Origin of the sequence: Aestuariibacter salexigens DSM 15300 (genome assembly GCF_000429145.1) — a bacterium.
Taxonomy (GTDB): domain Bacteria; phylum Pseudomonadota; class Gammaproteobacteria; order Enterobacterales; family Alteromonadaceae; genus Aestuariibacter; species Aestuariibacter salexigens.
The window spans coordinates 57,672-115,342 of record NZ_AUBH01000005.1; the positions used below are offsets into that span (position 1 = coordinate 57,672).

Genomic DNA, 57,671 nt, shown 5'->3' on the forward strand with positions numbered 1-57,671 from the left:
AAACAGCTGGTGGGATCGATAGACAGGAACCCGAATGCACTAATGTGCATGACACAGATTCGCGAGAAAGACTCCTATCTATTTGAACATTCGTTAAATGTCGCCGTGTTACTGGCCAATTTCGGTCGCCACTTAGGGATGCAACAAAGCGAAATTCTGGAGCTTGCCTACGCGGGCTTCCTACATGATATTGGCAAAATTAAAATTCCGGATGAGATTCTGCATAAGCCTGGTCGGTTGACCGAGGAAGAAATGGACGTGATGCGCAAACATGTTGAATTCGGCCTGGATGCACTGCGCGAAATGGGTATACCGGAACACATCATCAAAACCGTTGGAGAACATCACGAGCGATTGGACGGTTTGGGCTATCCATTGGGTGCTAAAGAGCAGGACATCACAACCTGGGGCAGGATGATTGCCATCGTTGATACCTACGATGCGATCACGGCAGACCGCTGTTATAAACCGGGTATGCCTTCTCAACGTGCATTGCAAATACTAATGAAAGACGCACCGGTTAAGTACGACAAAACACTGGTCGAACAGTTTGTGCGGTGTGTTGGTATCTACCCGGTTGGGACGCTGGTTAAACTCAATAATGACAGGCTTGCAATGGTTGTAGAACAGCGCGCTGATATGCCGCTCAAACCAAAGGTAAAAGCGTTCTACTCAACCAAAAACAACCATTATATTGCGCCAACAGATATCGATTTGGCGCAAACCGCTGGCAACATAAAAATTGAAAGCGCAGTAAAATCTTCAGACTACAAAATAGACTTCAATCGCTATTTTGAAGAAAAAATATCAATTTAAGATCACTGCTTTACCGTTTCGATAATCATCAACAACTGATCTTCGGTCACATCCGACGGACACACGCCGCGCTGAATTAAGGTTTTGCGGACACTTGTCACATCATCTCTTGCGCAGCTAGGTGCGTGTTTGCGGATAAACCGCGCGAGATCATGTTGTAATTTACGAGTCAGGCAACTCATCTTTCACCTCCAACTACTTAAAAAAGGTGGCTGTATAATTTATATCGACACCAGAGATAAAAGCATAATTCGCACCATCAATTTTATTTATATATAAATCAATATGTTATGAATTTTTGTATCATTATGATCGCTGAAAGTGTAAAAAATGCAGACAATTATTCGTCAAACTGGCCATTCATATTGTGAGGAGAAGTAAAGCGGTGCAGGAATATGTTGCGGCATTGCTGACTAAGCACGGTAAGCAAGAGCAGTTACTGCCTGTGTTTGAAGATATCGGCTGGCGGCTTATTCACACCGACGCGTTTGATACCGATAGCCTGGGGACATTTGGCGGTGAGGTCGAGCGACAACTGAAGCCTTTGGACTGCGCAGTAAAAAAAGCGCAGATTGCTGCTCAATTGACTGGTGCGCCTTATGGTATCGGCAGTGAGGGTTCATTTTTCCCGTCACCTTATGGTTTCGGTACGGTCAATCTTGAAATAATCGCTTGTGTAGACAACGGTGGAGCGCTGGTGGCAGCAGGAGCTCATGAAGCGCCATTTGCAGCTTACACAGTTACGTTGTCATCAATACGTGACCCGCAACTTAATGGATACCTGGAACAACTTCCCGATAATCAGGCAACGATGGTATTGAGTAATAAGGTTGCCATTGCTAAAGGCTTGGCAAATAGAAAATCTATAGAGGAATGTCTGCGAAACCTATCTTCTTCGCAATGGAATCAGGGGATTGAGCTTAGCTATGACCTAAGGGCTCACTATTGTCCAGATCGACGCCAACATATTCGCCTCGCCGCACAAAATTTATGCGCTAAGCTGCAAAGTCATTGTCCGCAATGCGACCGCTTAGGCTTTTGGCCTGAAACGACTGTATCAGGTTTGCCGTGTGAGTGGTGTCACCAGCCAACGAATTTGGTTAAAATGCGAATAGCAGCGTGCAGGCAGTGTAGTTTTGAGCAGAAAATGCCTGTGGAAGCGCAGTTTGCGTCACCTCAATACTGCGAATTTTGTAATCCCTGACGAATAGTAAACTGGCAGCGATATTATCCTTTGAATACGATCTTGCTTGATGGTGCCGATGATAGGCAACTGAAAAAGGCGGCTGAGCTGTTGCATAATGGCAAGCTCGTCGCTATCCCGACTGAGACCGTCTACGGGCTTGCCGCCGACGCTTTTAATGATGATGCGGTTGCGGCAATTTTTGCAGCCAAAGGGCGGCCAGCTGATCACCCATTGATTGTTCACATAGGACGTATAGAACAGCTCAATCAACTGGCACGGGATATTCCACCGCCAGCCGTTGAATTGGCCAAGTATTTTTGGCCCGGACCTTTGACACTGCTGCTGAATAAATCGCAACACGTTCCGGATGTGGTAACCGGAGGCCTGGCAACCGTCGGCGTAAGGATGCCAAAACATGACGTTACTCAGGCGCTGCTCGCTGAAAACGATCTGATGGTTGCCGCACCCTCAGCAAATCCATATAAACGCCTGAGTCCAACCAGTGCCGAGCAAGTGCTGCACGGTTTGAACGGTAAAATCGATGCGGTATTGGACGGTGGTATGTGCCATATCGGGTTGGAATCCACCATTGTTGATTTAACCGCATTTAATGAGACTGGCGATATCAGCATTAGGCGTTCAGGGCATATTACTGCAGAGCAGATAAGTCAGGTGATAGGTTTACCGGTAAATGCCTGGCAACCCCATGAACTAAAGGTGGCAGGTAATGTAAGCGCGCACTATCAGCCCGGTCCTCCTTTATATCTTAAGAGTACAAATGAGATAGCCACAAAATTAAGGACTCTGCATGACAACATCCCAGGTGTTGTTTCATATTCAGATGAACTTAGCCCGATTCTCAAAGCACTCCCCCCTACCCGATGGATTGCGTTACCGAAGGATAAAGCGGGTTTTGCCAGAGCACTGTATGCAGCGTTGTATCAGCTTGATAGACAGTGTGTTCCTGAAATCTGGCTTGAAACGCCACCAGATACATTGCAATGGCAAGACGTAAATGACCGTCTTAGTCGTGCAGCAACAGAGGCTGGCACTTAATACTGCTAGTCAGACTTGGTGCTCATGTTGCTGTGTTGGAAACTCAATGTGAAAATGCACGCCTTTATCGACATTGCTGTCACATGAAATCCGTCCATTCAGTCTTATTGTGACAATATTGGCGACAATCTGCAGTCCGAGACCCATTTTCCCGTCTTTTCTTTTGGTAGTGAAGAACGGTTTAAAAATTTTCTCAATGTCCTGTTCTGTAATACCTTTACCATCATCTCGATAATCCAGAATTACCAGATTGTCTTGTAGTTGTGCTTTTATCGTAATGTTTCCGCCTTGTTCACGATCAAAGCCATGCTCAAGCGAGTTATATACCAATTGCGTGAAGACCTGGGCGATAGCGCCAGGATAACTCTCAATCTCTATCTGGCTTGGACACTCAATTGTCAGGTTAACGTGTTGTCTGCGTAGTGCCGACCCCATCACTGAAATTGTCTCTTCGATAAACTTACCCAGATTAAACGTTCGTTTTTCATGAGCGTGTTGGTCAATGGACAGCATCTTAAATTTGTTCACCAGAAATGAAGCTCGATCCAGATTGGTTTGTGCAATTTGCGCACACTGCTCAATATGAAGCATCGCATTCTCAAAATCTTTCTTGGTTAACTTATTATTCGATAAATCTTCCCGAATGTTTTTTGCACTGTCATACAGAGTAGAAAGTGCTGTAATACTGACCCCAACAGGCGTATTCATTTCATGGGCAACGCCGGTTACCAAGCTGCTTAGCGATGCATTCTTCTCTGCCTCAAAAAGTTGCATCTTTGCCAGTGATAACTGTTCAGAACGTTCATTAATCACGTCTTGAAGTTCAATATTTTTACGTCGAAGACTGCGCACCCTATAAAGGTTCCAGGTGTGCACGAGTGATGCAAGAGTGATTAAAAAGAGCGTGATTGCCCACCATGTTTGCCACCATGGTGGAGAAACGATGATGGGGATGGATGCTACTTTGTTACTCCATACGCCGTCCCGCTGTGCTTTGAATTCGAGTGTATAGGTGCCGGGTCTGATACCTGTGAAGACAAAGTGAGGGCTGCGCTGCGGTGCCGACCACGATTCGGTATTACCAACTAGTCTCGACGAGTAAAACAGGTTGGTGGATAAAAAATCCAGTGCCGATACCCTTACATGAACCTCTCGATGATCATCGGCCAGGGACAGTTCAGATAACTCACTAAAATCGAGCATATTTAATTGCTGATTATCTATTGCCAGAGCTGAGGTATGGATCTCTGGAGCTCGAATCTCGCCGTTATACGTGTTGATCACAATACGTGTAAAACCGCCCTGCCCGCCAAAATATAAATTGCCATGACTGTCGATGGCAGACACGTTTTGAATAAACAAGTTGCCGTGTAATCCATCTTCTGCGGTGTAATGAAAAAATGAAGCCTGACCTTGTGCCTGTCGAAATATCCCGAATGAAGTGCTCAACCATATATTCTGCTGACGATCGCTGACGACACTTTTCACTGCAGTGTTTGTGAGGCCGTAACGTTCGTCGAAATGCCGAAAAGTATTAGTAAACTCATTAAGAAGGTTAAGTTTATTATTTGTGGCCACCCATATATCACCTCCTGGTGAGTGGTATATTTGGTTAATGTCTGCATTGCTCAAGGCGCCGTCCTGAGCAGAAGGTCGGTAAGCATAGGCATCCAGTTGTGCATTGGTGTAGATTACTATGCCAATGGTCTCTACGCCGAGTAGCAGCGCCTCAGAATGAGGCTCTGCAATTGAGGTGATGGCGTAATTGCTGATGGGGACACCATCAACTTCTATCTTTACCGCGGCCGCCTCGCCGTCTCGGATCCGAAATAGGCCACGTTGTTCTGTACCTATCCACAATGTACCCGATGAATCCTCAAACAGACTCACTACTGTGACATCATCACCAAATGGGCCGGTCACTCTTTGGATTTCTCTCGTATCACGATTGAGAGTAAACAGTCCGTTATTGCCAGCAAACCAAAATGCTCCATCTTGGGTTGAGATAATATCCGTTACTAACCCGAGATTATGACTAATCAATCTTATTGGAGAAGGATCGGATGAAGAAACGTTTGGTTGATACCACAATGCATCGCCCGTACCTATCCATAATGTATCGTCACTGTCGACATGCAATGCCAATACGCGTCCCAATTCCACACGCTGTTCATTTTTATCAATGGCATGAGTGAATGCGCTGAAGCCATCATTAGAAAGGGTTATCTTAATAAGGCCTGAGGGTCGAGTCGCAACCCAGATGATGCCTTCTTCGGTAACAAGAATATCGCGGATATCATCGTACTGGAAAAGCTCTAGTTTTTGTTCATTGACCAGAGGGACGAAGGAATCCGTTTGTGGGTCAAGTAAAAATAAGCCGTTTAGCGTGCCAATCCACAGTTTGCCATCCGCTTGTTTTTCCAACGACGTGATTGCCGAACCTAACCCCGTAGGAGACATTGCTGGTGCAATGGTTTTACATTGATTATTAGACAAGTTGAAACGGCACAGACCATCTTCGTATCCTAGCCACAGGGCCTCTGTACTATCTACCAAGATGGCTCGAACCCTTTCTGATGCGGTTGCATCAACATCCCTTATCACCGGGGTATGGGTGACAGAAAAACCGTCGGCTTTGTTAATGTGAGACAAACCGCCGCCAGTCGCCACCCAGATTCGTGCGTCATTGGGTAGCTGGGCAAACCCCCATACTCTATCGTGGAGAAGCTGCTGAGTTCGATTAGCCTGAGTGTGAAATGCGGTAAAAGAGGTTAAATCTTGGCGAATAAATACGGCGCCGCCACCACCCGTGCCGATCCACATGTCACCGTCTTTATCTTCAAAAAACGTCTGGATCAGATCGCTATTAAACCCTTCGTGTGAAGATGTGTTGAATCGCTGTAAAAGGGTCAGGTTATGGTCATAAACGTATAGCCCCTCTCCCCAGGAACCGACCCAAATCCGCCTTGAGCTGTCGATAAAGATGTTGCCTGCGTTGTCGCTAAGAATGCGTGGAACGCTGCTAGCTTGAATATTGTAGGAATCGAACGTGTGACCATCATAACGCCCCAGGCCTTTAGGCGTACCCACCCAGATATAACCCTGGCTGTCTTGCTGCAGGCTGTAGATGGTGCTGTCAGGCAAACCGTCTTCGATGTTATAGCGATCAATCTGAATGGCGGGGAAAGAACTGGCCATTGCCACGGTGTGTAAAGCATAGGTGCACAATAGCGTGACGACAAAAAATCGCATTACTGTGGAAGATATTCGACGCGATTGAGACAAAAGGGCGCACCGTGAACAAACTCTCCGACAAAGTATCGGAAAAGCGCTTCGGGCACAAATATTGTCTGTTTGAATTTGGTCGCTACTTATGCAACGGATGAATTATTCAATATTCTGGATCTGAATATTGATCTAAATTTATAACAATCTGATTTCTATACTATTCTTGTTATAAATTCTTTGTGGTAGGATTTTTTGTCAACGTTTTTGATAAAGAAGTGACATTACCTTGGTGGATATAAGCCTCTTCCCTGACTGCTCCAGTATACCTGAATTCATTCCATTAAAAACCTTACCCACATCAATACGCGAAGTTTTGCTTCATGACAATCTGGAGTTTCGACAACCAGTATTTTACTCAAGCGTCGATGTTGGCAATGATTATCTTTTGCAATGCTCGAGTAATGATGAGGACTGGTTTGCAGTAGGCACCCTTGAAGAGCTTGATGAATGCCTACAAGCACTCGGTGTCACTACTGATCTTTATGATTATGTAGAGGGGACAGGATTGACACGTTTCGTCGACAATGATTCTGAGCCCAAGCTTCGTATTTCAAAGCACAATGACTATCTCGAGGTCTACAGATACAGAGCAGAAAGACTTATTCGCAATGACAAACTTGTTGATAAGGAGAGATTTTTTGACATTCACTGGCCCAGTGACTCGCGCATACTTTTTCGACTCGCCCTTGGTCAGGCTGTAGACCTTTCAAGTGAAACATTGTTAGTTGAAAGCCTGACGATGTTTATTGCTATTAATAGGTTGCTACAGGAGCCACTTCTGGACCTTAAGGATGACACGATGTTTGAAGTGGCAAATTTTAAGTTGACCGGGACAAGAGAATTCGCAAACCCCGTGATGGTGGGGCTACTTACTTTTTTAAGGAAATACAACCGCTTCCCAACTCTTGATAAGCGAGATATGGTTTTGCTCCGCGAGGTAATTTTAAACATATTCCCGCTTGTCGGTGGAACTAAAAACTCAGTGGTCATCGGCGAAAATGCTGAACCTTTTTCATTGGCAAACTTAAAGAGAGACTATCGAGATACACATGCACCGCGCCTTCTATCATTCTTAATAAATTACGATGCATAGAGCACTCTATTATTAGTGACAGAATGGGGAGTGGGATGGTTAAAAATATGAACATGATTTCGACTTTTAACAGGCTAATGAAGGGATTCATCGGCACTAAGATCGATATAGATTGGTTGCTAGATAACCCTGAAGGGACATTAAGAAACGCTTCCAGCATGTGTCACTATAAACTGAAGAATGTTGATGGACGTATGATTTTGGGTGCGTATGGTGTGAGTAAGTTTACCAATTGGTGCTTTTACGAAATCACTGAGTCAGGCGATATCAATTACGCATGGAACTTACAGGAAATGTATGTTGTTGGTGACTCTGAGTCAGAAAAAGAGATGGAAGAGCACAATCAAAAAGGGTTCGACAGGATAGCAGAGTTTGGTATCAAGTCTGACCAATAGGTTGTGTAAACGAACCTAAAAATCAGACATAGCTAAGTTATTCAAAATCCTTACCCTAAAGAGATAAATTGCAATCACTACGGAAAATACTTATGGTTGGTGATAGTCAGGGAGGATTTTACGATGAAATGGTTTGTTTGTTTTACACTAATTTCCGTGTCGCATGTTGTTGACGCTTCACTAATTGAAGGTGGTTTTTATGGCATCAACAGCACCTTCGAAAATAACGGCGATATAACTGTCGAATACCAAAATGGCAGGCCAGTTAGAGAGTGGCTTGATCTTACATATACTAACGGTATTACATTCAATTTTATTAGCGCGGACATAAGTGGCGACGGCTTTTTGAATGGGCAGGTGCCAAATCCAGCAGCCGTAAATACTCCGTCAATATCTGCATTAAATTCGATTCTATCAATGAACAATGAAATGAAGGCTGGTTGGAATATCGCTTCATTTCAGACTGTGTTGACAATGGTAAATGAGTTTTTTGGTCGGGAATTTACGGCAGGCAATGTTGAGGTGCACGGGATTGATTCAATGCTGGAGAGCTTCATTCTACTGTTTGGTGACACGCTGCATAACGGGTACCTGGAATCCAATTTAAATTACACAGATGTTAATCCTGAACTGCCTAATATTGGTTTTGCGCGAGGTATGACATCGAGTCTTGCTAAGAACATTAACGGTGAATACGAGGCTAAATTGGTTGAGATATATGATGGTCAACTGATATACGCGCACGAAGACTCGAATCAGGATCGTATCATTACGAATACGAGTTTTGTTGCTGGAGGAACTGGTGCAACCACAGGGACTTGGCTTGTGAGAGACGTAGTTAATGTGTCATCACCAAGTACATTTACTTTGATGTTCTTTTGCCTTTTCGCCTCCTTCTTCAGAAAGGCAGCGAAATAACGACAAGTAGCGTCTGTGAGGAGCTGGAAGTGAATTGTGCTATCAAATATCTAATCTGAGACATTACTCCTAAGGCGGTGACATATTTCAACTGATAGCTTTGAGAAAGCCGGAGTTAGTCTGACATTGACTGTAGAACTGCGCCTTCAGACAAAAAAACAGCCCGTCTCTGCCGTGAAGGCGGTAGTCTCCTAAAGACGGTGAGCTCAAAGCTCAAGGCAACGAATGTCCAAAGTGTACGTGAAGAGGGTCTTCTCAGTTTATTGGTTAATACAAGGTAACAAGAGGCCTGCTCGAGACTGTATTTGGCAGGCGAGAGACTATAACTAAGGTTTATCCAATCATCCTCTAACTTGCCCGCTGGGCTGCTTGCCCTTCAGATATCTGAGTTACGGTACAGAGACCGGAATGAAATAGTGGCTGTAAGCGACTGATAAATATAAATAATGTAATTTTCGTAAAACCCATCTGTTACAATCCGTGTTACACATTCTCCCCTTTAAATTAGGTGAATGAGTTTGGGTAAACGCTAATATTTATTATGTTATTGCTCACCGTAAGCTTCAATTAAACTGTAAAAATCAGACTCGTTAAGAATTTTAATTTGTTGACCCGATTCGATAAGAGTTAAGGCTTTTCTGTGTTTAGAACTCAGATTAGCCCCATTTAAGGCTCTTAAGTCTTGGTCACCGACCACTAGCATAGTGGTTTTCTTGGTAACACCCTTACCAACGTCACAACCAATTTGAGCAGCTAATCTTGCTGCTTCTATGCGAGAATTTGCCAATGCTCCTGTGAAGACCATTACCTCACCATGTAATGGGCCTTCAGGATTACCAGTTTCCCCTTTCCAAGTCTCAAGGCTATTTTCAGGGTCGATTGGAAGTTTTGCGCGTTTTAATAAGCCTTCAATGTCAGTGTTTAGCCTGTCCATTGCCGCTAACAAAACTTTTCCACATGCAATAGCGTCTTCCAAGGCGTCATGGTGTTGAAATTCGAAACCAATCTTGGCGCATACATTCTTGAGACCGTAACCTTTATAAGCGAACTCTTCCCAAGCTCTACGCGTTACTTTAGAGGAATCCAGCCATGAACAGTCAATTAATGAAAGAGAACTAGCCTTGCTTGCTTGTGTTATCGCTATTCTATCGAAGCTAGTGTGACAAGCAGCTATGCCGCCCGATAGCCACTGGCATAAGATAGGGTAAATCTCTTCAAAAGTTGGGCTACCAGTCACGTCTTCTTCATCAATCCCGTGTATCGATACGTTCACGGGATCAAAGTAGTCCTGCGGGTCTACTAATGATTTCCAAGTGTCTACTACTTCACCATCTCGATAGCGTGCAAGCCCAATCTGGCAAATAGACTTCATCTGCGGATTGGCAGTTTCAAGATCTAGCGCTACAAACTCCATTGAATAGTCCCTTATTTTAAGCGTTTTTATATTTTTCGAAGTCGCTTGTATAGATGACTTTCATCCCTGTTCGTGTGCAGGTTAATTCGTACTCTTCGCCCCACGCAACGTCTAGAGGTACGTTCTTTATTCCTTGCCACATCGCCAAGTAATTAAGTACACCATACTTCCAGCCTTTTTTGGTGGCCTTCTCTATACCGCCTTTCCAAGGCAAAACTGGCAATTCACCTCTTGAAACTCTTTCAGCAAGATCGAGATCTTCCTTGCCTTTTTTCTGACCCACAGACCAACAAGTCTGCAAAGCCACGTTAGGATCTAGCCATTTTTTCTCCCACTCATTCAGATTGGACATCACTACTCCGTCAGTTTCTGTATGGAACACAAGGAATTAATATCTCAATTTTTATTATGTGTTTTCAAGGAGCAATTAATATGTGGGTATTCTGATGGAGTTGGATGCGAAATCCATTTTCGCCTTTTGAACGTCAGCTTAAATACCTATCTGTCGCTAGATGCTTCTGGAGGCTGGAAGTCGGCTCTACGTAGTTAGCGGCAGTTCAGAACTCGAACTCCGCTTGGCAGCAAGTGGCGTCAAGAAGGATATCAGGTTTTGTCTGACTACTTTCGGATGATTGCCGGGATATCGTAATATTCGTCTTCATCTAACTCTTTTAGGGCTCTAAGCTCATCTTTGCGAACTTTTCTTTCAGCGATACTCTCTCCAAATACTGCCATATGCTCTCGTTCGACCAAATCTTGCAGCTCATCCTTACTCACTCCTAGTAATAGTTTTGCAGCCTGAATTAGCCCTTCAGTTCGATACTTGTGTTTGTCGTCAACCTTACGTTGACGAGCATTTATAAAGGATGCACGAATCTCTTGTCTGATATAAGCGAGAAACTCTTCCGGTTGCATTTGTCACCTTCTTGCCAAGTGTTTTGACTAAATATTATAGGTTGGAATTGTCGACCATATACAGCGTTGTTGGTTGCCAAATAATTTGCTAACTTAGCAATGTCCAAGTTGAATATTTGGATTGGAATAGTAACGGCCTTATCGTTCTGGTGTAGTAACGACCTCATACGTTCTAACCTCCCCAATCTCAATATTCTCTACGTGATTAGTCCTTTTTGCTGAACATGGGAGAATAAAATGTCACTAGAAACTTTCGCGACACGACACAAAATCACTCTTAACGAAGAGCAAAAGATGGCGCTTGCCCATCCTGCTATCTGCAGGGCTACGGAATTACTGATAGAAGTAGACGATATGATGTATCTCTACAATCCTTTGGATAATTACAACCTCGCCAATTTTGAACGGGAATTCTCGAACGTACTGGCAAATGCTGCGTACGTTTTAGCTAAACAAGACAGCAGCGTAAAGAATGACATGGTAGAAATTTGCCTTGGGCTCAATACACTGGCGGAAATGTTCAGTAGTCAAACGAATGGCTTTCCAAACAGTCAAAGTTACTTAGAGAAAAGGCAGTATATATTAACCGGTTTTTGGGTCCGGTTTTGTAAGTCTCATGGAGAGCAACGTGCATTAGCTCTGGGTAAAAAAGATCAGCTAAGTATTTGGGAAGAGACGCTGGGGGTATTTTGGGATTACTGTACAGATGAGCGAAATCCTGACTTCATGCCGGCAGCAAAACACATCAATCATCACCTCAACGAAGAACGTGCAAAGATAAATTTATTTTCGGCAGATTGGGATTTCCCAAAACAGAATCTGACGCTTTGGAGGTCCAAGGCAGATGAGCTGGATGTTGCTCCACTCCAACGAAAGGGCATTCTATTTACCACCGCATTTTGCGGTCATTTTAAACGCGACAGTGCAATAAGAACTAGCATGCTTGAGTGGCTAAAACCGACTTCGATCACTGACATGCTAAAAAGCCGATTCTCTGATCTAGATATAAGGAACATATCCCGACTGATTCAAGACCTTACACTAGTACTCGGAGAAAGAAGGATCGAAAGAAGCATAAGCTATCGTGGAACCCCCCTGTCCCCATTGGATTTTGTGTCACATGGACTACTTACGCCTCGAGAAGAGGATGCTCACTTGACCATGTTTGACGTTCACGGGGTTTATACAGAATTCACAGAAAAACTGGGGTTCCTGCTGGACAATATAAGGCTTACTGATGAGGAGGCGTTTGTTGCGGGTATTTATTTCTGCAAAATAGAAGTACCAAACGACCCTATGGGCTACGAATGGTGCTCAAGAACGGTATCTTTGCTGGCTCCGCCTGTTTTTCGTTTCTTCCTCAACATGCCTGCTTATCAGAAAAAAGAAGAGCTGCCAGAGTTCCTGCCCATTCAGGCAGTACTGTCTGAATTCATCCGAGGAAAAATACCGTCCGACATAATCGGTGTTACATGGAGCGTACAGTCGTACCTGTTCTACAAAAGTGAGAAAGGCAATGCTGGCCAAGTGCAGTTTATGGCGCCGAAAATTTTTGCTGATAAGGTTCTTGATTGTATTGAGCAATACAGACAGCAGTACCGGCTAGAACTTGAAAAGCTGCCCGTAAAAGACATGTTACCTGCAAATGATCGTCGGCCCGGCTTAATGAAGAATATCTGGCGAAAGCTTAAGAGAATTTTATCGCAGCAGTGGGGGTGTGATGAGAATGCAATTTCAAGCAACAACATTCAGATTCGCCTAATGACAAATGTTTGTATTCTGTATGCATTGCTTGCCCTGCGAGCTAACTCACAGCCGCTGTGACTCGTTAACCCGGTATTCGTCACAAAAGATGTCATACTAAATTGCGTCGTTGCGGTAAGTATATCTTTATTGGCCGAACGGTTTTGTGAGACTAAATCTCCAGTCTACGCAAATTCAATTTATCCCCTACTAACTTTCATCCGGGCACTTTGTTGAGAGCTTGTGCAACATCGATTTTTCAATGTTTTTTCATAAAGGTTTCATCCGTTTTTCAATTTGATATTTCGTCTTCCGTTATCTGGAAAATAACGCGCACGCACTAGTTAATTTCAGGTGACATAATGAATACACACGATGGTTCAGTCGAGGTCTTACTTAGCCCTAATGAGGTATGCCTCATGCTGGGCATCAGCAAGTCAACACTATGGCGCTTAGAGACCGGAGGTGAATTTCCAAGATCGATTCGAATTTCCAGTAGACGGGTTGGCTACAGATCTTCAGCAGTAGGTAGGTGGCTCAATGGAAGAGAACGCGCTGCATGAAAAATTTCGCTTTTTTACCCTTTTTTACACTCATATCTGGGTGTGCTGAAATTCTTATAGCAGTTGGATTTTGGTCATGAAATTGTCTAAACACGACATTTCATTTCTCAACTCAAAGCTGGATCAACAGTGGGATTCAGCTATGACGATACTGTCTGGAAATTACCTCAGGTCAGTAAAGGGCCGATTTGATAATAACGAGCAGGTGTCTTTGAACAAAGGCAGCCTGCGAGTGGCACACTATTCCAATGACAAGCTTGACCAGAGACAGCGAAACCGGTTGAGCTTTATAGAGCCATTTGGTTTGACACGTAAAACGGATTATCAAAAGACGCGTAAGTTTCCTGTAAAGAGTTTGACAGGGGCACGTTGGTTTTACAGCTACAACGAGAGTCTGACATTGGCATTTGAAACGTTGCACCAAGGATTATGTCCCGGGAACGTTATTGCACATATAACGGTACAGTTATCTGCCAAATACAGTGCCCAGATTAAAAGCGAGGCGCGCGGAATACGCAAAATGACTAAGTGTATGCACAGTATGCTACAGAAGCTTCTGGGACACCCTGTGAGGGGCTTTGTTGTTTTGGAGGGGTCTGGCAAGCGAAAAGGGCAAAACGCTCCTGTAACAGCGCCTGAAGCGTTTCATGCACACATAGTAATCGAGGCTAATCACAACATGGTCTGCATGGTCGGTAAGCGACGTGATGCGTCAGGTAAAGATATCAGCAAAAAGACGCTGCGCAGATTCAGTACGACAGCTGATAATGCCATATGTATACAGACTTCAACTCGCAGAGTTCGGCTTAAATCGTCCCCGGGGACTTTGGATAAAGCAAATCTGGATTCTGAGCATGGTGAGATAGACCTGAGTTTGGCTGACTATCTGAGCAAGTCGCTTGATGAGCCGTTAGTGCGAGGCAGCAAAAATTTTGTGTTGTGGGGGCTGACTGGGGAAGTGAAGAAGCTGCGTGAATGGAAACACGGGGTGATTACCGAGCTTACGGTACTTAGAGATAATATCCGTGCGGATTTAGCTTCTGGTGTCCATCCCGGTGACATTGAAGCGCAATTCAGTAAAGTGATATCAGGAAGACCGAAACCGGCTCTTGCGGCATAACTAAAGTCCTAGGTGTAATGTGTTGGGCCGGTGGTAATGGTGAGACAAAAACGCCGGCCTTCACATATCAATCTTATATGTAGCCCGGATGAATAGCGCCAAAAATGCCTGTTTATTTGTACAGGAAATGTTGTCTCTGGGTCAAACGAGTGATAGTCTTTTACACATCAAATATCCGGATTAACAGAGCATGACAACAAAAGAAAATACGGTTGAGTTACTCACACAGCTCCTCGAGATATATGACCAAAAACAAATTGCAGAAAAGCTCAATCCGGTTACTCCAAGCGACTGGTGTCGGGAGACTATCAACCGCGTATTAAACGGAAAAAGTGACCGTTGTTTGACTGACGAAGAAACACATTTTCTGAAGGGCCTGTTGCCTGCCAAACCTGATCACTACGACAATCCTGAATTCACGTTCATTGACCTGTTTGCTGGCATCGGCGGTCTGCGCAGGGCATTTGACTCGATAGGCGGCAAATGCGTTTTTACCAGCGAATGGAACAAATTCGCCGTGCGCACTTATAAAGCCAACTATTACAGCGACATCGACCATACATTCAACGAAGATATCCGGGATGTCACGCTCTCTAATCGCGAGGACGTGACAGAAGAAGAAGCGTATGAGCACATTAAACGCCATATCGGGCATCATGACGTGCTTCTGGCGGGCTTTCCATGCCAGCCCTTCTCACTTGCAGGGGTATCAAAGAAAAACGCTCTGGGACGCTCACACGGCTTTGAATGTGAAGCTCAGGGCACGCTCTTTTTTGACGTGTGCAGGATTATCAAAGCGTGTGAGCCGAGTGCGTTTGTACTGGAAAATGTCAAAAACCTGAAAAGCCACGATAAAGGTAACACTTTCAGGGTGATCCTTGAGGCGTTGGACGAACTTGGGTACGACGTTGTTGATGTTGAGCATGGCAAGGGTTCTAACGACCCGAAAATCATAGATGGTGCTAACTATCTGCCGCAGCACCGTGAACGTATTGTGCTGGTGGGCTTTAAAAAGCAGCATAACATCGCCGGCCAAATGAGCCTGAATGATATTAGGAAGCCTGATGTCAGGCCTGCACTGAGTGAGCTGTTAGAAGAGCCAGGTACAAAAGAGCTAAGCAAGTACACACTTACTCCAAGGTTATGGGAATACCTTTTTGAGTATGCCAAAAAACATCAGGCTAAAGGCAACGGGTTTGGTTACGGCTTGGTTGATCCGAATGACAGAAATGCCACATGCAGAACGCTGTCGGCTCGTTATCACAAAGATGGGTCAGAGATATTGATAGACAGAGGTTGGGACAGTAACACCGCCGAGTCTGATTTTTGGAATGAAGAAAATCAGGAAAACCGGCCCCGCCGTTTAACGCCCAGAGAATGCGCGAGAATCATGGGTTTTGACAAGGCTGGTGAGTCGAATTTTGTTATACCTGTGTCCGACACTCAGGCATACCGTCAGTTTGGCAATTCTGTTGTGGTCCCGGTTTTTGAAGCTGTAGCCGAGCTAATGAAGCCGTGGATCTTGGAAGCCATAAGCAGGGACAGTAAGTCCCGTCAGGCAGCGTAACAAAGGCTCTATCCTGTGGCTGATGTGCTGTCAAAAGAGAGCCGCCACAGGAATATGTCGGCCATCAGGAATCGCAACACTAAGATAGAACGCTGTGTTCGGCGCATGGTTTACGCTGGTGGGTTTAAATACCGTACGAACGTGCGCGACATGCCGGGCCGCCCCGATATTGTTATACGTCAGTATCGGGCTGTGATATTCGTTAACGGCTGTTTCTGGCACGGTCATGACTGCCATCTGTTTAAAATGCCTGAGACCGATACGGAAAAATGGCGTAATAAATTCCGCAGGCAGATTGAAGTCGACAAACAAAACGTCAATGCACTTATCGATTTGGGCTACCGCGTCTTAATCGTTTGGGAATGCAGCTTGCGTGGAAAAGACAGGCATACACCCTCCGGTCTGGCCGAAAGAATCGAAGAGTGGGTTCTCAGGGGTGCAGGTTTGGGAAGCATTGCAGCCTTAAAATCAAGTAACCCAGGAGATACGCACAAATTGTAAAACGTGACCGCATGTAGTCTCAAATACGACATTTGTAATGGAGATACCCACTACTCTGCGAGTTACCTCAAAAATGAACTCGCGCGAGCAGGTTTTATTGATACGAATATTCGTATTTACGTCTAAGTAATAGATAGCTGTAGTGGGTGGCAATATTACACTTACCACCCGAGCATTTTTTAGTGAATAAACATATCTGGCGTAAGAATGTCTTTTACATAAGGACGACGACAAAATTCCGCCATTTCAGACCCATTTGGCAGCAATAGTTGTTTACCACCTGCTCTTAGGACCATCTTACGAAAATGTTTGAGCAAAGATGCTGTCTTCTGAAGCTGATTTTCGTCAGCAATTTTGTGTAGATGTAGATTCTCGTAACCAATATCGCGATTCAGCAATTCAACAAGTTCAAAGCATGGTCTTGAGCCTTTCCTTAATCGCCATGCACCATAAACCTCATAATTTTTATTTAATGCGCAAACGCGAAACTTTCGCTCACAGTGTTGTTTTACTAAATACAGTGCAATACGCAATTGGTGTATAACATTTGGCTCACACTTATGGAGCGAGGTCAGCCAATAACCAAACCAGTCTTTCGCGTGGTCATGGAGTTCTTGTTTATCAAGATCTAGAGTTGATGTAACTACTGCATCTCGTATTTGAGCATGCGTTGCATTATAGAGCGCATCATAAAGTGACTTGTCTTCATTACTTTCTCCATTAGTGTTTGCACTTATCTTGTTATCGCTGGATGTAACGATAAGTTCAAGCTCAAAGCTAAACGCATCGATCAACTGGTTTTGCAATAGCTGACAATCCCATGAAGTCAGCTTATCCGCTTCGCCAAGCCAAAATCTGCGAAGTAGTGCACCCGGCAGATCTGTTGGAATTAAAGCATCTATGGATTCGCGTATAAACTCCATGTCGATAACCTCTGTCACCGCCGCCTTGAACTTATGCAACGTTTCTGGTGGGCTGTAAGGGCCCCTCAAAGGGGATGGAAGCTCATCCAAACTTTCTAGGCTCTCACCAAAGATAACTTCGGCAGACTGCAATTGATTAAGCGTATCGAGATTAGATTTGGTCATAACACTTTCCTGCTCACAGCTCCCCCGCCCTGCTGTGATAGGTAAATGTTAAATCAAATTGTGAATAGGGTACTGGGCAAAGCCTTTGGGTGTGATATTGCGGGGAGAGACACCAGAGCGCATACAACACTCTCCACTAGAGTCTTAGATTTTATCCAATCCGTCAAGGATGGATTCAAACTCTTAGCTTGGTTTTCAACGCGTTGTCGACTGATTAAATAGGAGTGAAATATATAACAGTTAGGCTGGAATCATCCGTCAGCTTTTTCCTCATCCGACTGGCATAGTATGTCTTCGGCTTGTTTAACGATGTTGTGGATTACCTTGCCGAATACAATCTCACATGCAGTCGTTGGGTCTGACTGAGTCCTCCCTGAAGCATAAAGATTAAGCCAAACTTCGCTATTGACTTCGTTCAGAGGGACATTGACCAAAAGAAGTTTTTTAAAGTGTTCTCTGCATAAATGACAATAGACGAGCAAACGTCCTGTCTCGCTTACTCCATCATATGACACAGTCACTAAATTAAGGTCTCCCAACGATCCACATCTTGAACACTTCCGTGATTTCGACATCCCATTTACTCGCTAAACTATCCTCATAGTGCTTTAGTCTGCCTCTATGAGTCGATTGCACCAATGATTTTCCGAATTTGAATGAATATGATCGTCAGAATGCATTATAGCCATTTCTTAAATTTAGCAACATCTTGACCGCTAGGGATATACCATTGTTTTCTATATGGGTCCCACTTGCCACCAAGTTGTCTGCATTCGTCTTTATCCGAATACGGACAATTTAGGTACACCCAGCCATTTGGACCCGATCCGACTTCATTATTTCCTGCAGAATACGTTGCCGCGAAGTCCTTTTTTTTCAGCCTTTTTTTCTTAGTCGCGCCAGCCGCTTGCTTGCAAGACCAACAGTTGCGCCCGTATCCGCCTTTTCCGCCCTGAAGGTTTTCGTCGTAAAACTCTTCAAGCGGCTTGACACTTTTGCACTTCGCGCAGACTTTGCTATCGCCGTTTTCCAAGGCGTTTTGCTCTTTTTGCAGTTCTGCTACAAGGCTTGGTGGTGATGGCTCTTTTCGTGCACTCTTTAAAAGCTCTCGAAGACGCAGGTCTAGCGTTTTTACTGGGTCACTGCCGATATTAAAGCGATTAATCCGCACAAAGGTGTAGCCGTAGCTCTCTAGTACTTTTTGCCGCTCTATATCCTCCGGTCGCATGTAGTATTCGTAATTCAGTGCATTAACCTCATTAAAGTGAGTAAAGTGCTCTTTGAACCCATCGTATTCGAGAATAATCTGCTTTGTGCGGTTTCCATCTTGGATTTTTAATAAAAAATCGACCTTGTAATCTGGGTGAGAGTAAAACGGATCAAGCTGTCGCAAGTAGGCTCCTAACTCGAATTGGGCATCCACTTCGACCTTGTCGCCTAATTCATCTAAAAGTGGCAATTCCCTAAGCCAGCTTAATACTTGCAGTTCCATGGGCGATGCGGGGTCGACATCTCTTGTTTCTGGCCCTCTCAACCCTTTGTCGATCGCTGCACGATAGTGGTTCAGTGCATGAAAAATGCCGCCTTTGAAATCCTCAATCGGTTTAGAGTGGAAAATAACTATTCGCTCCTTTGCCCGACTGAAACCAACATTCAGGCGCTGCAGCCTGAGATTATCTTCCACATCTTCAGCATCATTGAGATCTTTAGCGAAAATATAATTAAGTCGGTCTCTTTGCGAAGTGGCAACCATCGAGTAAATCACCGTATGGGCTTCTTCTCCCTGACATGAGTCAAATGTGAAGATCCGCAGCCTCAGCTTTTCCATAAGCTCAGTACCTTCAGGCAATGATTGTACTGACTGGAGTAAGTGTTTCTGCTGTTCATTGTGCGGCGTGATAACGCATACATCCTCACCATTGTGCGATGTGTAGATGGCTTTAAGACGTTGAATAACCGCATCTGCCTCAGGAACATTTACATTCCCCTTTAGTTCATGTCTGCCATCATGCTCAACGTCACAGAATTCAATGATCTCGTTTACAGACTTACCCCTGATCTTCACTGCCTGTAGCTGGTTGCCATAAAAATACTTACTGGAAAAGCTTATCAACTCCGGATAGCCCCTGAAGTGCTTGCGAAGCATAATTTTCAGGTTGGCTATTCTGTCAACAAATTCCAATACCGATGTCTTAACATCAAAAAGTTTTATTTGATTGATTTTTGCATCGTCCAGATTGTTTTGCTGCTTGGTAAACTGTTCCATGACAGCAGCTTTGTAAGACTGGTTAACGGCTTTTGAGGCGTTCTCTGTTTTGACGTTGCTAAACTGATTTTTATCACCCAGAACCAATACCTTCTTGGCACGGATAAATGCAGGGAGGGCCTGAGCAATAGACACCTGAGAGGCTTCATCAATAATAATTAGGTCGAAAATTTCCTCATCTAATGGAATGTACTCCGCATAATCACGTATCCCAGCGATAATAATGGGGAAAGCTTCTTTTAATGCCGCGAACTGCTCCTTCGGGAACTTCTGTTTTTTCTGGATGATGGTTTTAATTTGACTGGCTTTATTTTTCGACTCATTGGCGAATGTTACTAAGCGTTCATCGATAATATTGGCAAGCTTCTGCGTTTGAAGCCCTTCTAGCTCTGCGCGTCGTGCTGGGTAGTCAAGGTTCGGGGCACGCTGGAAGCAGTCAAAAATATCTCGGCAAGCTTCGATATGATTATCGAGTTTTACGATTGCTTTAGCATTTACATCTCCATGATTGCCAGCCAACGCGGTTAGGTCAGACTCGCTCAACCCAATCTCTGCAAATGTTCGCTCTGACACTTTTATTCGCTTAATCAGTGCCTCGAAGGCGTCTTTGGCACTGTCGAGACCGTTGATATCTGCGCTAACCCTTTTTTTCATCAACTTCAGTATCGTGTTTTGAACGCTAACTTCTATGCCGCTCTCTTTGCACTGTTGGCAAAATTCTCTGAAAAATGACTCTGCTTCCTGCAGTGTCTGAATCATCGTTCTCGGGTGCTCATTTAATCCCTGATAATTGAATGCGTTCACCAATTTTCTTTTCACCAACTGCAATTTTGATTTGGCGAATAAGAACCCAAACACAGGCAGTTCAGCGTCTTGAATGCGGTCGATGATATCTGCTAGTGTCTGCAGGTCTTTGACATCAAATTGATTAAAAAGGTGAAAGGTGGGTGGTGGTGTTAGGTTGCCAATGACTCTAAGCATTTTTTCCAGTTGGTCGAAAAAGTCATACAGCGCTTCACTGGTGAAAGAAATATCTAAGAGTGTCGTTAGCTCCCTGACAGGTGGCTCAGAGAAAAATTTAATTAACGCCCTTGCATTCGCCATACCCTTGCAAAAACTGACGTCATATAAAAATGTTTCTGGTGTTTGATCGGTGAAAGCGAACGTGTCAGGTTCATTTCTCGATATTTCTGCAATTTTTTGAATATCGATACTGGTCAATGTGCTCTCGAGTTCGCCCAAACTCTGAGTCAGCGCGCTCGACCTTTTTTCAATTTCTTCATGCAATCGTTTTTCATTCGATTTGGCCACCTGCGAGCTGCGTTTTATCTGCTCTACGGTTTTCGTTGAGAGTATCTTCGAATACGTATTGCCTTGCTTTCCTAATCGTAGAATGGGGTCCTGAAAATTATCGTCCACCCTTACTGCGCTCAACGTCTGTCTGATTTTGTTCTCAACTACATCGAGTGCTTCGGCCTTGTCTGAGAGTACCAGCACATTCTTGCCTCTGAGGATGGCATCAAAGACAGCCGCCGTAATACTGTGACTTTTTCCGGTGCCCGGAGGCCCCTCTACGGAGATGAACTTACACCCCGGTTTATTTAAACCCGAGATGATTTTTCGCTGTTCTTCATTTAATGGTACCGGCGATTCATAGACCAATCGCTCGGTTAGCGACATAGACTCCCAATCTGCTTCGACTTCCGCTTCAAATGAGTCTGACTCACCAAACATAAAGCTTTCTATCAAGCTTTCGAACTCTTCTGCCAACTTATCGAATTTGAGGGCTTCAGTGCTGTTTAGCGAGGTTAGTAGCTCTTCATAATCATTAAGTAGCGATTCATCGCCTTTATCAAAGATGCTGAAATGAAACGCGTTATCGACGCTACAACTGGAACGTGATGCTTTTTCTGCGTGACTGGCTTTTAAATCAATGACGCCATTAAGGGAAAGTGCATTGGTAAACTCATCAATGAACGGCTGCGCCTTACCCAGTACCGACTCGCCCTCGCTTGCATATAAAATTCTATCGGGAAGCGCAAATGAGACCGCTCCTTCGCCACTTCTATTTACTTCACCTATCAGAAAGTCTACGGCCCGTTTATTAATGTACAAGTGCGGATCTGCCCGCAGATGAAACGCTGATTCCTTAAGCTCCACAGACACTGGCAGGTAGAGAAGGGGGTAGGCAGTATTCTTAAATCTGACGCTTGCCAAGTACAAATAGAGTTGTGAATTATCGATGAGTCTAAGTGAACCTCGAAGCTCAGACAATTCAGCGAATAAATCACTGCTATCGAAAGCGCGAAAATAGTCGATGAGCTTCTGTTTGATAGCATCGCTATCACACGCGTCATCGATTAATGCATCCAGCATTGTAAAATCGTCATCAACAATCGCTGCGGCAACAGCTGCTGAGATAGGCTCATCGATGAACGCTGTCAGATTTGCGCCAAGCTCTTCTTCGATATTGTAAATACTCTCAATACCGCTTTGGCTCATTTGCTTAAAATAATTATCTAAGCTTTCTAAGAGCGGATTGACCGCCAGATTTAGTAAGTTATTTTGCAACTGGTCAATGAGACTGTTTGCAAACCCATCTGGGTCATCTTTGAATTTTTTTACTCGTTCTCTGGCAGCGACTTTTGCGTTAGATGCGACCTGCATAAATTCGTCAATTGCGATCGACTTTATATGCTGGTCTATGACTGACAAAAGTCGCTTGCTCATCCTCGACTTATAACGCCCCCGCGGTACATTGACGCTGACAGACATTGACCCATCAAATGGTGTTGAAAGACGCTTGATTAGTTCGTCACGAAATGAGTTGTACTTATTCAGAGGTATGCCAGTAAGCACATTTGCGCTATTGCGATTGGAGATAGACCGCTTTGGTGCAGTGGTCTTTTTAAAATCTGTATCCAGAAAGTCTCTAAAATATCCACATATCGCACCTACCCACGACTTTTGGGTTTCTGGTTCATAGCCAGTAGCCTTGGAGCTGCTATCTTGCACAACGCCCTCCCTTTATATTCTGCATTTACGGTCAATATATCTGTCTTTACACAAGATTCTAAGGCGGCGATTTTTATCTGCTCTGTTGAGTGCGCTAATGTGTCGCCAATACTTCAGAGCAATTATTTTCCCGCTATTACGTCAATGTTTACGGAAAGCCCCCTTTTTTAGCTTAAAAACCAATTTAGTAAAAAATTTGATTAAGCATTGAAACCAGAGTCTTGGGCTCTCCGCTTTTGGGTTGCACAATACTGGTAATATTAATAACGTTCTATACGGCAACTAATGCGTCACTCAATTCAAGTCTTTTTTATTACAGGGCGACTTCTTTGAAACTTTCGTAAAGGTGCGGCAGTGCTGCGCTAATGTCGTTCACACGCCATTGACAACGGCGTTTCGTAAGTTTCGGTTGTTCGGGAACATACTTTGGTGCAGGGTCGAGAATAATTATTCCCTCATAAATCGCACGTAACAGTTTATCCGGCCCTGTACCCTTGCACCACATAACGGTGTTAGCAAATCGCACTTCATTTGCGCAGCCCATGTCGATAGCGGTTTGACCCTCAGCCGCTCGTTTTTCTGCAGGAATATATACTGCTTCATTATGTTTTGCGCCCCAGCAGTTCATCAGTCGCTCGAGACTCCAACCTGCCGCTAATGTACCGTCCGGCTTGAACAGACCAACGTATATATCTTTGTTTAACTGCTTAGAAAAGTTCTTTTCATTCGGATCGTAATTCACTATTTCCATTGTAAGGTTGCTTCTAGCGCAGCGATTACCAGTTTTGTGTATGCCAGTAAAACGCCAGCTTCCATCAGGCTTTAGGTAACAAATTTCTGGGTCAGTCATAAAAGCTTTAAAGTCCTTTGCATACAAACCCATATCTGGTTCAGGGGTCATCAAGGATACTTTTCTCATGGTATGCGTTTTAAGCTCTATACCTTCAAAGTCACCATTTTTGTCAGCATTGGGTCTGATATCTAATGCATGTTCTAGTGTATATCCACAGACTTGAGTGCTATTAAACGGTATCGTCTCCCCTTTTTTGTTAAATCTGACACCGGGAATCCAAGTATTAGCTACTTTGGCTAGTAATGGCATTAGCCTTCCGTGTTTATCATTTCCGTCCAATAAAACCTTTACTACTTGTGACAGTTCATGACCGCGCAGCTTCCTGACCTGCTCTACGAGGTAATCATCTGCGATGACCATAAATGCAACTGCGCCTGTTCCGGGAACGCGGCCTAGAACAAACAATCTCTTTACGTCAGGATTAGCTTTAGTGAATTCAACAGATAGTGATTCAGGGATCTGATTTTCTATAGTTTTAAAGCCGCTAAGACGCATCTCCGGGTATTGTGCGTATATCAGCATCTTTGCGTTTTTCGCGGCAACCAGTTTATGTTCTGTGTCTACCCAGTAGAACGATTTAAAAATGCCTTCCGGTATTCTTGCTCTGGTATTAGATAGTGGCTTCGTTGTGCTCGTGCTAAATGCTCGTTCCTGAAAGTGAAAATCATGGATCTGGTTTAACATGTTGAAATCAGAGTTCCAGTAAACCTGATTCTTATCGTTAGCATTCTTACCAAGCACCTTAACCAATGCATGGTCGCAACCGAGGCCTTTTACAGTGGTTAACAATCCATCGATGTTGTCTATTTTATGCTCGAATTTTCTCGTCGCGCTCATCTTGTTTATCCTTATTTGTTGTTGCGTCAGATAAATGTTGTTCAAAAGCAAACTGGTCAAATGGGCCCGGGCACTGGCACTCGGCGTAATCAAGGCTGCAGGAGGGACAACACCCGAACTCATCGAATTCGCAGTTGTGAATAATGTCTGCCATTTATAGCTCCAACTTCTTTCGAACTTGTAAAAAGGGTAATAGGATCCCCGCAAAAGATCCATTAAAACCAAGAAAGATTTATAAGAAGCGTTATAAATGATTGATTTATATGGCTATTAATATTTATATACTTAAATTAGCCATGTTTTATAGTGGTTTTTCTAATGGTTTTGTTTCGGTGGGATTTACACAAGCTGATTTTCGCTGAAATACTGGCATTATGTGTGACCGAGAATCCTACTGACTTGAAGAAACTCATATCCAATGAGACGTTTTCAGTTTAGGGGACAGACAATATCTAACGGACAGCTAGGGAAAAAGCTGCTCACGTTCGCATTTTTGGTATTTTTAATAGCGAATAATTGCGGATTTCATGCCATAGTCACTCAATATATGAGTAATCACTTTACTTTATTAGCGGAATGTCAAGAATGCCCTAACAATGGACGGCTTCAGCAGCCTAAACTATGTAACGCAGTGATGAAAGCATGCGATAAGCCGTCCACGTGGGTTAATTTGTTATAGGTGTCTAGGAAGCGCGAAATAGGCTTCGGCTATCGTAGCAATTGCATTGTGGACTGCCTCTGTTGCACCTATCGTCTCTTTTAGCAGCTGAGGTTTCAGCTTTTTTCGGTATTCGCCTATTCCAATTTCGATAGTTCGGTCTTCTTTCCCTTCTGATACAGATGAGAAGATGTGGGATTCCGAAAAGTGTACCCAGCCACATAGGGTGTCGTACATTGATTCAACCCAAGGCAACTCATCCTTGAGAGAGTTGACCAAGTACCTATCAGTTAGCCTCTTACCATCGCTTCTGTAGTCGCGCAAGGAGTTGCCTTTTACTATGTGGCCGGCGAGTGATTCTCTGTCTTTAACAATTCTCAATGCATGCAGACGTAACAGACCATCCAACTGAACTCTAAGTAGTGGCGCGAACGCATGGATATTCTCGGAAGCGATGAGAGCTGGCATAGCTTCAACCAAGCCGATACTTCTGTCTATCACCCCAATCACCACCAAATCGGAAGTAAAAAAAGGTGTTTCCTTAGCGCTTTTTACGTAACTAGAAAATGCCTTCAAGTATCGCTTTCGAATGTTTGAGACTATACCTTCCATTTAAACCTTCATAACGTATAACGCACGCATTTGAGGCTGGTTTAGTGTGCAGCGTAAAACCAGTCCGACAACATGCGCTTGTTAGGCACTAGTATGTCCATGCATTTTGAGTAAAAAGCTGAATTTCCGCTGGTTGAACAACTTCACTCTCATCTTCAGCTGAGGATATTACAATTTGTGAAACATCAAGTGCTCTAACTAAATCTTGACTCGATATCCAGTCGTTTTCCCATAGCTTTTCTTTGCTACCATTGACTATCTTGCAAATTGCTTCATCACTAGAAAATTGGATATTTATTTTGGCAGGCTGTGTAACTCTCTGAAGCCAAATCTCTAGATATCCATTGTATGGGACTCTAGCCATTTTGTTGCGTACTTTCTCCCAGAGCTGCACTTTTTCAGAAGCAGGAGCTATTGAGATTAGATAACTTAATATTCCGGCTATGGCTGGAAATGTAGCAGGGGAGACAAAAGCTATATCAGTAGCGATTGCCACCTGCACCTCTAGGTCATCTGGAGTTTCCGTTTGCTTTGAAATGTCGGCATGAAACTCGCTCACAATTCGTCTTAAACCTCCACTATTAGGGTAGCGCTGACCAAAGGAGTGGAGCCTCAGCAACTGCTTTTGGATAGTTTTCGCGTTAGTCGTACCAAGATCTTGTAACTCTATGCCCGCAAGTTTGTCCGGCTTTATAGAACCTTCCACTACATTACGGCACGAATAGGTCTTGGACACTCCGAGCCTCATGCCAACAACTCTTAGCTTGTCGCTGATGATTTTAAGTATTTCTTCAGCTCTATCATCGCTGTTTGCAAAAATCCTATAGTCGTCACGATACCTTAATATACGAAAGTCCCTTTTACCTCGGAGCTCCTGAGTGATCTCAAGATCGACAAACCCAAGGACAATTTCGGCTATAAAATCCATTAAAACAGAGCCTTGAGATATTCCATTTGTCTGTCCATATCGACCGGCCCGAATATGTGAATCGATCTTGTTACCAAGAAGTGACTTGCTTCGTCGATTTTTCTTAGCTTCTTCTACTCCATGCAATGCCCAAGAAATGCTATGCGTATATAAAGAGCCATAGCAATCTGTCACATCGGTATGCAGCACATGGCTAAACTCTAATGAAAAGGTAAGCGATCGTTGCTCTACTTTTTGCCACCAGTTCATAACCTGTGAAGCAACATCACTTTGATTATCCACAGACATCACTGGAGCGCTACAGCAATCCACAAAGCCATTCTCAAACTCTGTAAACCTATCCTTGATGAGATTCCAGTTTTTATCATCACAAATCACATTCACCAAAGAAACATAAATCACTGGGTGCATTAACTCGTAAGGGCGCCATGCGAGCTTCCCATCTTTATTTGCTATCAGATTGTAGTTTACACCCGACAACTCACTCGGATTTGTAGACTTAAATTGATAAAACCCACCTTCATTCATCACCTGTGATACTGAGGTAAGAAGTGGTTGAAAGCTTATATATTTTGGAAGGTCAGCATTGAAGTAACTGCTGCATTTTAGGAAGTGCTGCTTAGCTTCATTATTTGTGAGGTCTATCAATCGCTTCATTAGTCTAAATTCCTTAACCCAGTATCCTCGACAAAGTGAGTTTGCTTGAGATGCCTAACATCTTATATGAAGACTTCACAGTAACACCGGACGTGCTTCATGCAAAAAATTCCCATATTCATACTTAATATCAGACGCTTACAAACTTTAACACACCAAAAAACACTGTTTTATATGCGTGTTACCGTGAAGCCTCAGTAATTAGGGATAGTTCGTCTGATCTGCTCTCAGTTAAAAAGCCGACATTAACTATGCGAATTAGATCGGTTAATTCATTGCCTGAGATTTATGTCTGGAGAGTGAATTTGTAAACGGCGGCTTGTCGTTACCAAGGAATTCCACAATTCATCAGGGTGAGGGGCGGCGACACGTAAACAAGCACTAGCAGGTTTATCTCGGTTCTGGTTACGAACCATTTAGACAACTAATCCGCACCGAGCAAGGTTATGATGAACTTATCAAGCTTCTCCAGTGCAAGTCTTCGCTCTTCAAAGTAGTCGTATTTATCATAGATGCCTTCAACACCCTTTAACTTGTGATTTAAGCATCGTTCCGCAATATGGCCCGGTACTTTGAGCTCAGCCAATAGACTCCGAAATGTTCGGCGCAAATCATGAACTGTGAACTTCGCAATATCTACATCATCGTTTGCCAGTAAATTCGAAATGGCCTGATTCAGTGTGTCAGGGCTTACGTGCGGATAGCGCTTTGAAACACGTCTGTTAGGAAAAACATATTCAGAGTAGCTCGATGGTCGCTTAAGTTCGGTAAACATCACTACTGCACTATTTGAGAGTGGGATTCTAAACTCCGCACTGGTTTTTGTACGCGAGGCAGGCAAAGTCCAAACTGCATTATCAAGATCAAGCTCTGACCATTTCATCTGAAGTAATTCATTTTTGCGAACACCGGTTAATAAGAGCAGCTGAACTGCGAGCCTATTTTCGTAGCCAAACTGTATTTTATGTTTGTTGATTGCGGTGAACAGCTGTTCTAGCTCGGCTGAAGACAAAACTCGATCTCTGGCTTTTTCCACGCCACCAGCATCTGATGGGCGAAAGGCATCAGCAGGATTGGAGTTAATGACATCGAGCTTTATTCCGTGCCTGAATAGTTGCTTCATAAAGCCCAGTGCATCGTTCGCGATGGTGGGGCGCTTAATTTTTCCTCCCAGAATACGCTCAATAACTCGCCTTACATCCCTGGCATTTACATCATGAAGTGGAATATCGCCCAGTATTGGCTTTATGTCTTTGGTATAGACTCTTGCAGGTATTTCAGGATGCTTTAAACGCCTTTCGCAGTCTTTCAGCCAATCGCAAGCAAGATCGTCGACAATGTTAAATTCTCCACTTTCGTTGCGCTGCTTTTCAATTTTGGGGTCTTTTCCCGATTTGACCAAAGACTTTAGCTCAAACGCCTTTAGGTTTGCCTCTGCAAGGGACATATACGGGTACGTTCCAATAGAAATCTCTTTGCGCTTGCGCTGAATCGTATACATAAAAGCCCAGCTGCCAGTGCCTGAACTGGAAACCCTGAAATAAAGGCCGTTACCAACTGATTGCTTTAAGGGTTTCCCCTGTTTCAGAAGAGACTTGATGCGTAAGTCGTTGAGCTGCTTGGACATAAGCCGGTACTGTTGACAAACATTTAATGAAATTAGGAGCTTCGTGTTGTTTTGTCAACAATATTGCCGCGTTTTTGTCAACATTTTTGAAATCAAATGAAAACAACTGAAAACAATGATATCTATTAAGTCTTTGTAAAATATGCTCTTATGTCGCGTTTGAGCGTTCTATTCAATATTCTGGATCTGCTCGCGCATTTGCTCTATCAACACCTTCAGCTCTACTGCGGATTGGGTGATGTCAGTATGAATAGACTTGCTGCCCAAGGTATTAGACTCGCGGTTGAATTCTTGCATCATAAAATCCAGACGGCGTCCGCATGCCCCACCCTTGTTGAGAATTTTGCGTGTCTCTTTGATATGAGAAGTGAGTCTGTCTAGCTCCTCGGCTACATCGACCTTTTGGGCAAGGAGTATCATCTCTTGTTCCAGACGGGTCTCATCAAGCTCAATTTTTGCTTCTTCAAAACGACTGGTGAGACGCTCGCGCTGCCAATCGATGATTTCCGGCATGCGTTCGCTAACCTTTGCCACTTCAACTTCAATGCCATCAAGACGCTGTTCAATCAGCGTTTTAAGCGTGCTTCCTTCCGTAGCACGGGCATCGATAAAATCATTCAGTGCGGTATCAAAGCCGGCAAGCATGTCGGCCTGAATACTGTCCATATCCGCTTCTTCTGCCGCGACGACACCGGGCCAACGCAGAATATCGACCGGGTTAACGCCGGTTGATTGGCCATGTGACTGAACCCAGTCTGCGGCATGCAGCAGCTGTTTGGCCAACTCTTCATTAAGGTTTAACTTGCCTACTGCTGCATCATTGGCACTAAACCTTAATGCGCATTCAACTTTGCCCCGCGCCAGCTTGCTCCGGAATCGTTCTCGCAGCACAGGCTCAAGACCGCGGAATTGTTCAGGGAGTCGAAAATAGGTTTCCAGGTAGCGCTGATTGACCGAGCGGATCTCCCACACTGCATTACCCCAGTCGGCTTTTACCTCATGGCGAGAAAAGGCAGTCATGCTGTAAATCATATTGAAGCTCCCCTGTTTGAATTATGTAGCGCTGTGGAATAAGTAAATCGACGCAGGATACCACGATGCATGGCTAATATTTACTGATTTTGTCCCATACGTATTCAAACTGCTTATGGCGAATTTGAAGCGAAGTCATTGTATACATTAATAAAATGTTACATATTACTGTTCGAATAAGAGTCAATATAAGGCTCATTGGACTATGCAACAAGCGAAGGAAACAGCAATGTTCAGATACATACTACTTCTACTATTAACCTCATTCTCTTTGACAGCTCAGGCCTGGGTTGAGTTTAAGCTGGAAGGCGGTCATATAAAAATGCCCATCACCGCAAACGGTATTGAGGCATACGCAATATTGGATACAGGTTCACAGCTCAATGCCATTAACAATCGATTTAGAAAGGCTCATAATTTAGACCTTAAAACAGGTAACAAGATTGAGGTTGTTGGTGTTTATGGCAAGGAAACCCGTAGCACCTACAATGGATTGAATGTCGGAATGTTTGGTACTGAGGTGAAGATGGATGGTCTTGCCGGACTCAACTTCGGGGGCAGTGATGTTGCCATTCTTCTGGGTGAAACATTCCTTGAGCAGTTCATCGTCCAAATTGATTACCCCAACAGTCGGCTTAGGATTGTCCCGCACGACACCTGGGATATGAGCGAAATTGAAAATATAAAGTTGGTCAAACAGCGAGGAACTGGTAAACCACTTGTCTCTGTCACAATGAATAAAGAGGTGGATGTTTGGTTACTTTTGGATACCGGCAATGCTGGAGGTGTAATGGTTGAACGCTCTCTAGCAAAGTCTAATGGCTGGCTTAAAGAGTATGAAACTACTGAGCTATACGCCAGGGGAGCAAATACGAGCGGAATAAACGAGGCATTTCGTATATCGGAGCTTCAATTTGGGCCTTACGCATTGGAAGATGTCTTGGTCACAGTTCCTGCAGAAGGAGAGTCTGCAAATATCGCCGAAACTAAACAAGCGTCATTTAGCCGTATCAAAGGGAAGCGCGTTAGAGGTATTCTCGGTTATGACGTCTTACAACACTTTCTGTTGACGATTGATTACCGAAGCGGTAACGCGAACATCAGCATTCCTCCTCCAGCGTCTCAATCTTAATAACAATACATGGCTGCAAGGTTATCCTTAACCTGCAGCCTCTCTATACGCTATAATCCCGTCCCAAATATAACCTCGTCTCTAAATCCGGGAGTTCGTTATGCGTCCAAGCGGCCGTACTGCTAGCCAAATTCGCCCAGTTACTATTACCCGTCAATTTACCTGTCACGCTGAGGGTTCAGTGTTGATTGAGTTTGGCAACACAAAAGTGCTGTGTAACGCCTCCGTTGAAGAGGGTGTGCCACGTTTCATGAAGGGGCAAGGACGAGGCTGGGTAACCGCAGAGTACAGCATGTTGCCACGCTCCACGCATACCCGTTCGGCCCGCGAAGCAGCGCGTGGAAAGCAAGGTGGTCGCACATTGGAAATTCAGCGTTTAATTGCGCGTTCATTGCGCGCCGCGGTGGATTTGTCATTGTTGGGTGAAAATACCATCACGGTCGACTGTGATGTGATCCAGGCCGACGGTGGAACACGCACGGCGTCTATTACAGGGGCCTGTGTCGCTATGGTCGACGCATTAACCTGGATGCGCAGTAAAGGCATTATCAAAACCAATCCGCTTAAGCATATGATTGCTGCGCTGTCTGTTGGCGTACATAAAGGTACGCCTATCGCCGATCTTGAATATACTGAAGATTCAGATGCCGAGACTGATATGAATGTGGTGATGACAGATACCGGCAAGCTTATAGAAGTGCAGGGTACAGCTGAGGGTGAACCTTTCAGTTTTGACGAAATGCATGAAATGCTCGAACTTGCCAAACACGGTCTGCGCGAGTTATTTGACGCCCAGAAAGCCTCACTTAACTAAGGACCAAAGCATGCACGACTATCAGCGAGAATTTATCGACTTTGCACTTCAGCGACAGGTACTCAAATTTGGTCAGTTTACTTTGAAGTCCGGTCGCACAAGTCCTTACTTCTTTAATGCCGGATTATTCAATACCGGCAGAGACCTGGCCAAACTGGGCCAGTTTTATGCACAGGCGCTGATGCAATCTGGTATTCAGTTTGATGTCCTGTTTGGCCCGGCCTATAAAGGGATCCCTATCGCTACCACCACTGCGGTTGCGCTGGCAGATAAGCACGATGTAGACGTACCCTACTGTTTCAATCGTAAAGAGGCAAAAATCCATGGTGAAGGCGGCAATCTGGTCGGCAGTCCTTTAGCGGGAAGGGTCATGCTGGTGGACGATGTTATCACCGCTGGTACGGCAATTCGTGAATCGATGCAGCTCATTGCTGCGAATGACGCATCGCTGGCCGGTGTGTTAATCGCACTTGATCGTCAAGAAAAAGGCCAGGGTGAACTCTCTGCTATTCAGGAAGTGGAGCGTGATTTTAATACTCATGTCATTTCCATTATCAGTCTGGCTGAGTTAGTCACCTACCTTAAGGATAAGCCAGAATTTGCTAATCATCTCGTCGCAATCGAGCAATACAGAGAGGACTTTGGTGTCTGAATCGGCATTTGAGCGCGCTGATGAAGCATTAGATACGCTCGGCTTGAAATGCCCTGAGCCAGTGATGATGGTGCGATTAAAAATCAGAAAAATGGCCGACGGTGAAACGCTGTTGGTCACCGCGGACGATCCGTCAACTACCCGCGATATACCCAGCTTTTGTCGTTTTATGCAGCATACGCTGGTGGCAAGCGATACGGAGCAATCTCCGTATCGTTACCTAATAAAGAAAGGGCAGTGAGGCCTAGTCTGGCTTTCTGAATTTCAATGTCCAGCGGTCAGTATTGCCGGTCACTGACTTAGCACCGACCTCATACTCCAGTTCATCATCTTCACGATAATGTAAGGTCGAGTAATCAACCAGTTCAAACCCTGCACGTTGGATTTCTACAATGGCTTTTACCGGATCGACACGACGACCATTGCTGGGTGTGTCTGGCTCCATATGGCGAGCCGTGTGATCGACAACCGCATAGATGCCACCGGGCTTGAGTGCAGCAAAGGCGGCGTTGTTCATTGCCATACGGCCTGACTCATTGAAATTGTGGTAATTACGGAAGGTTAGCACCATATCAGCGTCGCTCACGCCTAGAGAGTCGAGCTCAAGAGAGTAGAATCGGTCGCCCTCTTCGCGCCACAGCTTTGCATCCTCAGCAACAATGCTCATTTTGTCGAAACCGGGTTTGTCTGCCAGATTGCGCTTTACACTGTTGGTACCAATCGCGGCATAATATTCACCGCTGTCTCGCATCAATGGTGCCAGGATTTTGGCATACCAGCCACCGCCAGGAATGAGTTCGACAATACGCATATCGTCCTTCAAACCGAAAAACGCCAGGGTTTCTGCGGGCTTACGGTTACGATCCCGCTCGGTATCTCGCTCGGTGCGGATCTCACTTTGCATCACCTGTTTGACTTTATCGGCGATGTCGGCGTGATTGTCCGCCAAAGCATTAAAACTGGATAGTGATATGGCAATTACAGAGCTAGCTAGTAGGGTTTTCATCGGTTTCTCCTTGATGAACTGATTTGACTATATCTGGCTGGTGAACCACCAGGCAGTGGCAATAATGACTATTGATAGTAGTAGAGCTTTGCTTTTATTTCGCCTCAGTACGCGTTCGGCACTGTTTCCGGCAAATTTAATGACGATGGCAATCCCGAAATATCGAATCGCACGGGAGATAAAAATCGCTAGCAGATACAGCACTATCGGGAATCCGGTAGCACCGGCTGCCAGCATGCCAATCTGTAGAGGTAAAGGAACGATGCCAAGCATCAGTATGAACCAAAATCCCTGTTCATTAACGTTGTCTATGGCGTCTTCCAGCTGTTGTGGCGAGGCGAACGCCTGAGCGACAAAATCAGCAAGCAATTCAAACATAAAGTAGCCTGCTGCATATCCCACCATAGCGCCAAGCATGCAGCCCAGCGTGGCCATCCATGCAATTGACCACAGCTTGTCTCGTTTGGCTTGCATCAAGGGCAGTAACACCGCCTCGATGGGCACGGGCACAATCGTTGATTCTAAAAACGAGGCAACGAATATGCCCTTGAGCATGTGCGGTGAATGTACTAAAGCCTGCAAATAAGCATTTAGCCTCGCAAACACGCTGGTCTAAAGCTAGTGGCTTTTATACACGGTTCCGTTTTTCATCACCCACGGGATATCCAGCATTAATCGAATATCCTCTAATGGGTTACCCTTAACGGCGACCATATCTGCTAGCTTGTTGCTCATCAGTGAGCCTAATTCGTCTTGTCTGTTGATCAGTGATGCTGCATGTATGGTTGCGCTTTGAATGGCTTCCATTTCTGGCATGCCAGCTTCAACCATCAGCACAAATTCTTTCGCATTGTCACCGTGTGGCGATACGCCAGAATCCGTACCAAATGCAATACGCACGCCCGCCTCATACGCTCTGGCAAAGGTACGCTGGATGAGCGGTCCAATAGCGGCAGCTTTAGGACGAACCAGAGCTGGGAAATAGCCGTCTATTTTGGCCTTTTCTGCCACAAAATTGCCGGCCAGAATGGTCGGCACATAGTACACATCATGCTTTTTCATCAGCGCGAAGGTGTCTTTGTCCATATAGGTACCGTGCTCAATCGAATTGACACCTGCCTTGATGGCTCGCTCCATTCCCTCTTTACCATGAGCATGAACAGCAACGGTCATACCATAGTCTTTTGCTGTAGAGACAATGGCCTCGAGCTCGTCATCCATAAACTGGGGGTTCTGGCCATTTTTGGCAACACTCAATACACCGCCTGTGGCTGTGATTTTAATCAGGTCAGCACCGTCTTTATATCGCTGCCTGACGGCTTTTCTGGAGTCGGCAATACCATTGACCACACCGTCTACTGGGCCAGGGTCGCCGGTCAGCATGCGGTTACGCCCGTTAGTGGGATCGGCATGTCCACCGGTTGTGGCGATGGACTTTGCCGACGTAAATATGCGTGGGCCAACGGCTTTGCCGCTATTAATCGCTTTACGCAATGCCACCGTTTCATTGTAGCTGTCGCCAAGATTACGCACGGTCGTGAAACCGGCCATCAATGTTTTACGAGCATAGTGTGCTGCGTTAAGTGCGTAGTCAGCTTCGTTGTTGGAAAATCTTTCCAGATACGTCTGCGGCCCGCCATGCTGCATAGATAAATGCACATGCATGTCCATCAGGCCGGGCATCACCGTGTATTCCTTTAAATCGATAACCGTATCGCCTGCGCTGGCGCTGGCAAATCCGCTGTCGATGGATTTAATGCGGTTGTCAGCAACGACAATCGTGACATTGTTGAGCACCTGATCACCGTTTGCAGTGATCACCATACCGGCATGAATCAATGTGTCGGCATAAGAGGCGAATGACAAACAGCTTGTTAGCAAAAGGGTAGAGAGTCGTTTTGTTATCATTGTAAGTGTCCATTGCTAATTGACGTCAGCCACCTTAGGAGAATTTATGTTCCAGGTCAAAACCTGTTGATTGTTAATCAAAATAGCGTTGTTAAGTCATCCTCCAACGCCTATTCTTGAAATTTGGTGAGCAACAGCAAGAAGGAAAGGTTTCATGCGTCGTGGCCAACAAGTAGTCGATCGGGAGAATGACTTTGATGCCAAGTTGCAGCTGGTATCAACTACCGATACCCGTGGCATCATTACATACGCGAATAATGCATTCTGTGAGGTTGCCGGGTACACCGAATCTGAACTGGTTGGTAAGAACCACAACATTGTGCGTCACCCTGACATGCCAAAAGCTGCTTTTAAAGAAATGTGGGACCATATTGCTACCGGCACGCCATGGCGGGGCGTTGTTAAAAACCTGTGCAAGGACGGCCGGTATTATTGGGTAGATGCATTTGTCACGCCGATTTTTGAACAGCAAAAATTAGTTGGCTATCAATCCGTCAGAGTGAAACCTGAGCGCAGGGTAGTGCAGCGTGCAGAACAGCTTTATGCCGCACTGAACAACGGCAATACCAAAGTGTTGAAAGAGTGGTCGACTGAGCGTCTGGGCGCAGCGGCAGCGGTCGCGCTAGTGGGTTGTATTACCATTGGTATTATTGGTGGGTTGTGGGCCGGTGTCACCAGTGCCGTATTAATTGCCGTGATGGCTTGGCTGTTCAGCGTTGAGCTGTTTCAGATCCCACGTGTCGCCAACGATATAAAGAACGATTATGACAGTGTTAGCCGCTTGGTTTTCCATGGCAAAGGCACCGCCAGTGTGTTTCGTTTCCGACAGGGCCTGACGGAAGCCATGCAGCGCACCATGCTCGGTAGAATGCAGGATGCCAGTTCGCAGCTACAGGATGTGGCGGAGTCACTGATGTCGTTTGTGGAGCAAACCAGTGCGGCAATACATCAGCAAAAATCCGCTGTAGAGAATATCGCCGATGCAGTAGGTACATTGTCTCAATCAAGTCAGGATGTGGTTAATAGTACCGACCAGACCCGAGACGGGGTAACCGAGACCCATCAGCAATGTGTTACTGCTCAGGAGTTAATCGTTACGGGGCGTGATACCGTGTCGACACTAGCTGGGATCGTGGAGAATGCCGCCGCCACTGCAGATAAGCTGGTCACTGAGTCAGATAAGGTAGCTTCCACTATGAGCGAAATTGAAGCCATTGCCGATCAGACAAATCTGTTGGCATTGAACGCTGCCATAGAGGCAGCCAGGGCTGGAGAAAGTGGACGCGGTTTCTCAGTAGTCGCTGATGAAGTCAGAGCGCTGTCTACCCGAACTCAACAATCTGCAGGTGACATCGTCAGTAATCTGGATACGATGCGAGGTATTCTCAATCAGTGGGTATCGACTATGCACGAAAGCCGTGACTCAGCGTTACTGAGTGTTGAACAGGCTAACGAGTCCGCTCAGGCCATTGCCACAATACACGATAAAGTGTCGCGCATTGCTGATTATACTCAGCAGGTGGTAGATGCATCGACTCAGCAGGAAAAAGTGTGTGGTAGCGTTGAAGAGCAGATCATTTCATTACGCGGTGTGGCTCAGAAAAATGATGAGATTGCTGGCAATATGGAGCAAAGTGCCAAGTCGCTCACGCGCAGTATAAAGGCTCTGGCAGGTATCGCTAAAGCGTTTGTAAAGTAGCCACCGGTAATCGCTGACTAGTTTGGAATAATTCCGAGACTAAATTGATAATCACCGCTTTTGACCAGCAGGTGTACGGCATCGTCTTTTTGCGTTAACTGACCCTGCTCAATGAGTTGGTAATAGACGTTTTGATGCAGTCGAGCCCATAAATTATCGCGCACTAATACGTAGGGTATGAGTGTGTCACCAGATGGGTCTTCACGAAGCTCAACCGGATGTTGCTCGCCTACAATGAAGCGGTCTTCAGTAAGCGTGTTGAAGACCAAGTGGCCATCCACCCAGTCCCAGGTTGATACGACAAAGGGGACGTCCTCTACGGTAATCCCCACTTTTTCTACAGGCGTGACTAAAAAATAGGTATCGTCCTCTTTGCGCAATACCGTACTGAACAGTTTAACCAGTGCTTTTCGGCCAATTGGCGTGCCCATGTAGTGCCAGCTGCCATCACGTTTAATAAGCATGTCGATATCACCGCAAAATGCCGGGTTCCACTTGGAAACCGGCGGCAGTGATTTATCTTCAGCACTAAGTTGTTTTTGCAGCCTAGCGAGATCCATTGGCTTCCAGCGCTTCCTGAAGCTCGCGCAGTTTGGCTTTGATGCGGCGCATGTTATCTGGGCCTGTACGCAACAATTGTTTTTGTGGTCCGGGCAGGTTCTCCAGTCGCTCGTCGCGATATTTATACATTACGCTGTCGGTATACACTTCAACAGGCACAGGTACCTCAGGGGTATCGAGCAGGGTATTGATTGCTTCGATGAGCACCTGATCAAAATCGTCGTCCGGGTCACCAATTTCAGCGTAGTATTCTTGCAGCGTTGGTTTATACATTGCGTATAAGCCAAGCAGATCTTCACTGTTCATCGACTCCAGTGCTTCGACGTAGGGCGTATAGCGCTTGTAGCTAGCGGCATCAATCCACTCTTTGTCGGCTTGCTGATAGATACGGAATTCTTTCATTGGCGGTTGTAGCAGGCGATGATTTGGCGCCATATTTTCTTGTCTGAGATTTTCCGCTGTGACCGCTAAACGACGCAACAAGTCGTCATTTACCAGCAGTCGACCGACCATTTCGATACCGCTAATGTCCAACAGCGCGGATTTTACCGCACTATCTGTCACATCAACGGGCTCTGGCTCGGGTATCTCAACAGGCTCTGGCATAGGCGTCGGTTCAGCATCTGCATCAATTACCACGGCCTGTGGCTCTGGCATGGTTTCAACTGGCTCAGGTTCAGGTTGTTCAACAGGCTCTGGCTCAGTTTCCTGCGGCTGTTCGACGACAGGCTGTGGCGCAACCAACGTCTGAGGTTCTGGCTCATCATCGGATGGCCACAAAAATACCGCCATTAACACGACGATAAGCACCACGGCGATGGCAATATGCGGCAACATACTTTTTGACGGGCTGGAAGTTTCAGTCATAGTGGCTCCGTAACAGCACAAATACTTTGTTATAAAACGTCTTATGGGGATTAGTATAGACATTACAATACAAGCATTGTTCGACTTTGTTAAATCCAGCTAATTTGCAGGGCAAATATACGCGGAGTGTTCACAGGCCCTAAATGATTGTTATAATCTTGTTAAATGCTCCAATGGCTGTGATGACACCCGCGCTTTATGACTATAATTCTGTTTGCCATTCCGTTCTTTTTCCTCTTAATCGGCATTGAGCTGATCGCGGAAAAATGGAAAGGAACGCACTACTATCGGGTTAATGATGCTGTAAATAGCCTGAGCATCGGCGTGTTAAGCCGCATGACCGGCATCTTAAAACAGCTTTTGCCGTTTACACTTTATGTCATTGTCTATGAGCATAGTGCGCTGTATTCCTTCTCGGACAGCCTTTGGGTGTGGGTCGTAGCCTTTGTGTTGTATGACTTTTTCTATTATTGGAATCATCGCTTGGGGCACGAAGTCAGTGTGCTGTGGGCAGCTCACGTGGTGCATCACTCCAGCGAAGAGTACAACCTGACTACCGCATTAAGGCAAACCAGTGGCGCATTACTGACCTGGGTATTTTTCCTGCCTTTGGCTGTAATCGGATTTGACCCCATGATGATCGTGTCGGTGGCGGCGCTAAATCTGGTGTATCAATTCTGGGTACACACTCGGCACGTGCCAAAACTGGGCTGGTTCGAATGGTTTTTTGTTAGCCCGTCCAACCACCGTGTTCATCATGCGCAAAACGAAATCTACCTGGATAAAAATTACGGCGGTGTATTTATTATTTGGGACAGGCTGTTTGGTACATTTCAGGAAGAGCTGGATAGCGAAGCGCCTATCTACGGGGTGCGCAAATCACTTAACAGCTGGAACCCTTTGTGGGCGAATATGCAGGTTTACGGTCAGTTGATTAGTGACAGTTGGCATACAGCCCGATGGCAGGATAAGTTGAGGGTCTGGTTTGGTCGCACTGGTTGGCGCCCCGAAGATGTGGCAGAAAAATATCCAATGCAGCTCAATGACCTGCAAACCTTTAAAAAGTTTGACGTACAGATGGATACTGCGACCAAGTGGTATGCGGTTTTTCAGCTGGCGTTAAGCGTAGTGATTGCCGTGATGTTCATGATTGGTGTGCAGCAACTTACATTGACTGAACAGGTTACGCTGGCTGGCTTTATGATTCTGTCCAGCGCGACCTTGGGCTGGAAGCTGGAAATGCGCCCTATTGCTAACTGGCTTGAAGGTGCAAAAAACCTGACCGTACTCATGGCAGGTATATTCTTACCTGTTGCAACCTGGCTGTCGGTAACGCTTGTCGTACTGTCGGCGATTTGTCTGGTATTGCTGGCCTTGTCCGCGTTAGGTGGCGATCACAGCACACAGGAAAAGTCGCTGCCGGCTGAATGAACTAAGCGCAAATAAAACGCGTAACCTATTAGGTTGTTCAGGTAAACCGGTTGCTCCAATGAAATTCAATTTTTCTGATCTTGTCGGTAAGCAAACAGGGATTGATTTGCTTGAAGTGCAGTCTTTCGAAATGAATGTCTATCTGGTCAAAGTCAGGATAGGCAATGATGAAGGCCTTGTTTATGGCAAAGAGGACAGGCCCATGCGCTTTCATAGCACCCAGCATATTCGAGACGCGTTTGAAAATAACCCGGTAAAAGAGGCCATCATGACTCACGATTCGCCTTACGATGAGATGATCGGCAACCCTCCCAAGGCGAATGACAACATCAGTGTTCCATTTTCTATGACACAGCCTTATTGAACAGCCAGATTGCTGTTACACTCTGACACCTCACGGCTCATTAAATAAGGACGTTTTATGAATGAATCAGAGTACGTCAGTGCGATACTAACCATTCGTGAACAGGTGGGATTTTTATGGAATTTTTACGTTACCGCCTGTGTGTTTCTGATTGGCTGGATCTTTTCTTCAAAAGTCATCTGGAATGAAACCAAGCGAAAAGCCGTCATAGGGCTTTTCGTGGCCTTCGCGTTGATGAATTTATCTGCAATTTACGATGAATACAGCCTGTTATCCGCCGCTACCGGACAATTAGCGCAAATGAGCAGTCCCCAGGACAGGTTTCTCAGCACGTTGGCAACTGATTCTGGTATGGGCGCGTTTCTCGCTTCCGTGCTTCACCTCGGAGCAGATGTCTTTATCATTTATCTGATTAATTTACGCTGTCGTTCTGAACAATCACACAGTGAATAGAAGCTGCTCGGCGATTTTTCGGACATTCAGATTAGCTTTTAGCTTGACCGCTAAAAGAAATAGGCCACCTATTTTTCGATGCAGAAATATGCAGTCAGCGGGTGGTGCCTCCCAGAAATCATGCTCAAAGGTAAGTTTTAACCCCTCTTCACGCATCCGGTCAGCCAGATCTGTTGAGCCAAAATCATATTTTGCATCCTGGTGCAATGATTCGCAGGCTTGGTAACAAAGCTGTGTAATGCAGTCCTGTATGTCAGCAGGCGTGCTCGTATCAAAGAAACCGATCTGCAGCGCCGCCTCCTTAATGCTCGGTAAATCCTTGTCTAATACGCCTAACACAAGCTGGCGATAGCCACTGACCATTTCTTCAGTTAAGGATCTGGCTGCGCCAAAATCCAGCAGCACCACAGAATGAGTGTCTTCGTCGTACTGAAAATTAGCAAAGTTGGGGTCAGTCTGTACGAATTGATAGTCGAATACTTCTCTGAACAGCAATTCAAACAGCACACTGATTACATGATTTCTGGTTGCCTCAGAGTCTTCTGCCAACGATTCAATCGGCACACCTTTCATGTACGTCATAGCAAGTACATTCTTGTCACATAGTGGCAGGTAAGGCGTGGGCAGTGTCAGATATTCTGTATCAGCAATGAATTCGGAGAAGGTTTGCAGGGCTTGGGCTTCTTGCTCATAGTCTGCCTCGCTGTGAAGCTGGGCTTTGGCTTCTTCAAGCAGTGGCCCATAGTCTATGCCTCTGGGTAACAGTCCGGATAACTTAAGTAACGTTGCGACATTATCGACATCACTGTTAATACTCTTTCGAACGCCCGGATATTGTATTTTTATTGCCAGTTCAGTGCCGTCCATGGTGATGGCGCGATGCACCTGACCAATAGAAGCTGCAGCAATCGGCGCAAAGCTGAAATAAAGGAGGTCATCCTGCCAGTTTTCACCGAAGGACTCGCATAGCACGTGGCGAAGCTGTTTTTCTGGCATGGGGTCGGCATCGGCTCGAAGACGGCCCAAAATGTCGGTCAGAGCTTCAGGCAGCAAGTCGCCACCTTCCATGGATAATAGCTGACCGACCTTCATAGCAGCGCCTCGCAGATGCGCTAACTGGTCTGCAATACGCTTTGCGTTTGCCGGGGTGAGCAGTAAGTCTGATGCTTTGGGACGCTGACCTCTGGCTAGCTGACTGGCACCCTCAAACAGCATATTGCCCGCCACCCGCGTGGCCATGCCTCCAAGCTTGGTGAGTCGGCTGAGACGTCCTGTGGGTACGCGTCGCTGACTGCGTTTGTCACTCACATCATACGCCCGTTTGTGATGGTGTGGTGTTTATACGCAGACACAACCGCTCAGGATTAGACAACAAATAGCGGCGCCAGGATAAACACAGTAATGCCTATCGCACTTCCTACCGCAAACCCTATTCCGCCGCTCTTTCCGAGATAGCGAAACAGGGTCCAGCAGAATAGTCCCATCCATAACATTATGCTGTAGATAGAACTTAAAGGCGCCGCAGCGGAATGGGCAACATCGCTGGAGAACATACTGGCGATAACGACCAATGCCATGCAGCCTGTCAGCCAGACCCATATCAGGCGTTTCGGTTTTTCATTTAGAGCGTCAGTCATGGGGGCAATCAAATTGAGTCAAGGTGGCTTATGGGTAACATAAAACCACCTCAATTGAACAGTGAGACTTTAGCCTTAGAACGTCACAGTCTGGGCTGGCTGCTGGGCGCTAAACTGTCTGGTTTGCAGATCTCCTCTGCCTTCAACGTTGACGGTGTTAAGTTGGGCCGGCCATATTTCGGTCAATGCAGTAAAGGTAATGCGCATACTGTCAAGTGTTTCGGGTATCGCCGTCTCCTGATACACCCAGATATGCTTACCATCGATTTCTGAGCCCACTAGCCGTGGTTTGACTGCACTTCCGTCGAGCTGCAACGCGAAGGTGTCTTCTACGTAATGGGTAAACTGGCCAAGCGTGCTTTCATCGACAAGAAAGTCGGCCTCTTTACCAAATAGTACTTTAACCGCATGTTCAGCGTCATGCAGATTAAAACGGTGCATGATTTCAATATTACCGGTGCGCTGATTGAATAATACTTTGCTGATGGCTGCTTTTTGTTGATGGGCAAAGCTGGTGGCTGACATCACTATCAGCCCCAGTACAGCCATGATTTTTGCGACGCGTATCATTCGTCTTTATCGTCCTTCAGCTCGGTTTTGATGTCCTGCATGATATCGCGATACACCTTGCCCGAACGTGGCTTGGACTTATAGGCCTCAATCCTCGAAGGAATGATACGGCGTGGGTAATGATTGTTTTCCACGTCAACGTCAGCGGTTTCCCAACGCGGGTCGACGACAACATCTGTCAGCACCTTGTCTTTTTCGGTGACGATGAGTTTGCTTACGGATTTAGGTGAACGTCGCCAAATCTCAGCAGGAATGCGCATCATCTCCTTGCTGCCGTCTGCAAAACTTAGTTCAAGAATGATTGGCATCACCAGTCCGCCAAGATTGGAAAACTGCAACACATAATAATTCTTGTCTTCACTAACCGCGCGGTCAAAAACCCGGCGTTCCCACGGCTCAAGACCATCCAAAAATGACTGATAGCTATTGCGTTCCTTATTGGTCACCGTGAAGCGGTCGTTTTCATCGTAAAAGTCAGTAATGTCGGGATTACGCTCAATCCACAGGCGTTTTCCTTCCTGTGCATTACGTTCAACCGTGAGTGACAGCGGCTTATCCAGTTCAACCTGTCTCTCGCGAGCAAAGTCAATATCTGGGTCTTCGGTATCCAGACGTAATTGATAGACTCTGTCTATTGAGATATCGACGTGATCGGTCGAGTAAAACCAGCCGCGCCAGAACCAGTCCAGGTCAACGCCGGATGCTTCTTCCATGGTGCGGAAAAAGTCTGCAGGTGTCGGGCGCTTGTACATCCAGCGCTGGGCAAATTCTTTAAACGCAAAGTCAAACAGCTCGCGGCCCATGATGGTCTCACGCAGAATGTTCAGCGCTGCTGCGGGTTTGGTGTAAGCATTCGGGCCAAGGCGCAACACGGAGTCAGACTGCGTCATAATGGGTACCTGACGCTGTGATTTCATGTAATCCACGATGTCTCTCGGCTCTACGCCCCACGGAATGTCCGGATCCCACTCTCTGCCGGCAACGCCATCCAGGAAGCTATTCAAACCCTCATCCATCCAGGTCCACTGGCGTTCATCGGAGTTGACGATCATTGGGAAATAAATATGGCCAATTTCGTGGATGACCACGCCAATCAGAAAGCGCTTCTCGGCCTGAGAATAGGTGCGCGAACCGTCATCCTGCAATGTTGTGCGCGGGCCATTGAAGGTGATCATGGGATACTCCATGCCGCCTACCGGACCATTTACCGATTGTGACGTAGGGTAAGGGTAATCGAACGAGAACCGCGAATAGACTTCCATAGTGTGGATGATGGACTCAGTTGAATACTTCTTCCACAAGTCACCACCTTCTTTCGGGTAGAATGACATCGCCATGACCAGAGGTTGAACCTCACCACCCTGCTGATAGCCACGCGCGTCCCACATAAACTTGCGTGATGACGCCCAGGCAAAATCACGCACGTTGTCTGCGGCAAAGTGCCAGGTTTTCGTGTCACTGGTGCCTTCTTTTTCGTTTTCCAGTGCTTCTTCTTCTGTAACGATAAACACTGGACGCTCGGCCGTCTCAGCCTGCTTGAGTCGTTTACGCTGCTCGGCGGTTAACACGTCATCCGGGTTTTGCAACACACCAGTTGATGACACAATGTGGTCAGCAGGAACAGTGATCGACACATCATAATCACCAAATTCGAGAGTAAATTCACCTCGTCCCAGGAATTCTTTATTGGTCCAGGCTTCATAATCCGTGTAGGCAACCAGGCGCGGGAACCACTGTGCCAACAGGAATATATCATTGCCTCCTTCTCTGGCATCATCGGGGAAATGCTCATACCCTGAACGCGCGGATACGGCATCTTCTTCTACGATATTAAAGGCAAAATCGAGTTCAAAAGTGACTGACTCGCCTGACGCAAGGGGCTGTGGAAGATCTACGCGCATCAGGGTACCCACCACGGTAAAGGCCAACGCTGTACCGTCTTCCAGAGTGATGTTCGATAGCTGATAACCGAGTTCATTGTCGCTCATAAATTGCTGACGTCTGAGCGTACGAAGGCCGATTTGAGCAGGCTTTTCGGGGTCGTTCTCCAACCCGCCAAAGGTAGTGGTCAACTCGGCCATCGAATCATTCTTGAAAATATTCTGATCGAGTTGCACCCACAAATACTTCAATGTATCGGGGCTATTGTTGTAATACGTGATTTTTTGTTCCGCTTCGAGTCGACGTTGCGCCTCAAGCAAATTCACATCAATATCGTAGTCGACCTTTTGCTGCCAATACTGGTGGCCGGGTTCTCCGGCAGCATTACGATACACGTTGGGAGTAGGAAGCACTTCGTCAAGCTGGCGGAACTTGTCTTCAAAGTCGCCTTTGGTTTGTTTTATTGTGGCGTGCGTAGAAAATGACAATACGACACCGGCGACCAGAGTCGCTACAGACAGGTGTTTTTTCATGATGGGTCCCGACTTCTGTTATGGGGGATATGACGTATAGGGTGTATGCAGTCTACCCGAAGTTCGATCATATTAGTAATTCTGCAACTGTCGCTTATCGCACATTTCACGTCATTGGACGCTTGTTAATCCTGCTGGTTTTCGTACTCTAGGATTACCAATAAAAAGGGAATGCGCTTACGCATGTCATCATTTACCTGGCACCGTGCCGTTATCAAGATTGGCAGTGCGCTCATCGCACCAAATGGGCATGCCTGTACAGCTCAATATTTACAACACATTGCTCGCTTCATCACCGCCAGCCGTGAAAAGGGCAAAGAGGTGATTGTGGTCTCATCCGGTAGCGTCGCCGCAGGTCGTGATTCGATAAAAGTGCGACACCAGCCCTCTATCGCTGAAAAGCAAGCCATGGCATCAATAGGACAAACCCGCATGATGGCTAACTGGGCAGGTTTGTTTTCGTTCCCTTGCGCCCAGGTGCTCCTGACCTATGACGACCTACATAACCGCACACGTTACGTCAATATCAGTAATACGCTGAGAGAATTGCTGACGAATCATGCTCTGCCGATAGTAAATGAAAATGACACGGTGGCGGTCAATGAGCTGAAAGTGGGAGATAACGACAACTTAGCTGCTTACACTGCGCTTGTTGCTCAGGCTGATACGCTGATTATTTGTAGCGATATTAACGGGTTATACGATGCAGATCCCAGAAAGCAACCTGATGCCAAGCTGATCCCAGAAGTAGAGCAGATTGACGAAGATACCTTCAAGCTGGCCGGTGGCGCGGGCTCAAGTGTCGGTACCGGTGGTATGCTGACCAAGCTGCAGGCTGCACATAAATGTATGCAAAGCGGTATTCAAACCTTGATCGTAAATGGCAGAGACGCGCAGGTATTCGACTATTTATCTCAAGGCCAGGTGCCAGGGACGTTGTTTAAGGCTGAAAAAAGTGTGGGGAACGCGAGAGCTAAATGGCTTAAGCACACCCTCAAATCACGGGGTGTGATTGAAATTGATAAAGGTGCAATGAACGCTTTGTTAGAGCGAGGAGCGTCTCTTCTTCCCTCTGGTGTGTTGGAAGTAAGTGGTCACTTTAAAGCTGGTGATGCAGTTGAAATTCACTTCCAGAATGCGGCCATTGCCAAAGGTCTGGCGCAGTACAATGATGCTGAACTGAGTCAGATAAAAGGCTCAAATAGCCGTCATATTAGTAACATGCTGGGTTATAGTGTGGGTGAAGCCATCGTGCACCGTGATGATATGGTGTTACTGTAAAAATAATCGGGTTCAATCATGACGTTTTCTATCTCCGATGCCGCACGCTCTGCGAGACAGGCATCACGCACTATTGCCAGAATGAACGGACAGCAAAAAGACAAGCTGTTAAACAACATAGCGGATAATCTTGATGCTTGTTATCAGGATGTTATAGCCGCCAATCGCAAAGATTTAGATGCAGGCCAGCATAACGGCTTGAGCGACGCCATGCTGGATCGTCTGGCACTGGACGAAACGCGGATTAACGCGATTGCTGATGCGGTAAGAGCAATCGCTGCTCAGCCCGATCCTGTCGGAACCGTTTCCTCTTTGCAGCCAATGGCAAGTGGTATTCGAGTGGGGAAAATGCGCATCCCGCTGGGCGTCATTGCCATGATCTACGAATCACGGCCCAATGTGACGATTGATGCCGCTGCGCTGTGTCTGAAAGCCGGTAATGCCGTTATTCTGAGAGGCGGGAAAGAAGCCCTGCATTCAAATCTGGCGCTGGCAACCTGTATCCACGATGCAATGGATAATGCAGGCGTTAACCCTGCTGCGGTGACCGTGGTGCCTAATCCGGACCGCGCGGTGATGAATGAACTGATGACCTTAAGTGACGACATCGATTTGATCATACCCCGGGGCGGCGAAGGGCTGATCCGCTTTGTCACTGAGCATAGCCGTATTCCCGTCATTCAGCATTTTAAAGGCGTATGTCATCTATACGTGGATGGCATGGGAGACATCGCCAAGGGATTACGCATTCTGGAGAACGGTAAAACGCAGCGCACCGGCGTGTGCAATGCACTGGAAACACTACTGGTTGACGCGAAAATCGCCGACGAGTTTTTGCCTCAAGCCTCGGCAATGCTTGCATCTCACCATGTGAAGGTGCACGCCTGCGACAACAGCCTGAAGTATTTTGACAATGCAACGCGTGCCGATGAGCAGGACTGGCATGCTGAATATCTGGCATTAGAAATCGCTGTGCGTGTTGTCAATGGTCTGGATGCTGCTATCGAGCATATCGATAAATATGGCTCAGGCCATACCGAAGTTATCGTCACGCAGGACGTCAGTCGCGCGCAGCAGTTTACTCAACAGATAGACTCTGCAGTGGTCATGGTCAATGCGTCTTCACGTTTTTCCGATGGCGGAGAACTGGGCTTGGGCGCAGAGATTGGCATTTCGACCTCTAAGCTGCATGCTTATGGGCCAATGGGCGCTGATTCACTGACGACTGAAAAATTTATCGTATTGGGAGATGGAGAGATTAGACAATGACAGAAGCGACACATAAACCGTCCATGCTTAAGCATCCTGCTGCCAGGGTGCTGGTAGTGATAGGTCTTCTCGCCACATTTAGCGGCTGTTTCTATCTTACCGGTTGGGCCTGGTTAGTATCGTTACTGCTGATGCTGGTATTTTTAGTGATGTTTTTCCTATCGCCCATTATTGCGCCTAGTCCAGATAAGGCGCGCGAGGTCGGTCAGCGCCCAATCACCTGGTATCGTTCACCGTTTCCTTATTTCATTTTGCTGGTATTAGGCATTGTGATTGCGACCTTTGTTACGCAATGAAAGCCGCGATCCTCGATCTGGACACGCTGCATCCGGATGACCTGGACTTATCGGCTATGCATACATTGCCGGTAACCTGGCAATGCTTCGACGCCACATCACCTGAGCAAACCATGCAACGCCTGAAAGATGTGGACGTTGTGTTGAGCAACAAGGTAAGGATAGACAGACAGCATTTTGAACAGCATCCCCGGCTTCGCTATGTGGGTGTGCTGGCCACCGGTACTAACAATATTGACCTTCAGGCCGCGCGGGATCATGGGGTGGTGGTCAACAATGTCAACGCCTACGGCACACCCAGTGTGGTGCAGCATACGTTAATGTTGATGCTGCTGCTGGCCGGCAATTACAAAGCCTATCAACAGGATATTGCCGAGGGTGGCTGGTCTGCTTCGTCATCTTTTTGCCTGATGCAGCATCCTATGACTGAGCTTGCCGGCAAGCATTTGGTGATCTTAGGGTATGGAGAATTGGGTCAGGGCGTTGCCAGTGCGGCCAAGGCTTTGGGCATGAAGGTCACTGTGGCAGCCAGTTTACGCGATGACGCCGACGATGACAGACTGCCGCTCGATGTTCTGTTGCCAGAGGCTGACTTCGTCAGCGTGCACTGCTTGTTGTCGGAAAAAACCGAGCGGTTATTTAACGCCGAGCGTTTTTCGTTGATGAAAACAGGGTGTTTTTTTATCAACACTGCGCGCGGCGGTTTGGTCGATGAGTCGGCGCTGCTGGAAGCCCTGCAATGCGGCCATTTGGGAGGTGCTGGACTTGATGTATTGAGTGAAGAGCCGCCACCAGAGGGTCATCCTCTGCTGTCAGCAAGTTTACCAAATCTGATCATTACGCCACATAACGCATGGGCAACAAAACAAGCCAGACAGCGCCTGTTTGACCAGGCGCTGGCTAAGCTGCGAGATCATCTGCCTACTTTGAAGTCCATTTGAACGCTGATATTTTCAGCTTTCACGGGTTCTCCATCTACAAATTTTGGTGCATAGCGCCAGCTGGCTAAGGCTTCTTTAGATACCTTTGCAAAGCTGTCGCTGCCCTTAACATCCAGCACCTTTATGTTGTCGACAAACCCCCCTGGAGTAATATCAAAAGACAGGCGGGCCCATCCTTCTCGCCCCATTCTCGCTGCACTTATCGGAAAGTCAGGCGGCTTGCGATATAGAGGCGTTGGCTCAATGTCATCACTCCACGGTGTCATTTCGCCAATGGCAAGACAATGTTCAGTCGCTTTATCAGATTGCCCCTTATTTTCATATAAGTATACCAATCGAGCATGGGCGCCTAATTCGTATGGGTGACTAAAATCTGTTGCAGGACCGACAATGCTGACCAAACGCTCGTAAATCTCTATCGCGTTATCATACTGCTTTTGTGCCTCATATAACTTGGCCAGATAAAAATGGATGCTAAGCGTGCGGAGATCCTGTTCACCAAGTTTAGATAGCAAACTTTCGTATGCTCGTTTGGTGACATCAATATTCCTTTCAAGCTTTAAAAATCCTGCGCGGCTATCTTGAAGGGTTTTTACGAACTGATACAACAGCCGGCTTTCTAACTGCGGACTTTCGTCAATAAGATCCTCTGCCAATGCCAGCGTCTGTCGTGCCCGGGTCATTTGCTTACGACGAAAACCATCGCCGTTGCTAGACATTAAATAACTGCTGACAAGCAAACGCTGTAGGCTGAACTCATAATATTCTATGCTCTCTTCACCAACCTTATCAGCATACGACTCCGCTATGGCTTCGTATTGTGAGTAGGCGTCTGCATGTTTTTTAATCTGCGCCAGATTATTCCCCAAACTATATTGCAGATTAAGTGTATTGATATGATTTTCACCAAACTTGCTCTTGGCTTCGGTTATCGCCGTTTTCAACAATGGAATGGCTTGTTCGTATTGTTCCTGTTCGTAGGCTTGTTGGTAAGCGGAATATGCGTCGCTGAAGGCGTCAGCTAATGTGGGCGTGGCACTGCATAGCAGCACCAGCAATATGGCTATTTTTTGCATCTTGTTTCCTTGTGCATCTTACTTCACTACAGCTGTGTTGCATTGGCACGTTGCAACATCATCTCGTGATATTTTTTCATGAGACTCGAAAAGACTCTTGAGAATACTATAAAGTGCTCAAACGTTAGGGGTCAACGAGAACTGATGATACAGTACACCGCCTTTCATCTCTGTCACAGTCGCAGGTTTTATTGATTCATGCCTAGCTCTTTTCTCTTTGCAGCGTGCGTGTTGATCTGGGGATCGACATGGCTAGCGATTACTTTCCAACTTGGTGAAGTTGACCCGGGCTTGTCAGTGGCCTACCGCTTTACATTGGCATCTATTCTGCTGGGCACTTTTTGTCTATTGCGCCGTCTGCCCATGCGTTTACCATTGCATATTCACGTCAAAATGGCTGCCGTGGGTTTGAGTCTATACACCCTTGATTACACCCTGCTGTATCAGGCGCAGCAGTACATCGTTAGCGCCGTCGTCGCACTGATGAGTTCATCCATCATTTACATTAACGTGGTGTTAAGGCGGGTATTATTGAAAAAGCCCATTCGTCTGGAAGTTATTGTCGGATCAACACTGGGTATGGCCGGTATTGGACTGATATTCATCCCAGAATTTACCGTATTCAGCGCCACCGACGGACTGGTGTTGGGTATCATACTGGCGATGGTGTCGTTTTTGTTTGCCTCGATTGGCAATGTTGTGTCAGAGCGCATACTGGACCATGGCACGCCGGTCATTCAAATGAACTTTTATGCCATGAGTTACGGGCTAGTGTTTATGTATGGCGGCGCGTTGTTGAGCGGTACGGAATTTGTTCTGCCGGATAGTCAGTCCTACTGGCTGTCACTGCTCTATCTGGCGCTGTTTGGGTCAGTATTAGGGTTTGGCGCCTATATGAAATTGTTAAGCCAGATTGGTTCTGACAAAGCAGCGTACGTGGTCTTGATGTACCCAATCGTGGCGTTGCTGTTGTCGACGCTCTTCGAAGGATACCAATGGCATTGGTTCTCGGCCTTGGGCGTGGTCATCGTGCTGTTTGGTAACGCCATCGCCATGGATAAAATCCCTTTACCCAGGGCGCGCAAGAAAGTCGCTACAGCTGATTGATTTTTTTGTTTAGCTCGTACGCAGGCTCAGTAACAATTTTTTCCAATACCTGAATGCGTTCTTCCAGCGTTTTGATGTACGCGTCCTTGTTACGCACTTTTTCAGCCTCGGCTGCCTGATGCTGTGAAAATGGGTTTTCGCATTTGCCATTGAACCAATCGACGAAACGCAGTCCGTAGCGGCTGTCAGCCCAGCAGCCAAGTAACCATACGGTCATTAATCCGGTAACCAGTAAGACGATAAAAAATGTATCCATAGCGATCTCCTCGAACATGTCATTACTGGTACTAGTCATTGCGGCCATGACTTTCTTACAAAAAAAGTTAAAAAAGTTGTAAGGTAATCGCTCAAACGCAGACTACCTCTTCAACATCCAACAAACGTATTAGCGATTTGCCACATTCTTTTGACAATGTCCTGCAAGATTACGGTGCCATGCTGTCCCGTGTTGCGGCCAGCTATGAAGCGAACCTTGCCCTGAGGGAAGAACTGTTGCAGGAAATTTGTCTGGCAGTGTGGCAGGCTCTGTCGCGCTTCAAAGGCGACAGCAATATTAAAACCTATATTATGCGTGTCGCGCACAATCGCGCCGTCAGTCATGTTTCAGTTCATGCTCGTCGTCCCGGTGAAGAGTATTACGAGGATGCGCATCATCAGGACCCCACACCGCAACAAGACCAGCACGTTATTAATGAGCAAAAGTCAGCCCTATTGCTCGCCGCAGTGCGCAGTTTGCCAGTGCAACAGCGACAAATTTTTACTATGGCGATGGAAGGCTTAAGTTATCAGGATATCGCAGAAGTAAGCGGTGTAACGGTAAATAACGTGGGAGTGATCCTCAATCGTACCAAGCAGGCGCTGACACAAAAGGTAGTTCAATCATGAGTTCACAAGACCCTCTTCAGCAGCTGTGGCAGAGTCAGCCAACCTCTGCCATTGACATAGATAACATTAAGCGTCGGCTGCGTAACCTGCGCATCAAGCAGTGGGGCTATACGTTTCTAGATTTGGCCGGACTAGTCGTTGTGTTTGTGGTGTTATGGATATCCCGCAACGATTTGCATGTGACTCTGCAAATCGGCCTGGGCATTGTGTTGGTGGCGACTGTCGGATTAACCGGATACCTGTTGTGGCTAAGACGACACGCTCTGTTTATTCACTCGCTTAGCACCGAACAGTATGTTGAAACACTTAAGTTGCAGCTGGCGAATAATGTAAAAATCGCCTGGCTGACCCGACACTCTTCATGGGTCACGGCACTCCTGATGATCCTGATGTGGGTGGGTTTCGGTCTTTACGGTGATATGTCACCACAGCGCTATGTGCAGAAACTGGCGATCGTATTGGTGTCGCTGGCGGTGTTTATGCCCATGATTTGGTGGTGGGCGTCAAAACGCGAAGCGCGTTTCAAAGCTGAGCTGGATGCATTAAAAAGGCAAACGCAGCAATTCGACTAGACGTCATCGATTCTGGGTGCGAGAGTATTGTCGTGACTGATGAGGTGAAAATAGACATGGAACGGATACGAACGGTTCTCGACACACCGCTTTTCACGGCGATAGATCATACGTTTACGCTGGGTGATATCCTGATCGTCCCGGCTGCGATTTTACTTGGCCTGCTGGTGGTAAAGTTTCTGGCAAGGCTGCTGACCCGTGGTCTGGTCGCAAGAGGCGCAGATGCCAATCTGGTACACCTTATCAAGCGCATTTTCTATGTCATCGGCCTGATTATTATTGCGGTAACGACGCTGGATCTGCTTAACGTGCCCATCACAGCATTCGCCTTTCTGTCGGGCGCGGTTGCAATCGGCTTTGGTTTTGGTGCGCAGAACATCATCAATAACTTCATCAGCGGCTGGATCCTAATGTGGGAGCGCCCCATTCGTATCGGTGATTTTCTCGAAGTAGATGGTGCCAGAGGAACGGTCGAAACAGTAAATACCCGCTCGACGCGCATACGACGGGTAGATGGTGTGCACCTGCTGATCCCCAACAGTAAATTACTGGAAAATACCGTCGTGAATTGGACATTGATGGACCGTTTAACACGCACCTCGGTGCGGGTTGGCGTTGCTTATGGTTCGCCTTGTATGCAGGTTGCTGCGCTGATTGAGCAAGCCGCTAAGCAGCATGACGCCATTTTAAACGACCCTGAACCTATTGTTATCTTTGATGACTTTGGCGATAACGCCCTGGCTTTTGAAGTGTTCTTTTGGGTCAATGCGTCCAAAGAGCGAGACTTGCGTAAAATTCGCAGCGATGTGCGTTTCAGTATTGATGAGCTGTTTAGTCAGGCGGGTATTGTGATTGCATTCCCGCAGCGGGATGTGCATGTGGATGGTCAGCTGACGGTTGTCAATGCAAAGCCGCCCAAACAGTAAAAGACCAGTGTGGTAAATGAAAAAGGGAAAGTGCCGAAGCACCCTCCCTCTGATGCCATTATTCGTAATGGAGTGCCCGAACAGGATTGGATCGCGCGACCTTAAGGGCATGCAAGGCAATAACCGACCAGGATAATGCCACTGCGGTAACGCCGCCAATGATGATCAACGGCACTTGCAATGAGAACTCAATACGGTCCGCAAAGAAGTTCAGATAGGCACCGGAGGCCAGATAGGCCAGTGGAATGGCGATTAAAATCGCCCACATAACCGGCTTTGAAAACTGCCACAACATCATTTTTACCAGTTGCGCTTCATTTGCGCCAAGCACCTTGCGAATGCCGATTTCTTTGGTGCGGGTGCGTGCCATGTAGGCTGCAAGCCCAAACAGGCCGATTAATGCCAGGGTCAGCGCAACACCTGCAAATCCTGCTAGTACTCCATTCATGGTTCTAAAGACATTGTAGATACCATCAAAAATGTCACTTAAGAACTGATGTTCAATGGGGTAATCCGGATTGACTCGCTGCCAGATTGTCTCTATATCACTCACTACCGATGCGGGGGCACCTTGTGCGATGCGAATAGAACCGAAGTAATGGTCAAACTCACGCCATTGCAACATAAATGGGCGAACCTGATTATGCAGGCCAAGGATATTTTGCGTCTCTATGACACCAATGATGTCATATCTGAAGGTTTCTAACCCTTCTTCGTTCGGCATAGCGTAGTAGGACTGCCCAATGGCTTCTTCATTACTGGCAAATCCCAACTGTTCGCGCAGTAACTCATTGATCAGGACAGACGCAGAGCGTGCCTCCAGGTCTGACTGATAGTGACTGCTGTTATCTCTGGAAAAGTTTTCCCCTGCCAGAACCTGAATATCAAAAGTAGGGATGAATCCATCATCTGTGAACATGCGATTGGTTTGAAACTTCGCCTGTTCTTCACCTTCATTACGGCTAATGGATGTTGAAGAATTACTTTGTTCAAATGGCACCTGAGTAGCAAAGCTCACGGCCGAGATGTGCGGATGATTCAGCAACTCGTTGCGCAAGATCTCCTGTCTGTCGACAATTGCCTGCTTATTCATCTCACGCAGAACAAGTACTTCATCTTTGGGGAAAATTAAGCTGCTGTCTTTTACCTTGTCATTTTGGAAATACATGATCAGTACCATACCTAGCATGAATATAGACAACATAAATTGAACACCAATCATCATTGAGCGGATGAAGCTTCCTTTTGAGCCTTTCACACTGGTGCCTTTCAGTGCATAAATGGTATTGGTCTTGGTGATCAGATAGCTAGGATAAGCGCCGGATACAAGGCCAACCAGTATGGTTGAAAGCAGCAAAGTAGGCAGCAGGCTTATGTAGTCAACCGTCATGACTTTGCCCATCGCATCGTTGAACATCGGTACGATCACTTCGATCAACGCCAGGGCGATAATCATCGAAATAGCCGTAATGGTCAGACTTTCTGTCAGAAACTGGCTCATTAACTGGCCGCGGCTTGCGCCCAGCGCTTTGCGAATGCCGACTTCGCGAGTGCGTCCAAGACTTTGTGCGGTCGCCAGGTTGGTGTAGTTAACAATCGCAATAATCAATACCAATAGCCCCAGAATCTGAATACTTTCAATCACCGGCATGCCAATCATGTCCCAAATCCCGGCGTTAGCCTGCTTAATATTCTTCGCATACAAACCGGCCATGAAGTTGTCGATTTGCTCTTGTGGTGTATTGGCTAGATGAACGGTATTGAGTTTATTGTTCAGCTCGGCAAGCGGCATTGGTGCACGCAGTTTCAAGTACACATAATTACCACCGGAAGTGTTGTAGTAGTTCGCTTCCCATCCAGCCACTTGTTCCAAGGCTTTTAGGGGCATGTAGATGCCAAAGTCCTCACCAAGGATCATGTTTGATCTGAAATGTGAATCCAGCGGCAGGTTTTCGATGACTGCCTGTACCCTGAACTGATGCTCATGATTGAGCTCCAGCACTTCTCCACGTACATCTGTGCGACCAAACATTTTTATGGCCTGTTCCCGAGTTAGCACGGCCCCTTCCGGATCATCGAGTGCTGTCGCGTCACCTTCAATATAATCAAATGAAAAAATACGCAGTAAATCAGCATCTGCGAACCTTACCGGCTCATTGAAATTATTATCATCTGTTGACACCAGGTATTCCCGGCGAATGGTTCTGGCCATGTATTCCACTTCAGGGACGCCTTCCTTGATCAGCGGGCCCAATGCGGAATAGGTGGTATCCATTTGTTTAATGCCGATGGTGGCATTCGGTGACATTGTAGAGCCGACGTAATAGATGAGATCATTATCCTGCCAGACCGTGTCATGATCTTTCTCATAATTCGCCAGCATGCCGCCAAATAGGAAAATCGTCAGGCCAATTGCCAACCCAAGCACGTTGATCAAGGCGTACAGCTTATTTGCGATCAGCGCACGCAGTGCTATTTTGATGTAATTCTGGAACATGCGTTGCTCTCCGTTTGTTCGATGATATGTCTACTCAGCACTTAGTTGGCGTAGGCCAGGTCTGCTACATGGACATTTTCAGTAACCACCTGTCCATCAAACAGATTGATGGTTCGATGTGCATAATCTGCGTGGCTCGGAGAGTGTGTCACCATGATGATGGTTGTTCCTTCTTCGTTGAGACTCTGCAGCATTTCCATGACTTCCTGGCCGTGGGCACTGTCAAGATTCCCGGTCGGTTCATCGGCCAGAATAAGCGCCTGATCGCCAACTACCGCTCTGGCAACGGCCACCCTTTGCTGTTGACCGCCCGACAGCTGACTCGGCATATGCTTGGCACGGTGGGCAATACCTACCTTGTCCATTACCGCCGCGACGCGCTCTTTGCGTTCAGAGGCCTTAATATCATGATAGAGCAGGGCAAGCTCAATGTTGTCCTGCACACTGAGTTCGTCGATGAGGTTGAAGTTCTGGAAAATAAAACCGATGTTTTGCTTACGAATGTCACTCAGCTGTTTTTCTTTAAGCCGGGCAACGTCATGGTCGGCAAAGTAGTAGTGACCCTCTGAAGGGCTATCCAGCATACCAATGATGTTAAGCAGGGTGGATTTGCCACAGCCGGATGGTCCCATGATAGAGACAAACTCGCCTCGCTCGATTTCAATGTTGACGTTATTCAGTGCGACTGTCTCAACTTCATCGGTCTGATAAATTTTTGAGAGATTATGTAATTTCAGCATCTTGATTTCCTTTTAACTAAACGGTTTAACTCTGCTAGGGGTGTGCTATTGACTGAGGGTCAGTCGGTCCATGTCACGAAAATTTGTATAAGGTGATGTCACCACCCGCTCGCCTTCCTCCAGGCCCTCTAACACTTCGATAAATTGGCTGTTTCGGCGTCCTAAGGTGATTTGACGTCGCAACGCTTCCTGACCATCTGCGGTGACCACAAAGATCCAGTTTCCGCCGGTGTCCTGGAAAAACGTGCCGTTAGGAATAAGTAACGCTTTGCTGTCATCGCCAAGGGTCAAGCGGGTTTGAATGCTTTGTCCACGGCGGATGCCTGCTGGTTGCTGACCAACGAATTTAAAGTCCACCTCAAATTTGCCGTTGTTGACTTGAGGATAGATTTTGGAAATTGCCAGCTCATAGTCTTCAAACGTCG

The 57,671-nt window shown here is 46.3% G+C and carries 53 protein-coding genes (2 of these 53 cut by a window edge); 27 read left to right on the plus strand and 26 right to left on the minus strand.

The genetic code is table 11. From position 1 onward, the window contains the following. Positions 1-816: the 3' portion of an HD-GYP domain-containing protein gene (locus G441_RS0109105; protein ID WP_276201942.1), read on the plus strand. 402 nt of this gene lie to the left of the window's left edge; the window shows 816 of its 1,218 coding nt (coding positions 403-1,218); the start codon falls outside the window, past its left edge; it ends in the stop codon at positions 814-816. Between the two features lie 2 nt (positions 817-818). On the opposite strand, the gene G441_RS0109110 is transcribed toward G441_RS0109105, so the two are convergent. Next, positions 819-998 carry a hypothetical protein gene (locus G441_RS0109110; RefSeq protein WP_026376067.1) on the minus strand — a complete coding sequence of 60 codons (180 nt, stop codon included), beginning with the start codon at positions 996-998 and terminating at the stop codon, positions 819-821. Between the two features lie 203 nt (positions 999-1,201). Here G441_RS0109110 and G441_RS0109115 point away from each other — a divergent pair, with 203 nt between their 5' ends. Together G441_RS0109115 and G441_RS0109120 are read left to right on the plus strand one after the other, a co-directional pair. Beyond that, positions 1,202-2,020, plus strand: coding sequence for a DUF6671 family protein (locus tag G441_RS0109115; RefSeq protein ID WP_026376068.1), 819 nt, complete (start codon positions 1,202-1,204; stop codon positions 2,018-2,020). Between the two features lie 30 nt (positions 2,021-2,050). Then, positions 2,051-3,058 (plus strand): L-threonylcarbamoyladenylate synthase, encoded by a 1,008-nt coding sequence (locus G441_RS0109120; protein WP_051275454.1) that lies wholly within the window; start codon positions 2,051-2,053, stop codon positions 3,056-3,058. Positions 3,059-3,067: 9 nt separating this feature from the next. On the opposite strand, the gene G441_RS0109125 is transcribed toward G441_RS0109120, so the two are convergent. Then, the gene (locus G441_RS0109125; RefSeq protein WP_156896329.1) at positions 3,068-6,343 is read right to left on the minus strand and encodes a ligand-binding sensor domain-containing protein; all 3,276 of its coding nucleotides are present in this window, start codon (positions 6,341-6,343) and stop codon (positions 3,068-3,070) included. A 232-nt stretch (positions 6,344-6,575) separates the two neighbouring features. On the opposite strand from G441_RS0109125, the gene G441_RS0109130 reads away from it, so the two are divergent. The 3 genes from G441_RS0109130 (at position 6,576) to G441_RS0109140 (ending at position 8,752) form a co-directional block, all read left to right on the plus strand. After that, positions 6,576-7,439: a hypothetical protein gene (locus tag G441_RS0109130; protein ID WP_026376071.1), complete on the plus strand. Its 864-nt coding sequence runs from the start codon at positions 6,576-6,578 to the stop codon at positions 7,437-7,439. Positions 7,440-7,486: 47 nt separating this feature from the next. After that, a complete protein-coding gene (locus tag G441_RS0109135) occupies positions 7,487-7,834 on the plus strand; it encodes a hypothetical protein (protein WP_156896330.1) in 348 nt (115 codons plus the stop codon). A 123-nt stretch (positions 7,835-7,957) separates the two neighbouring features. Then, positions 7,958-8,752, plus strand: coding sequence for a hypothetical protein (locus G441_RS0109140; protein WP_156896331.1), 795 nt, complete (start codon positions 7,958-7,960; stop codon positions 8,750-8,752). Positions 8,753-9,296: 544 nt separating this feature from the next. Here G441_RS0109140 and G441_RS0109145 read toward each other — a convergent pair. From G441_RS0109145 to G441_RS0109155, 3 genes are all read right to left on the minus strand, one after another. Continuing rightward, entirely contained in the window at positions 9,297-10,166 is an 870-nt protein-coding gene (locus tag G441_RS0109145) for an exonuclease domain-containing protein (protein ID WP_026376074.1), read from the minus strand. Between the two features lie 16 nt (positions 10,167-10,182). Next, the gene (locus tag G441_RS0109150) at positions 10,183-10,518 is read right to left on the minus strand and encodes a hypothetical protein (protein WP_034474763.1); all 336 of its coding nucleotides are present in this window, start codon (positions 10,516-10,518) and stop codon (positions 10,183-10,185) included. Positions 10,519-10,784: 266 nt separating this feature from the next. Then, positions 10,785-11,081, minus strand: a complete 297-nt coding sequence (locus G441_RS0109155) for a hypothetical protein (RefSeq protein ID WP_026376076.1) — start codon at positions 11,079-11,081, stop codon at positions 10,785-10,787. A gap of 237 nt (positions 11,082-11,318) precedes the next feature. Between G441_RS0109155 and G441_RS0109160 the strand changes: the two genes are divergently transcribed. The 5 genes from G441_RS0109160 (at position 11,319) to G441_RS0109175 (ending at position 16,575) form a co-directional block, all read left to right on the plus strand. Beyond that, positions 11,319-12,905, plus strand: a complete 1,587-nt coding sequence (locus G441_RS0109160) for a hypothetical protein (protein WP_026376077.1) — start codon at positions 11,319-11,321, stop codon at positions 12,903-12,905. A 281-nt stretch (positions 12,906-13,186) separates the two neighbouring features. Next, positions 13,187-13,387 (plus strand): helix-turn-helix transcriptional regulator, encoded by a 201-nt coding sequence (locus tag G441_RS20070; protein WP_084407329.1) that lies wholly within the window; start codon positions 13,187-13,189, stop codon positions 13,385-13,387. Positions 13,388-13,463: 76 nt separating this feature from the next. After that, on the plus strand, positions 13,464-14,507 hold the full coding sequence (locus G441_RS0109165; protein WP_026376078.1) for a hypothetical protein: 1,044 nt from the start codon (positions 13,464-13,466) through the stop codon (positions 14,505-14,507). A gap of 190 nt (positions 14,508-14,697) precedes the next feature. Continuing rightward, positions 14,698-16,074, plus strand: a complete 1,377-nt coding sequence (gene dcm, locus G441_RS0109170) for a DNA (cytosine-5-)-methyltransferase (protein ID WP_026376079.1) — start codon at positions 14,698-14,700, stop codon at positions 16,072-16,074. A gap of 15 nt (positions 16,075-16,089) precedes the next feature. Next, complete coding sequence (locus G441_RS0109175; protein ID WP_026376080.1) at positions 16,090-16,575, plus strand: very short patch repair endonuclease; 486 nt, start codon at positions 16,090-16,092, stop codon at positions 16,573-16,575. 179 nt (positions 16,576-16,754) lie between these two features. Here the strand turns inward: G441_RS0109175 and G441_RS0109180 are convergent, their stop codons facing one another. From G441_RS0109180 to G441_RS0109220, 7 genes are all read right to left on the minus strand, one after another. Beyond that, complete coding sequence (locus tag G441_RS0109180) at positions 16,755-17,663, minus strand: hypothetical protein (protein WP_026376081.1); 909 nt, start codon at positions 17,661-17,663, stop codon at positions 16,755-16,757. A gap of 679 nt (positions 17,664-18,342) precedes the next feature. After that, on the minus strand, positions 18,343-22,944 hold the full coding sequence (locus tag G441_RS0109190; protein WP_034474765.1) for an AAA domain-containing protein: 4,602 nt from the start codon (positions 22,942-22,944) through the stop codon (positions 18,343-18,345). A 313-nt stretch (positions 22,945-23,257) separates the two neighbouring features. Continuing rightward, positions 23,258-24,757, minus strand: coding sequence for an MvaI/BcnI family restriction endonuclease (locus G441_RS0109195; RefSeq protein WP_169726066.1), 1,500 nt, complete (start codon positions 24,755-24,757; stop codon positions 23,258-23,260). A gap of 550 nt (positions 24,758-25,307) precedes the next feature. Further along, positions 25,308-25,904 carry a hypothetical protein gene (locus tag G441_RS0109205; protein ID WP_026376086.1) on the minus strand — a complete coding sequence of 199 codons (597 nt, stop codon included), beginning with the start codon at positions 25,902-25,904 and terminating at the stop codon, positions 25,308-25,310. An 88-nt stretch (positions 25,905-25,992) separates the two neighbouring features. Next, the gene (locus G441_RS0109210; protein ID WP_026376087.1) at positions 25,993-27,489 is read right to left on the minus strand and encodes an RNA-directed DNA polymerase; all 1,497 of its coding nucleotides are present in this window, start codon (positions 27,487-27,489) and stop codon (positions 25,993-25,995) included. A 424-nt stretch (positions 27,490-27,913) separates the two neighbouring features. Then, positions 27,914-29,116: a tyrosine-type recombinase/integrase gene (locus tag G441_RS0109215; protein ID WP_026376088.1), complete on the minus strand. Its 1,203-nt coding sequence runs from the start codon at positions 29,114-29,116 to the stop codon at positions 27,914-27,916. Between the two features lie 168 nt (positions 29,117-29,284). Then, positions 29,285-30,148, minus strand: coding sequence for a YicC/YloC family endoribonuclease (locus tag G441_RS0109220; protein ID WP_026376089.1), 864 nt, complete (start codon positions 30,146-30,148; stop codon positions 29,285-29,287). A gap of 205 nt (positions 30,149-30,353) precedes the next feature. On the opposite strand from G441_RS0109220, the gene G441_RS0109225 reads away from it, so the two are divergent. From G441_RS0109225 to tusA, 4 genes are all read left to right on the plus strand, one after another. Next, complete coding sequence (locus tag G441_RS0109225; protein WP_051275457.1) at positions 30,354-31,280, plus strand: pepsin/retropepsin-like aspartic protease family protein; 927 nt, start codon at positions 30,354-30,356, stop codon at positions 31,278-31,280. Positions 31,281-31,380: 100 nt separating this feature from the next. Continuing rightward, entirely contained in the window at positions 31,381-32,094 is a 714-nt protein-coding gene (rph, locus tag G441_RS0109230) for a ribonuclease PH (RefSeq protein WP_026376091.1), read from the plus strand. A gap of 10 nt (positions 32,095-32,104) precedes the next feature. Then, positions 32,105-32,746: an orotate phosphoribosyltransferase gene (pyrE, locus tag G441_RS0109235; protein ID WP_026376092.1), complete on the plus strand. Its 642-nt coding sequence runs from the start codon at positions 32,105-32,107 to the stop codon at positions 32,744-32,746. Next, on the plus strand, positions 32,739-32,987 hold the full coding sequence (gene tusA, locus G441_RS0109240) for a sulfurtransferase TusA (RefSeq protein ID WP_156896332.1): 249 nt from the start codon (positions 32,739-32,741) through the stop codon (positions 32,985-32,987). The genes pyrE and tusA overlap by 8 nt, the downstream gene beginning before the upstream one ends. A 3-nt stretch (positions 32,988-32,990) precedes the next feature. Here the strand turns inward: tusA and G441_RS0109245 are convergent, their stop codons facing one another. The 3 genes from G441_RS0109245 to G441_RS0109255 form a co-directional block, all read right to left on the minus strand. Next, complete coding sequence (locus G441_RS0109245; protein WP_026376094.1) at positions 32,991-33,752, minus strand: class I SAM-dependent methyltransferase; 762 nt, start codon at positions 33,750-33,752, stop codon at positions 32,991-32,993. A 27-nt stretch (positions 33,753-33,779) separates the two neighbouring features. Beyond that, positions 33,780-34,307 carry a YqaA family protein gene (locus G441_RS0109250; RefSeq protein ID WP_051275458.1) on the minus strand — a complete coding sequence of 176 codons (528 nt, stop codon included), beginning with the start codon at positions 34,305-34,307 and terminating at the stop codon, positions 33,780-33,782. Between the two features lie 63 nt (positions 34,308-34,370). Further along, positions 34,371-35,660, minus strand: a complete 1,290-nt coding sequence (locus tag G441_RS0109255; protein WP_026376096.1) for a metal-dependent hydrolase family protein — start codon at positions 35,658-35,660, stop codon at positions 34,371-34,373. A gap of 154 nt (positions 35,661-35,814) precedes the next feature. Between G441_RS0109255 and G441_RS0109260 the strand changes: the two genes are divergently transcribed. Next, a complete protein-coding gene (locus G441_RS0109260; protein ID WP_026376097.1) occupies positions 35,815-37,359 on the plus strand; it encodes a methyl-accepting chemotaxis protein in 1,545 nt (514 codons plus the stop codon). A gap of 17 nt (positions 37,360-37,376) precedes the next feature. Here the strand turns inward: G441_RS0109260 and G441_RS0109265 are convergent, their stop codons facing one another. After that, the gene (locus G441_RS0109265; RefSeq protein WP_026376098.1) at positions 37,377-37,919 is read right to left on the minus strand and encodes a DUF1285 domain-containing protein; all 543 of its coding nucleotides are present in this window, start codon (positions 37,917-37,919) and stop codon (positions 37,377-37,379) included. Beyond that, complete coding sequence (locus G441_RS0109270; protein ID WP_026376099.1) at positions 37,906-38,787, minus strand: DUF3014 domain-containing protein; 882 nt, start codon at positions 38,785-38,787, stop codon at positions 37,906-37,908. Before G441_RS0109270 ends, G441_RS0109265 begins: the two co-directional genes overlap by 14 nt. Positions 38,788-38,985: 198 nt before the next feature. Between G441_RS0109270 and G441_RS0109275 the strand changes: the two genes are divergently transcribed. The 3 genes from G441_RS0109275 to G441_RS0109285 are packed head-to-tail and all read left to right on the plus strand — an operon-like array spanning position 38,986 to position 41,035. Beyond that, entirely contained in the window at positions 38,986-40,218 is a 1,233-nt protein-coding gene (locus G441_RS0109275; RefSeq protein WP_026376100.1) for a sterol desaturase family protein, read from the plus strand. Positions 40,219-40,276: 58 nt separating this feature from the next. Further along, positions 40,277-40,582: a DUF6482 family protein gene (locus G441_RS0109280; protein ID WP_026376101.1), complete on the plus strand. Its 306-nt coding sequence runs from the start codon at positions 40,277-40,279 to the stop codon at positions 40,580-40,582. A gap of 57 nt (positions 40,583-40,639) precedes the next feature. After that, positions 40,640-41,035: a hypothetical protein gene (locus G441_RS0109285; protein ID WP_026376102.1), complete on the plus strand. Its 396-nt coding sequence runs from the start codon at positions 40,640-40,642 to the stop codon at positions 41,033-41,035. Here the strand turns inward: G441_RS0109285 and G441_RS0109290 are convergent. From G441_RS0109290 to G441_RS0109305, 4 genes are all read right to left on the minus strand, one after another. Continuing rightward, positions 41,021-42,343 carry an ABC1 kinase family protein gene (locus G441_RS0109290; RefSeq protein WP_026376103.1) on the minus strand — a complete coding sequence of 441 codons (1,323 nt, stop codon included), beginning with the start codon at positions 42,341-42,343 and terminating at the stop codon, positions 41,021-41,023. The two genes, G441_RS0109285 and G441_RS0109290, sit on opposite strands and share 15 nt — an antisense overlap. A 56-nt stretch (positions 42,344-42,399) precedes the next feature. After that, a complete protein-coding gene (locus G441_RS0109295; RefSeq protein ID WP_026376104.1) occupies positions 42,400-42,672 on the minus strand; it encodes a hypothetical protein in 273 nt (90 codons plus the stop codon). Between the two features lie 75 nt (positions 42,673-42,747). After that, complete coding sequence (locus G441_RS0109300; protein WP_034474767.1) at positions 42,748-43,242, minus strand: DUF6702 family protein; 495 nt, start codon at positions 43,240-43,242, stop codon at positions 42,748-42,750. Continuing rightward, positions 43,239-45,656 (minus strand): M1 family metallopeptidase, encoded by a 2,418-nt coding sequence (locus G441_RS0109305; RefSeq protein ID WP_034474768.1) that lies wholly within the window; start codon positions 45,654-45,656, stop codon positions 43,239-43,241. Before G441_RS0109305 ends, G441_RS0109300 begins: the two co-directional genes overlap by 4 nt. Before the next feature lie 183 nt (positions 45,657-45,839). Here G441_RS0109305 and proB point away from each other — a divergent pair, with 183 nt between their 5' ends. From proB to G441_RS0109325, 4 genes are read left to right on the plus strand one after another with little or no spacing between them, the layout of a single operon-like run. Then, positions 45,840-46,937, plus strand: coding sequence for a glutamate 5-kinase (proB, locus tag G441_RS0109310; RefSeq protein WP_026376107.1), 1,098 nt, complete (start codon positions 45,840-45,842; stop codon positions 46,935-46,937). Between the two features lie 18 nt (positions 46,938-46,955). Continuing rightward, entirely contained in the window at positions 46,956-48,206 is a 1,251-nt protein-coding gene (locus G441_RS0109315) for a glutamate-5-semialdehyde dehydrogenase (RefSeq protein ID WP_026376108.1), read from the plus strand. Further along, positions 48,203-48,502, plus strand: a complete 300-nt coding sequence (locus G441_RS0109320) for a hypothetical protein (protein ID WP_026376109.1) — start codon at positions 48,203-48,205, stop codon at positions 48,500-48,502. Before G441_RS0109315 ends, G441_RS0109320 begins: the two co-directional genes overlap by 4 nt. Continuing rightward, positions 48,499-49,443 (plus strand): D-2-hydroxyacid dehydrogenase, encoded by a 945-nt coding sequence (locus tag G441_RS0109325; protein ID WP_026376110.1) that lies wholly within the window; start codon positions 48,499-48,501, stop codon positions 49,441-49,443. The genes G441_RS0109320 and G441_RS0109325 overlap by 4 nt, the downstream gene beginning before the upstream one ends. Here G441_RS0109325 and G441_RS19285 read toward each other — a convergent pair. After that, the gene (locus G441_RS19285; protein WP_051275459.1) at positions 49,416-50,519 is read right to left on the minus strand and encodes a TonB family protein; all 1,104 of its coding nucleotides are present in this window, start codon (positions 50,517-50,519) and stop codon (positions 49,416-49,418) included. The two genes, G441_RS0109325 and G441_RS19285, sit on opposite strands and share 28 nt — an antisense overlap. Before the next feature lie 198 nt (positions 50,520-50,717). Here G441_RS19285 and G441_RS0109335 point away from each other — a divergent pair, with 198 nt between their 5' ends. Beyond that, positions 50,718-51,626: a DMT family transporter gene (locus G441_RS0109335; protein WP_026376111.1), complete on the plus strand. Its 909-nt coding sequence runs from the start codon at positions 50,718-50,720 to the stop codon at positions 51,624-51,626. On the opposite strand, the gene G441_RS0109340 is transcribed toward G441_RS0109335, so the two are convergent. Further along, positions 51,613-51,882 carry a hypothetical protein gene (locus G441_RS0109340; protein WP_026376112.1) on the minus strand — a complete coding sequence of 90 codons (270 nt, stop codon included), beginning with the start codon at positions 51,880-51,882 and terminating at the stop codon, positions 51,613-51,615. The two genes, G441_RS0109335 and G441_RS0109340, sit on opposite strands and share 14 nt — an antisense overlap. Before the next feature lie 179 nt (positions 51,883-52,061). Between G441_RS0109340 and G441_RS0109345 the strand changes: the two genes are divergently transcribed. Genes G441_RS0109345 through G441_RS0109355 form a run of 3 tightly spaced genes read left to right on the plus strand, consistent with a single transcriptional unit; the run spans position 52,062 to position 54,009 of the window. Further along, positions 52,062-52,511 (plus strand): RNA polymerase sigma factor, encoded by a 450-nt coding sequence (locus tag G441_RS0109345; protein ID WP_051275501.1) that lies wholly within the window; start codon positions 52,062-52,064, stop codon positions 52,509-52,511. Next, on the plus strand, positions 52,508-53,083 hold the full coding sequence (locus G441_RS0109350) for a hypothetical protein (RefSeq protein WP_026376114.1): 576 nt from the start codon (positions 52,508-52,510) through the stop codon (positions 53,081-53,083). The genes G441_RS0109345 and G441_RS0109350 overlap by 4 nt, the downstream gene beginning before the upstream one ends. 56 nt (positions 53,084-53,139) lie before the next feature. Next, positions 53,140-54,009, plus strand: coding sequence for a mechanosensitive ion channel family protein (locus G441_RS0109355; RefSeq protein WP_026376115.1), 870 nt, complete (start codon positions 53,140-53,142; stop codon positions 54,007-54,009). 58 nt (positions 54,010-54,067) lie between these two features. Here the strand turns inward: G441_RS0109355 and G441_RS0109360 are convergent, their stop codons facing one another. The 3 genes in view from G441_RS0109360 to G441_RS18345 are tightly spaced (at most 45 nt apart) and all read right to left on the minus strand, a layout consistent with a single transcriptional unit that may run on beyond the window. Beyond that, complete coding sequence (locus tag G441_RS0109360) at positions 54,068-56,506, minus strand: ABC transporter permease (protein ID WP_026376116.1); 2,439 nt, start codon at positions 56,504-56,506, stop codon at positions 54,068-54,070. A 41-nt stretch (positions 56,507-56,547) separates the two neighbouring features. Further along, positions 56,548-57,246 (minus strand): ABC transporter ATP-binding protein, encoded by a 699-nt coding sequence (locus G441_RS0109365; RefSeq protein WP_026376117.1) that lies wholly within the window; start codon positions 57,244-57,246, stop codon positions 56,548-56,550. A 45-nt stretch (positions 57,247-57,291) separates the two neighbouring features. Then, positions 57,292-57,671: the 3' portion of an efflux RND transporter periplasmic adaptor subunit gene (locus G441_RS18345; protein ID WP_034474772.1), read on the minus strand. The gene runs 961 nt beyond the window's last position; only the last 380 of its 1,341 coding nucleotides appear in the window; its start codon lies off the right edge, out of view; its stop codon occupies positions 57,292-57,294.

Excerpts from the sequence above, each read along its gene's own strand:
- G441_RS0109250 (WP_051275458.1), bottom strand. The coding sequence starts at position 34,307 with ATGCTCAAGGGCATATTCGTTGCCTCGTTTTTAGAATCAACGATTGTG.
- G441_RS0109195 (WP_169726066.1), bottom strand. The coding sequence starts at position 24,757 with ATGAGTTCGGGTGTTGTCCCTCCTGCAGCCTTGATTACGCCGAGTGCC.
- G441_RS0109300 (WP_034474767.1), bottom strand. The coding sequence starts at position 43,242 with ATGATACGCGTCGCAAAAATCATGGCTGTACTGGGGCTGATAGTGATG.
- G441_RS0109305 (WP_034474768.1), bottom strand. The coding sequence starts at position 45,656 with ATGAAAAAACACCTGTCTGTAGCGACTCTGGTCGCCGGTGTCGTATTG.
- proB (WP_026376107.1), top strand. The coding sequence starts at position 45,840 with ATGTCATCATTTACCTGGCACCGTGCCGTTATCAAGATTGGCAGTGCG.
- G441_RS0109350 (WP_026376114.1), top strand. The coding sequence starts at position 52,508 with ATGAGTTCACAAGACCCTCTTCAGCAGCTGTGGCAGAGTCAGCCAACC.
- G441_RS0109205 (WP_026376086.1), bottom strand. The coding sequence starts at position 25,904 with ATGGAAGGTATAGTCTCAAACATTCGAAAGCGATACTTGAAGGCATTT.
- G441_RS0109260 (WP_026376097.1), top strand. The coding sequence starts at position 35,815 with ATGCGTCGTGGCCAACAAGTAGTCGATCGGGAGAATGACTTTGATGCC.
- G441_RS0109225 (WP_051275457.1), top strand. The coding sequence starts at position 30,354 with ATGCAACAAGCGAAGGAAACAGCAATGTTCAGATACATACTACTTCTA.
- rph (WP_026376091.1), top strand. The coding sequence starts at position 31,381 with ATGCGTCCAAGCGGCCGTACTGCTAGCCAAATTCGCCCAGTTACTATT.
- G441_RS19285 (WP_051275459.1), bottom strand. The coding sequence starts at position 50,519 with ATGCAAAAAATAGCCATATTGCTGGTGCTGCTATGCAGTGCCACGCCC.
- G441_RS0109365 (WP_026376117.1), bottom strand. The coding sequence starts at position 57,246 with ATGCTGAAATTACATAATCTCTCAAAAATTTATCAGACCGATGAAGTT.
- G441_RS0109155 (WP_026376076.1), bottom strand. The coding sequence starts at position 11,081 with ATGCAACCGGAAGAGTTTCTCGCTTATATCAGACAAGAGATTCGTGCA.
- G441_RS0109325 (WP_026376110.1), top strand. The coding sequence starts at position 48,499 with ATGAAAGCCGCGATCCTCGATCTGGACACGCTGCATCCGGATGACCTG.
- G441_RS0109270 (WP_026376099.1), bottom strand. The coding sequence starts at position 38,787 with ATGACTGAAACTTCCAGCCCGTCAAAAAGTATGTTGCCGCATATTGCC.
- G441_RS0109180 (WP_026376081.1), bottom strand. The coding sequence starts at position 17,663 with ATGACCAAATCTAATCTCGATACGCTTAATCAATTGCAGTCTGCCGAA.
- G441_RS0109355 (WP_026376115.1), top strand. The coding sequence starts at position 53,140 with ATGGAACGGATACGAACGGTTCTCGACACACCGCTTTTCACGGCGATA.
- G441_RS0109160 (WP_026376077.1), top strand. The coding sequence starts at position 11,319 with ATGTCACTAGAAACTTTCGCGACACGACACAAAATCACTCTTAACGAA.
- G441_RS0109165 (WP_026376078.1), top strand. The coding sequence starts at position 13,464 with ATGAAATTGTCTAAACACGACATTTCATTTCTCAACTCAAAGCTGGAT.
- G441_RS0109285 (WP_026376102.1), top strand. The coding sequence starts at position 40,640 with ATGAATGAATCAGAGTACGTCAGTGCGATACTAACCATTCGTGAACAG.
- dcm (WP_026376079.1), top strand. The coding sequence starts at position 14,698 with ATGACAACAAAAGAAAATACGGTTGAGTTACTCACACAGCTCCTCGAG.
- G441_RS0109135 (WP_156896330.1), top strand. The coding sequence starts at position 7,487 with ATGAACATGATTTCGACTTTTAACAGGCTAATGAAGGGATTCATCGGC.
- G441_RS0109275 (WP_026376100.1), top strand. The coding sequence starts at position 38,986 with ATGACTATAATTCTGTTTGCCATTCCGTTCTTTTTCCTCTTAATCGGC.
- G441_RS0109220 (WP_026376089.1), bottom strand. The coding sequence starts at position 30,148 with ATGATTTACAGCATGACTGCCTTTTCTCGCCATGAGGTAAAAGCCGAC.
- G441_RS0109210 (WP_026376087.1), bottom strand. The coding sequence starts at position 27,489 with ATGAAGCGATTGATAGACCTCACAAATAATGAAGCTAAGCAGCACTTC.
- G441_RS0109360 (WP_026376116.1), bottom strand. The coding sequence starts at position 56,506 with ATGTTCCAGAATTACATCAAAATAGCACTGCGTGCGCTGATCGCAAAT.
- G441_RS0109145 (WP_026376074.1), bottom strand. The coding sequence starts at position 10,166 with ATGGAGTTTGTAGCGCTAGATCTTGAAACTGCCAATCCGCAGATGAAG.
- G441_RS20070 (WP_084407329.1), top strand. The coding sequence starts at position 13,187 with ATGAATACACACGATGGTTCAGTCGAGGTCTTACTTAGCCCTAATGAG.
- G441_RS0109295 (WP_026376104.1), bottom strand. The coding sequence starts at position 42,672 with ATGACTGACGCTCTAAATGAAAAACCGAAACGCCTGATATGGGTCTGG.
- G441_RS0109110 (WP_026376067.1), bottom strand. The coding sequence starts at position 998 with ATGAGTTGCCTGACTCGTAAATTACAACATGATCTCGCGCGGTTTATC.
- G441_RS0109255 (WP_026376096.1), bottom strand. The coding sequence starts at position 35,660 with ATGATAACAAAACGACTCTCTACCCTTTTGCTAACAAGCTGTTTGTCA.
- pyrE (WP_026376092.1), top strand. The coding sequence starts at position 32,105 with ATGCACGACTATCAGCGAGAATTTATCGACTTTGCACTTCAGCGACAG.
- G441_RS0109215 (WP_026376088.1), bottom strand. The coding sequence starts at position 29,116 with ATGTCCAAGCAGCTCAACGACTTACGCATCAAGTCTCTTCTGAAACAG.
- G441_RS0109315 (WP_026376108.1), top strand. The coding sequence starts at position 46,956 with ATGACGTTTTCTATCTCCGATGCCGCACGCTCTGCGAGACAGGCATCA.
- G441_RS0109340 (WP_026376112.1), bottom strand. The coding sequence starts at position 51,882 with ATGGATACATTTTTTATCGTCTTACTGGTTACCGGATTAATGACCGTA.
- G441_RS0109140 (WP_156896331.1), top strand. The coding sequence starts at position 7,958 with ATGAAATGGTTTGTTTGTTTTACACTAATTTCCGTGTCGCATGTTGTT.
- G441_RS0109345 (WP_051275501.1), top strand. The coding sequence starts at position 52,062 with ATGCTGTCCCGTGTTGCGGCCAGCTATGAAGCGAACCTTGCCCTGAGG.
- G441_RS0109280 (WP_026376101.1), top strand. The coding sequence starts at position 40,277 with ATGAAATTCAATTTTTCTGATCTTGTCGGTAAGCAAACAGGGATTGAT.
- G441_RS0109150 (WP_034474763.1), bottom strand. The coding sequence starts at position 10,518 with ATGTCCAATCTGAATGAGTGGGAGAAAAAATGGCTAGATCCTAACGTG.
- G441_RS0109265 (WP_026376098.1), bottom strand. The coding sequence starts at position 37,919 with ATGGATCTCGCTAGGCTGCAAAAACAACTTAGTGCTGAAGATAAATCA.
- G441_RS0109335 (WP_026376111.1), top strand. The coding sequence starts at position 50,718 with ATGCCTAGCTCTTTTCTCTTTGCAGCGTGCGTGTTGATCTGGGGATCG.
- G441_RS0109245 (WP_026376094.1), bottom strand. The coding sequence starts at position 33,752 with ATGAAAACCCTACTAGCTAGCTCTGTAATTGCCATATCACTATCCAGT.
- G441_RS0109320 (WP_026376109.1), top strand. The coding sequence starts at position 48,203 with ATGACAGAAGCGACACATAAACCGTCCATGCTTAAGCATCCTGCTGCC.